Source organism: Nostoc sp. 'Peltigera membranacea cyanobiont' 210A (assembly GCF_002246015.1).
Classification (GTDB): domain Bacteria; phylum Cyanobacteriota; class Cyanobacteriia; order Cyanobacteriales; family Nostocaceae; genus Nostoc.
The window spans coordinates 471,156-528,826 of record NZ_NOLJ01000005.1 but is presented as its reverse complement, the minus strand read 5'-3'; the positions used below and the strand labels follow the sequence as shown (position 1 = coordinate 528,826).

38 protein-coding genes and 3 pseudogenes are annotated in these 57,671 nt (G+C 41.7%); 26 read left to right on the top strand and 15 right to left on the bottom strand.

Features of this window, described 5'->3' with window-relative positions:
• Positions 1-387 precede the first annotated feature (387 nt).
• From CDG76_RS18285 to CDG76_RS38390, 3 genes and pseudogenes are all read left to right on the top strand, one after another.
• A pseudogene (locus tag CDG76_RS18285) lies at positions 388-2,280 on the top strand (efflux RND transporter periplasmic adaptor subunit).
• Positions 2,281-2,346: 66 nt separating this feature from the next.
• Entirely contained in the window at positions 2,347-2,781 is a 435-nt protein-coding gene (locus CDG76_RS18280; protein ID WP_094350376.1) for a hypothetical protein, read from the top strand.
• Positions 2,762-2,872: pseudogene (locus CDG76_RS38390) on the top strand (helix-turn-helix domain-containing protein); the annotation flags it as partial. The gene CDG76_RS18280 and the pseudogene CDG76_RS38390, both read left to right, overlap by 20 nt.
• Before the next feature lie 24 nt (positions 2,873-2,896).
• Here CDG76_RS38390 and CDG76_RS18275 read toward each other — a convergent pair.
• Positions 2,897-3,436 carry a cold shock domain-containing protein gene (locus CDG76_RS18275; protein WP_094350375.1) on the bottom strand — a complete coding sequence of 180 codons (540 nt, stop codon included), beginning with the start codon at positions 3,434-3,436 and terminating at the stop codon, positions 2,897-2,899.
• 53 nt (positions 3,437-3,489) lie between these two features.
• Here CDG76_RS18275 and rppB point away from each other — a divergent pair, with 53 nt between their 5' ends.
• On the top strand, positions 3,490-4,890 hold the full coding sequence (rppB, locus tag CDG76_RS18270; RefSeq protein WP_094350374.1) for a two-component system sensor histidine kinase RppB: 1,401 nt from the start codon (positions 3,490-3,492) through the stop codon (positions 4,888-4,890).
• 233 nt (positions 4,891-5,123) lie between these two features.
• Here the strand turns inward: rppB and dnaA are convergent, their stop codons facing one another.
• Positions 5,124-6,506, bottom strand: coding sequence for a chromosomal replication initiator protein DnaA (dnaA, locus tag CDG76_RS18265; protein ID WP_094350373.1), 1,383 nt, complete (start codon positions 6,504-6,506; stop codon positions 5,124-5,126).
• 165 nt (positions 6,507-6,671) lie between these two features.
• Here dnaA and CDG76_RS18260 point away from each other — a divergent pair, with 165 nt between their 5' ends.
• Both CDG76_RS18260 and def read left to right on the top strand, forming a co-directional pair.
• Entirely contained in the window at positions 6,672-7,916 is a 1,245-nt protein-coding gene (locus tag CDG76_RS18260; RefSeq protein ID WP_094350372.1) for an HhoA/HhoB/HtrA family serine endopeptidase, read from the top strand.
• A 96-nt stretch (positions 7,917-8,012) separates the two neighbouring features.
• Positions 8,013-8,543 (top strand): peptide deformylase, encoded by a 531-nt coding sequence (gene def / locus CDG76_RS18255; RefSeq protein WP_094350371.1) that lies wholly within the window; start codon positions 8,013-8,015, stop codon positions 8,541-8,543.
• Between the two features lie 209 nt (positions 8,544-8,752).
• Here the strand turns inward: def and CDG76_RS18250 are convergent, their stop codons facing one another.
• Positions 8,753-10,444 carry an NAD-binding protein gene (locus CDG76_RS18250; RefSeq protein WP_094350370.1) on the bottom strand — a complete coding sequence of 564 codons (1,692 nt, stop codon included), beginning with the start codon at positions 10,442-10,444 and terminating at the stop codon, positions 8,753-8,755.
• A gap of 175 nt (positions 10,445-10,619) precedes the next feature.
• Positions 10,620-11,435, bottom strand: a complete 816-nt coding sequence (locus CDG76_RS18245; RefSeq protein WP_094350369.1) for an FkbM family methyltransferase — start codon at positions 11,433-11,435, stop codon at positions 10,620-10,622.
• Between the two features lie 756 nt (positions 11,436-12,191).
• Between CDG76_RS18245 and CDG76_RS18240 the strand changes: the two genes are divergently transcribed.
• On the top strand, positions 12,192-13,292 hold the full coding sequence (locus CDG76_RS18240; RefSeq protein WP_094350368.1) for a D-alanine--D-alanine ligase family protein: 1,101 nt from the start codon (positions 12,192-12,194) through the stop codon (positions 13,290-13,292).
• A gap of 200 nt (positions 13,293-13,492) precedes the next feature.
• Entirely contained in the window at positions 13,493-14,143 is a 651-nt protein-coding gene (locus tag CDG76_RS18235) for a hypothetical protein (protein ID WP_223265271.1), read from the top strand.
• A 996-nt stretch (positions 14,144-15,139) separates the two neighbouring features.
• Here CDG76_RS18235 and CDG76_RS18230 read toward each other — a convergent pair.
• The 3 genes from CDG76_RS18230 to CDG76_RS18220 form a co-directional block, all read right to left on the bottom strand.
• Positions 15,140-16,072, bottom strand: a complete 933-nt coding sequence (locus CDG76_RS18230) for an alpha/beta fold hydrolase (RefSeq protein WP_094350367.1) — start codon at positions 16,070-16,072, stop codon at positions 15,140-15,142.
• Between the two features lie 19 nt (positions 16,073-16,091).
• Positions 16,092-16,598 (bottom strand): DUF4112 domain-containing protein, encoded by a 507-nt coding sequence (locus CDG76_RS18225; RefSeq protein ID WP_094350366.1) that lies wholly within the window; start codon positions 16,596-16,598, stop codon positions 16,092-16,094.
• Positions 16,599-16,685: 87 nt separating this feature from the next.
• Positions 16,686-17,585, bottom strand: coding sequence for a YihY/virulence factor BrkB family protein (locus CDG76_RS18220; protein WP_094350365.1), 900 nt, complete (start codon positions 17,583-17,585; stop codon positions 16,686-16,688).
• A gap of 278 nt (positions 17,586-17,863) precedes the next feature.
• Between CDG76_RS18220 and CDG76_RS18215 the strand changes: the two genes are divergently transcribed.
• The 6 genes from CDG76_RS18215 (at position 17,864) to CDG76_RS18195 (ending at position 22,163) form a co-directional block, all read left to right on the top strand.
• On the top strand, positions 17,864-19,033 hold the full coding sequence (locus CDG76_RS18215; RefSeq protein ID WP_094350364.1) for a tyrosine-type recombinase/integrase: 1,170 nt from the start codon (positions 17,864-17,866) through the stop codon (positions 19,031-19,033).
• A 74-nt stretch (positions 19,034-19,107) separates the two neighbouring features.
• A complete protein-coding gene (locus tag CDG76_RS18210; protein ID WP_094350179.1) occupies positions 19,108-19,620 on the top strand; it encodes a helix-turn-helix domain-containing protein in 513 nt (170 codons plus the stop codon).
• Entirely contained in the window at positions 19,604-20,311 is a 708-nt protein-coding gene (locus tag CDG76_RS18205; RefSeq protein ID WP_223265263.1) for a transposase, read from the top strand. Before CDG76_RS18210 ends, CDG76_RS18205 begins: the two co-directional genes overlap by 17 nt.
• Complete coding sequence (locus CDG76_RS18200) at positions 20,311-20,607, top strand: DUF5320 domain-containing protein (RefSeq protein ID WP_094350363.1); 297 nt, start codon at positions 20,311-20,313, stop codon at positions 20,605-20,607. Before CDG76_RS18205 ends, CDG76_RS18200 begins: the two co-directional genes overlap by 1 nt.
• A gap of 81 nt (positions 20,608-20,688) precedes the next feature.
• Positions 20,689-20,841 carry a hypothetical protein gene (locus CDG76_RS37425; RefSeq protein ID WP_190240891.1) on the top strand — a complete coding sequence of 51 codons (153 nt, stop codon included), beginning with the start codon at positions 20,689-20,691 and terminating at the stop codon, positions 20,839-20,841.
• 803 nt (positions 20,842-21,644) lie between these two features.
• Positions 21,645-22,163 (top strand): hypothetical protein, encoded by a 519-nt coding sequence (locus CDG76_RS18195; RefSeq protein WP_094350362.1) that lies wholly within the window; start codon positions 21,645-21,647, stop codon positions 22,161-22,163.
• 51 nt (positions 22,164-22,214) lie between these two features.
• Here CDG76_RS18195 and thrC read toward each other — a convergent pair whose 3' ends face one another.
• The 3 genes from thrC to CDG76_RS18180 form a co-directional block, all read right to left on the bottom strand.
• Positions 22,215-23,306, bottom strand: coding sequence for a threonine synthase (gene thrC, locus CDG76_RS18190; RefSeq protein WP_094350361.1), 1,092 nt, complete (start codon positions 23,304-23,306; stop codon positions 22,215-22,217).
• 770 nt (positions 23,307-24,076) lie between these two features.
• Positions 24,077-24,829, bottom strand: coding sequence for a DsbA family protein (locus CDG76_RS18185; RefSeq protein ID WP_190240889.1), 753 nt, complete (start codon positions 24,827-24,829; stop codon positions 24,077-24,079).
• Between the two features lie 318 nt (positions 24,830-25,147).
• Entirely contained in the window at positions 25,148-25,330 is a 183-nt protein-coding gene (locus CDG76_RS18180) for a hypothetical protein (protein WP_094350359.1), read from the bottom strand.
• 594 nt (positions 25,331-25,924) lie between these two features.
• Here CDG76_RS18180 and CDG76_RS18175 point away from each other — a divergent pair.
• On the top strand, positions 25,925-26,119 hold the full coding sequence (locus CDG76_RS18175; protein WP_094350358.1) for a hypothetical protein: 195 nt from the start codon (positions 25,925-25,927) through the stop codon (positions 26,117-26,119).
• Between the two features lie 101 nt (positions 26,120-26,220).
• On the opposite strand, the gene CDG76_RS18170 is transcribed toward CDG76_RS18175, so the two are convergent.
• Complete coding sequence (locus CDG76_RS18170; RefSeq protein WP_094350529.1) at positions 26,221-28,599, bottom strand: hypothetical protein; 2,379 nt, start codon at positions 28,597-28,599, stop codon at positions 26,221-26,223.
• 255 nt (positions 28,600-28,854) lie between these two features.
• Between CDG76_RS18170 and CDG76_RS18165 the strand changes: the two genes are divergently transcribed.
• From CDG76_RS18165 to rtcA, 3 genes are all read left to right on the top strand, one after another.
• Positions 28,855-30,522 (top strand): iron uptake porin, encoded by a 1,668-nt coding sequence (locus CDG76_RS18165; RefSeq protein ID WP_094350357.1) that lies wholly within the window; start codon positions 28,855-28,857, stop codon positions 30,520-30,522.
• Between the two features lie 356 nt (positions 30,523-30,878).
• Complete coding sequence (locus CDG76_RS18160; protein WP_094350356.1) at positions 30,879-32,225, top strand: FAD-binding oxidoreductase; 1,347 nt, start codon at positions 30,879-30,881, stop codon at positions 32,223-32,225.
• Positions 32,226-32,370: 145 nt separating this feature from the next.
• On the top strand, positions 32,371-33,420 hold the full coding sequence (rtcA, locus tag CDG76_RS18155) for an RNA 3'-terminal phosphate cyclase (RefSeq protein ID WP_094350355.1): 1,050 nt from the start codon (positions 32,371-32,373) through the stop codon (positions 33,418-33,420).
• A 2-nt stretch (positions 33,421-33,422) separates the two neighbouring features.
• On the opposite strand, the gene CDG76_RS18150 is transcribed toward rtcA, so the two are convergent.
• Together CDG76_RS18150 and CDG76_RS18145 are read right to left on the bottom strand one after the other, a co-directional pair.
• Positions 33,423-34,220 (bottom strand): hypothetical protein, encoded by a 798-nt coding sequence (locus CDG76_RS18150; protein ID WP_094350354.1) that lies wholly within the window; start codon positions 34,218-34,220, stop codon positions 33,423-33,425.
• On the bottom strand, positions 34,217-35,581 hold the full coding sequence (locus CDG76_RS18145) for an AAA family ATPase (protein ID WP_094350353.1): 1,365 nt from the start codon (positions 35,579-35,581) through the stop codon (positions 34,217-34,219). The genes CDG76_RS18150 and CDG76_RS18145 overlap by 4 nt, the downstream gene beginning before the upstream one ends.
• A gap of 160 nt (positions 35,582-35,741) precedes the next feature.
• Here CDG76_RS18145 and CDG76_RS18140 point away from each other — a divergent pair, with 160 nt between their 5' ends.
• Complete coding sequence (locus CDG76_RS18140; protein WP_094350352.1) at positions 35,742-36,074, top strand: hypothetical protein; 333 nt, start codon at positions 35,742-35,744, stop codon at positions 36,072-36,074.
• Between the two features lie 427 nt (positions 36,075-36,501).
• Positions 36,502-38,838, top strand: coding sequence for an EF-hand domain-containing protein (locus CDG76_RS18135; RefSeq protein ID WP_094350351.1), 2,337 nt, complete (start codon positions 36,502-36,504; stop codon positions 38,836-38,838).
• 453 nt (positions 38,839-39,291) lie between these two features.
• On the opposite strand, the gene CDG76_RS36270 is transcribed toward CDG76_RS18135, so the two are convergent.
• Entirely contained in the window at positions 39,292-39,489 is a 198-nt protein-coding gene (locus CDG76_RS36270) for a hypothetical protein (RefSeq protein WP_143854113.1), read from the bottom strand.
• 148 nt (positions 39,490-39,637) lie between these two features.
• On the opposite strand from CDG76_RS36270, the pseudogene CDG76_RS39650 reads away from it, so the two are divergent.
• From CDG76_RS39650 to CDG76_RS18115, 4 genes and pseudogenes are all read left to right on the top strand, one after another.
• Positions 39,638-43,896, top strand: a pseudogene (locus CDG76_RS39650) (ATP-binding protein).
• 447 nt (positions 43,897-44,343) lie between these two features.
• Positions 44,344-46,563 (top strand): EAL domain-containing protein, encoded by a 2,220-nt coding sequence (locus CDG76_RS18125; protein ID WP_094350350.1) that lies wholly within the window; start codon positions 44,344-44,346, stop codon positions 46,561-46,563.
• Between the two features lie 555 nt (positions 46,564-47,118).
• Positions 47,119-48,702 (top strand): mechanosensitive ion channel family protein, encoded by a 1,584-nt coding sequence (locus CDG76_RS18120; RefSeq protein WP_094350349.1) that lies wholly within the window; start codon positions 47,119-47,121, stop codon positions 48,700-48,702.
• 135 nt (positions 48,703-48,837) lie between these two features.
• Complete coding sequence (locus CDG76_RS18115) at positions 48,838-50,496, top strand: mechanosensitive ion channel family protein (RefSeq protein ID WP_094350348.1); 1,659 nt, start codon at positions 48,838-48,840, stop codon at positions 50,494-50,496.
• A 658-nt stretch (positions 50,497-51,154) separates the two neighbouring features.
• Here CDG76_RS18115 and CDG76_RS18110 read toward each other — a convergent pair.
• The gene (locus CDG76_RS18110; protein WP_094350347.1) at positions 51,155-52,096 is read right to left on the bottom strand and encodes an N-acetylmuramoyl-L-alanine amidase; all 942 of its coding nucleotides are present in this window, start codon (positions 52,094-52,096) and stop codon (positions 51,155-51,157) included.
• Between the two features lie 558 nt (positions 52,097-52,654).
• Between CDG76_RS18110 and CDG76_RS18105 the strand changes: the two genes are divergently transcribed.
• Positions 52,655-52,921: a hypothetical protein gene (locus CDG76_RS18105; protein WP_094350346.1), complete on the top strand. Its 267-nt coding sequence runs from the start codon at positions 52,655-52,657 to the stop codon at positions 52,919-52,921.
• Between the two features lie 593 nt (positions 52,922-53,514).
• Positions 53,515-57,273 (top strand): magnesium chelatase subunit H, encoded by a 3,759-nt coding sequence (bchH, locus tag CDG76_RS18100; RefSeq protein WP_094350345.1) that lies wholly within the window; start codon positions 53,515-53,517, stop codon positions 57,271-57,273.
• Positions 57,274-57,671 lie beyond the last annotated feature (398 nt).

Below are 57,671 nucleotides of genomic sequence, written 5' to 3'. Positions count from 1 at the left end.
TCTGTGTAGCCGCGACTTCCAGTCGCCCGGTGTAATACGCAAACATACTATAATTTGTGAAAAGCCTAATTTATCCTAACTCCTAAAGACGCAAGAGGTATCGTTGGTGTCACTCAATTCTGTTCCTACTCTCACAACGACGAACCCCTGACTATGTTGGAACGCGAACTTGCTTACCCATCAATTTAAACTGGACAGACTAGCAAGTTGGGTTGAGGAACGAAACCCAATCTTTCCATGTGAGTTCTCAATTTCATGCCAATTTCATTTTGAGATGAAAGACTGAGAGTAAGGTGCAGAAAAATCCCCCTAAACAAAGCTAGCTTTGTTTATCAAATATTGCGATCGCAGTTTTTTTGCACCCATATTTCAAATTTTCTCATCACAATGCCCAACTCTCTGCGTTTCCAACCAATTGTAACCATGCGTTATGTTTCTGGTACACTTGCCGGTTTACTGTTATTGGCAAATCCGGTACTAGTTTTAGCCCACGCCGGACACGGAAATGAATTTCATCAAGAAAGTGAAGCCACCCCAGCAACTAGTTCCATTGAAGTTGATACTCAAACTGCCCAACGGTGAGGAATTAAAGTTGAGCCAGTTAAAAGCCAGCGTTTAGCTGTGGGTATAAAAACCACAGGCCAGATTGAAACTTTACTTAGCAAACAAGTAGAAGTAACCACACCAATTACAGGCGCAAAGGTGATTGAGTTATTGGTGGAACCTGGTGCATTAGTTAAACAAGGTCAACCCGTAGCTATACTATCTAGTCCTGATTTGGTAGAACTGCGGGTTAACTCCCAAGAAAAACTAGCTCAAGGTCAGGCTGATTTACAACAAGCCTTAGCTGATTTAAAATTAGCGCAACAAAATCGCGATCGCTATCAACAAATAACCACAGCAGAAATTGCCCAAGCCCAAAGTCAAGTGGCATTTTCTCAAGAAAAGTATGACAAAGATCAAGAATTAGTTGCTCAAGGTGCTTTACCAAGGCGTAATGGTCTGGAATCGCAAACCCAACTGGCACAAGCCAAAGCCGACCTTGCCAAAGCCAATAGCCGCCGAGAGGTGATTGAGGCTGAAAATCAACTTAAACGCGCTCAGGCATCTGTTGATGTCGCCAAATCTCGAATAAATCTCAGTAACAGCACTTATGAAACTCGGCTGCAACAACTAGGAATCCGGGGCAATGCCAAAGGACTGGTGACGGTAACATCTCCTATTTCTGGGAAGGTGGCAGATCGGGAAGTGACTCTTGGTCAAAGCTTTGAGGATGCAGGTGGTAAGCTGATGACGATTGTCAATGACAATCAGGTTTTTGCCACAGCAAATATATATGAAAAAGATTTAGACAAAGTTAAAACAGGGCAACGGGTTAATGTCAAAGTTGCTTCTCTCCCCAATCGTATTTTCGCAGGACGAATTGCAGTAATTAATTCTGTAGTAGCAGGTGATACGCGGGTTGTGCCTGTGAAAGCCGAAATAAATAACCCTGGTGGTGTCCTAAAACCAGGAATGTTTGCAGAGTTGGAAGTTTTGACAAATCAAACATCGTCAGATGTACTGATTATTCCCAGTGCGGCTGTAGTTGAAGCTAATAATAAAAAAGTTGTCTACATCCAAAATGGCAATACTTATCAACCAGTTGAAATTACATTAGGTCAAACCTCTGGAGACATGGTTGAGGTAAAAACTGGTTTATTCAATGGAGATATGATTGTCACCCAACGCGCACCGCAACTTTACGCCCAATCTCTGCGGGGTGACACCAAGAAAAAAGCAGACGAACACACGGAAACTGCTGTACAAACAACAGAGACTAAAATACCGTGGTGGATTGCAGCCGCGGGAGGAGTATTTTCAGTAGCTTTGAGTGGTGGTGTTATTTCTATTGCTTCCTTAGTTGGCTTTATCACTCTATTTGGAATTGCTACCCGCAATGGTTTGTTACTTGTGGATAATTACAACACCAAATTTGGGGAAGGTCTACTACTTAATGATGTTCTGATTAAAGGCTCAATGGAACGTTTAAATGCTATTTTGATGACAGCTTTTACCTCAGCTTTAGGATTAGCTCCATTAGTAATTGAAAGTGGAGCAGGAAAAGAAATATTACAACCACTTTCAATAGTGGTGTTAGGTGGGTTATTTACTTCTACGGCCCTAACCTTAGTGGTTCTACCTGCACTATATATCAAGTTTGGCAGGTTTTTGCTCCCTAAGCCTGCTATGGGTATTCTATTGTTCAGTGAAAATTCTCGAACTCCCAAAATATCATGATAGGAATAATTTCATGTGCTAAAACTTTGTTCAAATTATCAATCAATTTAAATCAGGAGCAAATTAATGAAAATTCTCAAATCTGGCTTGATTATTATCGGAAGTTTAGGACTAATTTTCTTGGGTGCTTGTAGTAATAGTAATCAAACAGCTAATACAGAAAATAGCCCAGTTTCTTCTGCCTCAAATACCAAAACTCCATCAGTTATAGCTTCACCTGTGGCCAAAAAAATAGATAGTCCGCATGGTGAATCTAAAGGTGGTCAAGTTGTGGAGACAGGAACTTATCACTTGGAGTTCTTAGCAGAGAAAGAAACTAAGGCAACTCACATGGATTTATATTTGCTAACAGGTGATAATCACGAAACAGGAACTAATGCAAAAGTAATCGCTCAAGTCCAGCTACCAGATGGAAAACAAAAGTCAATTCCTTTAACCTATGACGTTAGTGGTAAACACTACACGGCGGCGCTATCTGAAAATACGTCGCAAACTAGCTAATAATGGTTGCGAAAACATGATTGAAACTTTGCACGGTACGGGATATCGTCTGAATCTTACTGTTGATACTCCCCGGTTTCAGAAATATTAGGCTGCTTAGTTTTGGCTGCGGGTGCTACCTTGGTGCTTTACGCCAACCATTTGCCATCGCTTCTGATTCGGTGCAAAACCATCTTTCTCCACGCGCTGGATCAATTACTGTTGATTCATAATCCTCGGCTCCTGGAACATGGTAAACCTTAGCTCCCCTATCAATAGAGATGTTACCTTTAATTTGACATCCTGGTTTAGTTACTAATTTAATTAGAGAAGGAGAGCGACTACGACTAAATTCTTGTGAAAGAATTGCAATCATAACCATAACCCCAATGCCGATAAATTTTGGCAGTAACCTGCGTTTATTGACATTTTGTTTCTTCGGCAAAGTTTGAGCTAAAACCCCTTCAATTGAGGCATTATAAGCGCTAAGTTTTCCATTTACTTGAGTTTTTAGCTGGTAAAGAATCGTATCTCCCACTTTCGGACGGCGAGATGCTCCCTTCAATTCACTGATATGAAGAAAAATTTCTTTACTACCCTGAGCAGGTTTTATGAAGCCAAAACCCCTATCATCCTTCCATGTTGTTAATTGACCTTTTTGGAAAACAGGTTTCATGAACAACTCTCCTTCTATCTGCCTCTTTTGTAGTGTTCCCATACAAAGGCTAGATGAATCAAAATAAACTGTTTCAGCAAACCCGCCTACGTTTAGCGCTGTGGTATGCACTCGTCATGGCTCTCATTTTAAGCCTGTGCGGATTCGGCATCTACAGAGCAATTTCTCATGCTCATTGGATGACATTAGACCGTGAACTGGAATCTGTTGCAGGAACATTACACGATACTATTGAACTTAAATTACAACAACCCGGTAAATTTGAACCAGTAATACAGCAGCTTTTACCTAATATTTGTGTGGTTGGCACTAGCTGCATTCAAGAGCAATTAAGTTCTAAGCGCCATATTTTAAGCGCAATTAATCAAGGTAATTATTATGTCCGTTTTTTCGATAATTCAGGACGCTTGATTGCGATCGCAGGCAATTATCCACATGGATTCCCCCTAGTCTTGAACAAAAAACTTTGGCAAACCCTTAAAGATAGCAAGGGCAACTTTTATCATCAAATTTCTTTTGTACTCCACACCCAAAAAAATCGTGATTGGGGTTACATCCAAGTAGGGCGAAGTCTAGCAGAATTCAATAGTTATCTCACTGCCGTAAAACTCACTTTAGGATTGGGATTACCCATCATCATGCTTCTGGTTGGCGTTGCTAGTTGGTGGTTAGCAGGATTAGCAATGCAGCCAATTTATCGCTCATATAAACAAGTGCAACAATTTACAGCAGATGCTGCACACGAATTGCGAACACCTTTAGCCGCAACACAAGCGACAGTAGAATCCGCGCTGATGATGTCTCAATTAGATGAAACAGAAGCGCGGGACATTCTACAAACCCTACACCGTCAGAATCAACGACTCACAACTCTGGTTACAGATTTACTGCTGCTGACTCGCTTGGATCGTCAATCTGTGCCGATGCAACAAGACATTTGTTGCTTGGATGATATTGTTAATGACTTAATAGAGGAATTTGCAGCATTAGCGATCGCAGCAGGTGTAACTCTAACATCTTCTGTACGGCTATCAACGCCTTTGGATGTGATTGGTAATGCAGATCAGCTTTATCGCTTGTTTTCTAACTTAATTATTAATGCAATTCAATACACACCGCAAACAGGAAAGGTAACTGTTTACTTAGACCGTAGTGACAACTATGCTGTGATTCAGGTTCAAGATACGGGCATTGGTATTCCACAGCAGGATCTGACTCAGATTTTTGACCGTTTCTATCGAGTGAATAGCGATCGCTCTCGTAGCACTGGCGGTTCTGGATTAGGATTAGCGATCGCCCAAGCAATTGTTTTGACACACCACGGCAGTATCGATGTGCAAAGTGAATTCGGCAAAGGTAGCACCTTTACTATCAAATTGCCAAGAAAGGCAGAAAGCAGAAAGCAGGCGATCGCCGAGCCATACCGAAGTGAAACAGGAGGAAAAAATTATTAACAGAAACTACTTTACATCTGTGGAAAACTTGTGGAAAAACTATGCTAATTTTCCACAAGGTAATTATACTTAATTAAATTTTCACTGTAGAATATCAAGTTTTCCCCAGTTTTTTGCACAATCTAAGTTAAATTTAATCAATTTTTATACGTTACTTAATATTCTTGACTAATTCTTCAACCGTCAAAACTCATAATTCAGACAGCTGCTTGTGGAAAACTTAAAATAAATCTTCACGATGGTTTTTGAGAACGGCTAGTCATATTGATGCGATCGCTCAGTTGGCGGATTGTTTGTGCTAAAGTGCGATCGCTCTCCTGGAGTTGATTAATTTTATCGCAACTATAGATTACCGTTGTATGGTCTTTACCACCAAACTCTTCGCCAATTCTCGGCAAACTCAAAGCTGTGTGTTGGCGCATCAGATACATCCCTAGTTGACGCGCCCAGCTTATCTCTCTTCGTCTTGAGTTACTTTTAAGGTCATCTATTGAAACATCAAAATTATCCGACACAACCTTTAAAATTGCTTCTGGGGTAGCTGCCATTTTTTCATTAGGCGGTTCTAAAACTGGTGTAATATTTTCCACCGTCATCGGTAAACCCCAAATAGAAATATAAGCCACCGCCCGAATTAAAGCTCCTTCTAATTCTCGAATATTAGAAGTGTAGTTAGAAGCAATATACTCAATCACGTCGCGGGGAAGACTAATATTTTCATCCTCAGCCTTTTTCTGTAAAATTGCCATTCTCGTTTCTAAATCCGGCTTTTGGATATCGGCAATTAAGCCCATAGAAAACCGAGAACAAAGACGTTCTTGCAAGCTAGGAATTTGGTTAGGCGGACGGTCGGAAGCAATCACAACTTGTTTACCAGCTTCATGTAGAGTATTAAAAGTATAAAAGAATTCCTCTTGGGTATATTCCTTCCCTTCAAGAAACTGAATATCATCAACTAATAAAAGATCGGCAGCTCGGTAATGTTCTCGGAAACTTTGCATACTATCCTTACGGATGGCTGTAATTAAATCATTAGTAAACTGCTCAGTAGAAACATAAAATATTTTACAATTAGGAGAAATTGCATAGCGATAATGACCAATAGCTTGCATGAGATGAGTTTTACCCAAGCCGACACCACCGCATAAAAACAAAGGATTAAACTCTTTACCCGGAGATTCTGCAACTGCCAAAGAAGCAGCATGAGCCATGCGATTGTTAGCACCAACTACAAATCGCGAAAAGACATATTTAGAGTTTAAGTCAGTAGTTTTATGATTGTGATTAGGAACAGCTTCAGAAATACTGCTGGAATTTGGTGATTCCCAAGCAACCTCTCGTTCACTAAAATGAGAAACTTCATCACCTTGAGCAACAGTAATGTAAATTCCCACGGGATGACCGAGAATATCTTGGACTACATGAGCAATGGTATTGATGTAATACTTCTGTAACCAATTACGAGCAAATGGGTTAGGAGTACGGATAACCAAGCAATTATTTTCTAATCGCTCTGCACTAGCAGTTTTGATCCAAGTTTCAAAGGTAGGTCGGGATAGTTCAAGCTTTAGGCGCTCTAGTACCTGACTCCACAGACTTTCTATGGGAATTTCCATTATCCACCACCTTTGCTGCTAATCGTCACAATAGAAGAGAAAGCACTAATTTAGCATTGAGACACGCTAGACCTAAAATAAGCTTTTAAGTTGTAACCATTTTGGGACATACCCAGTAGGCAAGATCCTAACACCCACTGACTGACAAGGGAGAAGCAACGACACATGAAGACAACAAACCATCACTCAGCACCCAAAAAGATTGAAACCAGGGGTTTACCCCAGAGGTTGTGGATGCTCTCATACGGGGTAGCAGTGGTGTTCCTGGGAAGCTGCTCTCTTTTACCTGCTAAGACCATTGATAATCAGCAAAGCGATACTCAAGCCCAAAACACAACAGTACCTAATCCGGTAATTGTTCCCCCGCCGATTTTCTCTTCGTCTGGAGATCCTAATTTTGTCGTGAAAGTAGTGCAACAGGTGGGGCCTGCGGTAGTTCGTATTGATTCTTCCCGAACAATCACTTCTCGCGTACCAGACGAATTTAACAACGATCCATTTTTCCGGCGGTTTTTTGGAGAGGGAGCGCCACAGCCGAGACAACGGGTAGAGCGCGGTAGTGGCTCTGGATTTATTATTAATTCTTCTGGTCAAATTGTTACCAACGCTCATGTGGTAGATGGTGCTGATAGAGTCACTGTTATACTCAAAGATGGCCGGACTTTTGATGGGAAAGTTTTGGGTGAAGACCCGGTAACAGATGTGGCAACGATTAAAATTAATGCGAATAATCTGCCAACTCTAGCTGTGGGTAACTCTGATGCCTTGCAACCAGGAGAGGCTGTAATTGCCATTGGTAATCCCTTAGGCTTGAATAACACTGTCACATCTGGGATTATTAGTGCTACAGGGCGTTCTAGTAGCGATATTGGTGCTAGTGACAAGCGGGTTGATTACATCCAAACGGATGCTGCAATTAACCCTGGTAATTCCGGTGGCCCATTGCTTAATGCTCGTGGTCAAGTAATTGCAATGAATACAGCGATTATTCGAGGCGCTCAAGGCTTGGGATTTGCTATACCCATTAACACCGTGCAAAGGATTGCCCAAGAATTAATCGCTAAAGGCAAGGTGGATCATCCTTATTTGGGTGTGCAGATGGTGACATTGACACCAGATATTAAAGAAAGAATAAAAAATAGAGCAGGCGATCGCTTAAATCTTACAGCAGATGAGGGCGTTTTGCTGGTTGAGATTGTGCCGCGATCGCCTGCATCTGAAGCTGGACTACGAGTCGGTGATGTGATTAAAAGCATTAACAGCCAGCCTGTTACTAAAATTGAAGAAGTACAAAAGCTAGTAGAAAAGAGCAAAATCGGTACTAAATTACCCATAGAAGTGGAACGCAATGGGCAAATTGTCCAAGTAGGAGTTCAACCTGCTCCTTTGCCTGTTAGACGTGAAGGATAATGTTTGTCATTTGTCATTTTTCATTTTTCATTTGTAAATAGTTCTTCTTCCCCTACTCCCTACTCCCTACTCCCCATTACTTAAAGGAGCTTTATCATGACTGAATTAGCGCCAATAATTCAATTAGGCAATCCAACATTGCGCCAAAAAGCTGCTTGGGTTGAGAATATTCAAGATGAGCAGATCCAAAAATTAATTGAGGACTTAATCGCCACTGTTGCCAAGGCTAACGGCGTGGGAATTGCTGCGCCTCAAGTAGCACAATCCTATCGTTTATTTATTGTGGCTTCCCGTCCTAATGCCAGGTATCCCAACGCCCTGGAAATGGAACCTACCGCCATGATTAATCCCCAAATCATTGCTCATTCAACTGAAGTTGTCAAAGATTGGGAAGGTTGTTTAAGTGTTCCAGGAATTAGGGGATTAGTTCCTCGGTATAAATCTATTGAGGTGGAATACACTGACTCTCAAGGCAACTTACAAAAACAAAAATTAACCGATTTTATCGCTCGGATTTTTCAACACGAATACGATCATCTCGACGGGATCGTATTTGTCGATCGCCTAGAGAACACTCTCGATATGATTACTGAGCAGGAATACCAACAACGAGTAGTTAACAAATAAATGGGAGTGGGAACAATACGGTTCAGTTAAGGTTTTTTGATGAAAATTTTAGATCGCTAAAGATACGATAAATCATCACAAAGACGCGATAAATCGCCGTCTCTACAAAAGACTGGTTATTGTAGAGACGGCGATTCATCGCGTCTCTTGCATGAACCGAACAGTATTGGGAATGGGGAGTGGGAAGTAGTATATTAATTACGAATTATTTAAGCGTGTGATTCGCAAACTTGCTCGCCCCGCCACAATTGATATAGCCGCGTCGCTGGCATTGTCATATATAAAACATCACCATCACTGAGATTAGTTTCTAGTAAATCCCAACCATGAAGAGTTTGGTGATTTGTTTCTACGTATAAAGGTACACAATCAGCAGACATCGCTACATCTTTCACCCATTGACCGCAAAAGACGTGTGAAGTTGTAATCACAGTCGCAAAAGCTACCCAAAGACTATCGGCTGTGATGCCATTGCCCAGAATACGTCCCCCTAGTGCAGCGGCGGCAAAAGCTGGGGCTGCTAGTTCCGCCGGACTCAGTACGGCCTCGAAGCCAAATAGCTGTTGCGCTATCCCAGCAAAATCAGGATCGGCATAATGAACAATCACCGGAATGCTGGGTGTTAAACCTTTGGCTTTGAGGGCAATTTCGAGATTCGTAGCATCATTGCTAGTAACAGTAATCACTGCGGCAGCAGAGTCTATATTGCTGGCTTTGAGTATTGTACGGAAGCTGGCATCGCCCTGAATGACGGGGATACCAAGTTCGCGGGCGGTGTTGATATATTTATTGTTAGAGTCGGGTTCAACTACTACAACTTCATGTCCGCTGGCGTGGAGTTGCTGGACAATTCTTACCCCAATACCACTCAAGCCACAGACAATGTAGTGCGATCGCTGGGGAATTCGGGCTGCATCCCAAAATTGCTTAAAGCGGCTTCCTAAGACAAAATCGGTGAGCATGGCATACCAAATACCAATCACCACTGCTCCAATCAGCATCATCACAACAGTAAATAACTTAATACTGTTAGGAGCATTTTCTACTACTTTGTCATTACCACCCGCTCCTGTAATCATGCCTACAGAAAAATATAGAGCATCGACAGGAGACAAACTCAACTCAGCCGACATATAGGTGAATGTAGCGATCGCAATAACTGTCAATAGTGCAATAGCACCCAGTACTACAGATCGCCCGTGTTCCTGAAACTGCCTAAAATTAGTCAAAACTTTCAGCAGTTTTCTAATTAATGATCTGCGGGGGGAACGGATGCGGGGTTGTGTACCAATAATTAAGCGATCGCCCACCTTGATCTCTTGTCCAGATATTACACCTGACACCAAATCCATCTCACCTTCTACTGGCAAGTAATAAATCAGCATCCGCGATCGATCTTCCCACAATTCACTCAGCTTTAGACCATTCCAGAAGTGGTTTTCATGAATGTATTCTTCATGAATTGGCCAAGTTTGCTGAAATAATTTGATTTGTCCGATCGCTCGATTTCCCATTGCTGCAAAGGTGAATACGGGTGCTGCTAATCCGACAACACTCATACTCAAATGATCTGGCAAACTTTGATCTAGGCGCTCTCCTAAATTTGTATTATAAAAACGGTTGATAATCCGAATTTGGGGATTCAGCACTCGCGCTTGCATCATAATAGATAAATTCAGAGCATCTTTAGATCCAGCGATGACTAAAGTGTGCGCCTGTTGAATGCCTGCTGCTGTCAGGGTAGAAGCTGCTTGTAAATCTCCAACAATCACATCTCCTGCTGTTTCGCCAGGGATAGATTGGTGATGAATGCCAACAACGAAGGCTCCCTGATGTCTCAGCAGACGAAAGGTTTTATATCCGGTACGTCCTAAGCCACAAACAATAATTCTGGGTTTCATGAAACGGCAGCATCTTTTACAGGTTGGGCTGCATTTCTAGTTAGTTATCAATATTGTTGCCCATTCTCCTGGAATATTACTGTAGCTGACAACACGATTGTTTTAATTACAGGCAAAAGGCAGGAAATATGATGATTGAATCGCAACGATTTCAAGAAACCTCCAGAGAAAAAGACTAAGTAACAATTGCTACGTAGTTGGTCGCTCCTCTAAAATATTCACAATCTTCGTAATACTCTTTGATATGCATTAATTGTGATGAAGGTAGGATGCGATATATCTGATAATCCAAAGAACTTAATAATTCATAGAAATCCCGAAAGTATGTTCGAGAATTAATATTTCCTATACCAAACTCAAATGTGAGCGCCCTGATTACTTTGTTCTTTAAACTCTTTTTGGCGCCTTGGAGTGCCTCCAATTCGTGTCCTTCAATATCCATTTTCATGAAATCAACACGTTCTACTTTGTACTCTTCAATAATGTCATCGATAGTAATAGTATTAACTTCAATAGTGGTAAACTCCCTATCTTGTGAATAAGAGTCATACCTTTGATGTAGTGACGCAATTGGAGACGTTTCACTAGGTGTATGTAGTCTTACTAATCCTTTGCTAGAACTTACAGCGCAAGGAATAAGTAAGGAATTAGTGATATTTTTGGTTTTAATTATCTGCTGACAATTAGGCAGAGGCTCAAACATGAAAATCTGTGCTTGGGGGAAAAGCTTGTTAAGCTGGAACGACCATTCACCAATGTTTGCACCTACATCGAATAAGATTGGTGAAGAAGTTTTGATTGCATTCTTCGCTGCATTTATCTCAGTGTCAAAAGCCCAACCAGATCCACTCCCTTTGCCTAGTAGAACACACCAGTAAGCCTCCGCTAATCTAGCAACACTTTCAGTTCTAGAATTAGCAACTAGCATACTTAGTGGACGTGCTAAAACTTTCGCTGTTTTATTGATTATGCTTGGCTTATATGGTTTCATAAACTTTCTTATTTTTTGCTGACTGTATTTATTTTGAGTTCCACTTCGCGTTACTAACCCTTTCGATGTGGCTTAGTCAAACACTAGTATTCATGTTTACCACTATTCCCAATCCAGATAAACTTACTTTACAAATTTTAAAGATGTAATTTATAGAAAAATATAATAAGAAGCAAAATTAATATAAACTAAAGTTTTTTCTTTGATAAAGAAAATTTTGTTTGCTGATTACAGATGTAATATTTAATGAAATTTTATTGATTTATTAATACAAATGCATTGTGTTGTATTCAAAAACGCACTTATTTATTGTGTTAAAAAGCATTATGTGATACCAGTTTGTGCTGATAATACATAAGTAATTTTTATTAGTACTGAGGGAATTTTCCGTAAGCTCGAACTGCCCTGTCTACGACACGCTGCGCGAACAGCAAGAACTGACTTCCTGAAGGAGGCAGGAGGCAGAAGGCAGAAGGAGTAAATCAGTAGAGGATTCGACCCCGACTGATTTAGATTTAGCAGCCCTGAACTCTCGTACCCTGCGGGAAGCTAACGCAACAGTAGGGGAGGGGTCTTAAACCCCAGAGGATCGCGGTACTTGAGAGAGGGCAGTTTCCCTCTAGCAAGAACTGCCCGGTTGTTGAGCGTAGTCGAAACACTGCCTCCTGCCTTCCTTGATAAAAGAAGATAGAAAAATATGGCAATTTTTGTAGGTTGTGATACGCTATCTGCTTGAGAAGTGTGGAGGAACCGAAAATGACTAAGCTGCGGGTGGGTTTACTGTTTGGCGGTCGTTCGGGAGAACATGAAGTTTCGATCAAATCAGCAGGGGCGATCGCTAACGCCTTGAGTGCAGGAGAAAATGCTAGTAAGTACGAAATATTGCCTTTTTACATCCAAAAAGATGGCCGCTGGCTGGCAGGAGAAGCACCCCAAAAGGTTTTAGCGACTGGCAGTCCGCTACTGGAATCGGCAGAATCAACATCTGTTGGGAATCTGACATCCAACCCTCAAGCCCAAACTCTGAGCAAGTGGCAATCTCCCTCTCAAGTTGCCCAAGTAGATGTTTGGTTTCCCATCCTCCACGGCCCCAACGGTGAAGACGGGACAATTCAAGGGTTACTGACTTTGATGCAAGTCCCCTTTGTCGGTTCTGGGGTGTTAGGTTCGGCAATGGGGATGGATAAAATTGCCATGAAAATTGCCTTTGAGCAAGCGGGATTACCACAGGTAAAATATAAAGCGGTAACTAGAGCGCAAGTTTGGTCTAATCCGTGCGTATTTCCGAAACTGTGTGATGAAATTGAGGCAACATTAGGTTATCCAGCTTTTGTCAAGCCAGCTAATTTGGGTTCATCAGTGGGTATTGCCAAAGTGCGATCGCGCCCAGAATTAGAAGCCGCCTTAGATAGTGCTGCCAGTTACGATCGCCGATTAGTTGTAGAAGCTGGAGTAGTCGCCAGAGAAGTTGAGTGTGCCGTTTTAGGTAATGATCAACCCCAAGCCTCTGTCATTGGAGAGATTACTTATGACAGCGATTTTTATGATTATGAAACTAAATATACTGAGGGTCGGACAGATTTACTGATCCCCGCCCAGCTTCCAGATGCGATCGCTCGTCAAATTCAGGACATGGCTTTACAAGCTTTTGCCGCTGTTGACGCTGCTGGGTTAGCAAGGGTAGATTTTTTCTATGTGGAAGCAACACAAGAAGTATTTATTAACGAAATCAATACGTTACCAGGCTTTACTGCGACAAGTATGTATCCCCAACTGTGGGCCCATAGTGGAGTCTCCTTTCCAGAATTAGTCGATCGGTTAATTCAACTTGCTCTTGAAAGGCATTCTCCTAGCTGACAGAATAAATAAGCAAACTGATTTCCGATTATTACGGCAAAAAGTCACAATAAATACAGAACTTTGGCAAAATTTAGCCAGATTTTGTAGCTTATGTTTTACAAAAAAGCTACTAAAATCTGAACTTTGTTACGGATACCTGATGCTTGACTCCTCAAGTACAATTTATTGACTAGAGGGGTACAAATCTGAAAGTAATCATGGAAAAAAGTCAGAGTGTACAGCGCGAGCGAACCCAATTAAAAAGGGCTACTCCAGAGCTGACAAACAGGAAATCGAGACTAAGAAACAGCTCGAATGTTCTGATATATCTGGTTGCACATCATCCTTGGCTATTGTTAACCGGGTGTTTAGCCATGTTTCTGGGAGGTGGCACCTTTGCCTTATATAGCTTAGGTAATGCTGGCTCCGTGCCACAAGAAGAACCAGAAAAAATCCCAGTTATAGTTGAAGAACCAATCAGTCCGCCCTCTGAGAATAGCAATCCTACACCTTTATGGATGATTGCTGCGATCGTTCTCAGCTGTGGTGGTGGTTCCTTGCTGATTTTCCGAGTGCTTAACCGCACCAAGCAACCGCAAAAAGTTCAAAAACAGGTTAATCGCCATCAGGTACGCTTGGCACAGAAGCATCACCAAAAATTGGAACCAAATCTTCCCAAGAGTCAGCCAATTTTTGTGCCACAGCCACAACTAATGCCCCTTATGCAGATGCAACCTAAAACAAAGCATCTGGTAACTGTTCTCCCAGCAGAACACAAGCACCACCTGGATACGCGCACAGAACCCTTAGCAGACTTGATGGATCTTCGTAAAAATAGTTCATTGTCTGCTATTTTACGCCAGTATTAATACTACTGTAAAGTAAAACCCCGTTAAATTAACACTTTTTGCCAATTAACTTGGCTTAGATTCCCGACTTTCTCTAAGAAGTCGGGAATCTTGTTATGGGGTTTTCCATTCAGATGTGGTACGACGTTATATCGCAAGGTGTAGGGGCACAGTATGCCAAAAATCTCGTTTCCAGTCTCCGACAACGTGCCCCTACTTAAACGAGAACCGCTATATGTACGAATAATTTATTTGCTATAGGACTCATATTTGATTTTTGAACAAAACTCAGTACACCTTTATTCCTTCTTCCCAGTCCCCAGTCCCCAGTCCCTTACCTCTACGAGTGATTCAGAAATCAAATCGGATTGCTATATATAGCGGTTAAACCGCTTTTAAAAAGTTAGATATGAGCAATTAGGAAATTTAAAAACTTGCCAAAATGGCAACCAGCTTTTGATTATTCAAGTTAAATTGTATGAAGATAAACGACTTCAAGGGTTTGATTATCAGGGGCTACTACCTAAGCAAATTCCTTTTGTAAAACACTATTTACTAAGTGGGTTCCAAAAACAAAAAGCTATCTCTAACAATTATTTGCCGAGTATTTATCTCAGTAAATAAATTCAATAATCAGGTTTGGCATTTGCTGCAACAGGAATATTAAATACGTGCAGGCGTTGTTGTTAAACTACGCATTAGCCCCCAAGTAACGGGTAACGTCTGTATACATTCCTGTTCGCTTCAGCAGCAAATGGTAGAGTGGGAGTTTGAAAGCTGACTGATATGCTTCCTCCCACTCTCTTTTTATCTAATTCGTAATTCGTAATGACGCTCTCTACGTTCGCGCAGCGTGTCGCAGACAGACGCTAAAAGCGTAGCTTGCTTCTCTGAAAGAGTACGCGGACTCGCTACCGCTACGCTAACGTAATTCGTAATTATTGTTGAAACACTCGCACGTCATTGTGAAGTGTTTTGGTATATTTGGGATATTTCCATTAAAATACGAATTCTTCTTTAAAAGTTAGTATCTTGTAAAAACTCAAGAATCGTTTTATTCAACACCTCAGAAGCACCAGTTGAGGCATCATGACAACAGTTAGATAAAATCTGTAATTTGGAATTGGGGATATGTTGATGTAATTTTCTACCATGACTAGCAGGAAACCAACTATCTTGCTCACCCCACAAAACTAGTGTAGGACATTTAATTGCACTCAGGTTATTTTGAATTTTGGTGAGCATATTTGGCTTATTTGCTTGCCAATTCTCAATTTCTCGCGCGGCGATTTGTAACTCTTCGGCAACTTTTGCGATCGTACCAGGCAATTCAGTAAACGGGTAAGTTATCCAATAGATATCTTCCTGCGTCAAAATGGAGGGATCGAATAATACCCCACGTCTTTCTATTGCCATAACTTCTCTAAATAAAGGTGCAAACAAATATGCCAGACGTAAGGAGTCAATTGTTTGCATTATTTCTAAGGGCGTTTTGGCAAGCAACCACATAGACCAATGGGGTAGCTGTTCGGCAAAAACAGGTACGTTTACTACTATAAGCCGTCCGATTAACTGTGGGTTTTCTTGAGCAAGAGCAAGGGCAACTAATCCCCCCAGAGATTCTGCCACAATCACTGCGGGTTCATCACATAATGCCTGAATAATTCTTTGAAACTCAATAACTTGATGACCGTTGTGTTCTTTACGAGACAATGGTTTTTCGGAAAAACCAAAACCTTTAGCATCAAAACAAATTACTCGGTAATATTTAGATAATGCTGCTACGCTGTGGCGCCAATTGTAGCTCCAACTCCCCATACCATGTAATAAAATTAGCGGTTTACCTCTACCTCTTTCGCCATAAGCAATTTGTACAGGATACCCTTTAGCATCAGTAATAACTAGACTTTGCCGACCTTTGGGAAAAGTAGCTTGCCACCAATCTTTCATTCTTTTATTAATAAACAATTTAACCGCCTGTAAAGACGCTCCACAAAATTCTAATTAGGATCACGGGCAATGCTACTAAGACAATGGAGATTAACAACAGTCCAACCAAAACGGCAAAGATAAACCACCTGTCTGCACTCTTTTGCTCGCTGGGAAACTTTAAGTATTCTTCCAAGAGCTTGATATTATTAGTATTAGCTCTCCAGGCAAAATCAAAAAAGTCTCCCAAAACTGGGACAGCGCCTACCAAGCCATCAATGATTACGTTCAAAACCATTTTACCTAGAGTGGCTCTAGATACGCCTAGCCGTGCTGCTTCTAGAATGATGTAGCTAGAAAACATTATTCCCAAAAAATCACCACCAATCGGTATGAGTCCTAAAATTGGATCTAAACCAAAACCAATCTTTGTGCCAGGAATAGTAATAACATTATCCAGCAGCCGACTTAACTGACGCAGGCGCTTCAAGGTGGGTGCTTTGGCATCAGGTTCAATCATCGAAAATCGAGGAGGAGAATCAGGCATAGAGGCGATCGCTAACTTTGTGTTGAATCGTTAGATATTTTACTCCCCTACTGAGCTTTTGCAATCATTTTCTCAGGGATTTACGAATTAATATTTGACTTGCGATTGCGTCTGGGCTTTTAAGCGCATATCTTCGCCGACAGTCACGTTCAACTGATCGCCGATTAACAGAACAGCAGCACTCATTGACAGCCAGAGCATTAAAACTATCACAGCTCCTACAGCACCATATACTTTATTATAATTGCCAAAATTCGCCACATACAGCCGAAATAGGGCAGACAACATTGCCCAAAAAACAGCTGCTAAAATTGCTCCAGGCATCATTGGCGTGCCTGAGTTCCACTTGCTTGGGCCATAGCGATAGACAAAGCCAAAGGCGACAGCAACAATGCTTAAAGATAAAGGCCAGCGTAACAGTAGCCAAAGATGCAACAAAAAGATCAAAGAACTATTTTCGCGCACTACTATTCCCAAAAGCCAGTCGCTAGTAAACACTGAGAAAGAAGCCAATACTAAAAGCAACATAGTACCGACTGTTAATCCCAGAGAGACAAGTTTGGCTTTCCAAAAAGGGCGGATGTTTTCTGAAGGAATTTGATGGATTTGATCGAGGGCTGTCATTGCCGTACTCACCGCCCCCGAAGCAGTCCAAATTGCTAATACAAAGCTTAGAGAAAACAAACCCCTGTTTTTGGAGTTGGTAATTTCTGTGGTAGCAAAATCACGAATCAGATCCAGGGCTTGTTCGGGTAGCACTTGACTTAGTTGTATCGCCAGTTGTTTAAAGGTATTTTGTAAAGATTCTGCCAATAAGCCAATGGCTGTGATGATAGCGAGAATTGCTGGAAACAGCGATAGCATTGCATTATAGGCGATTTCCGAGGCGAGTCCCAAAAGTCGCCTTTCAATTGTTCTGGAAAAAGTTTTTTTAATCGTGCGCCAATTGAGGTGGCGAAAGAAGCGAAAAAAACGAGGCTTTGGCATAATTTAGAGTTAAAACTGGTTGGGTTTATTAACTACTGTGCTAAATTTTGCGTAGCGATCGCATCTATCTTTCTACCGCAAGAATACCGAGTGGAAAGTTCCTAACTAATGACCATTGACTAATGACTAATGACTATTAATCTATGAATCAAGATTTAACACAAAAGTAGTTGTGCTAAGATTTTTTAGTGCATACTTGAGCGCTACTGATAAATAAAGATTATCTCAAAATTTTACTTTTTTTACTTATCAATCATTTTTAGTACGATATTAGTACGATGATTAACACTCCAAAACACCCTCAGTGCAAGGCTTATGAAGATACGGTAATCATTGAGCGCCTTAATGATGGCAAGCTAAGACTCCAGTTCTCCGTGGACATCAGTAAAACCTCTGGATGGTACAAACCTACCACTCCTCAGAAAAAAATACGTCCTGGATTGTCTGATACCCCAGAGAATTATACCTTGTTAGAAAGTAAGTGCCTTCAAATACATCTAGATTTTCTTAATGGATGCTTCGATCCGACATTAGTTAAGTACGGCATCGGGAAAGAAAGACCACAATTAGCGATAGTGCCTCCAGCCAAAAAAGAGATGGGGCTGTTGGAGCTATATGACAAATATGTAGAGTATCGAGAAAAAGATACTGCGTTGAATACGCTACGGTTTTTACGGATAACTTTTCGCAATGCAATTGAACAAGCAATTAATACTGTGGGGGAAGACGCATTAGCGATTAGAAACTGGCTAGTCAGTAACAAAAGCAACTGGACTGCCAAGGAGACTATAAGGAATCTTGGCAAAGCTTATAAGTTAGGGATAAAACATGGTTTTTCTTCGTTGAATCCCTTTGAAGATATGGCAGAAGAATTAAGCAAGTCATCTGCAAAAAATAGGCTAGACGATGACCACGAAGCAGATGACGAAGAGATATTTTTCCAAGAATTATCTTATTCTATTGAAGAAATGGAGGCGATAATTAATTATGTTTACGACAAGAAACCAAAATATGCTCAATTAATTGAGTTTCTTTTTCTCAGTGGATGTCGAATTAGCGAAGCGATAGCGATTAAATGGAGTGATATTAAATGGGAGAGAGAATGTATTGTTATATCAAGACAATGGTCTTCTGTGGGCAAATGCTTTGTTCCTCTCAAAGGAGCCAGCCATTTGCCGGAACATAAGCAATATCGAATTTTTCCGATGCCTAAAGAAGATAGGTTATGGAAATTAATGAAAGCAATTACAAAAAAAGAAAATAAATATGATGTTGTTTTCCCGTCAGAAAGGGGAATGCCTTTATTTAGAGAAACAATTCACCAGCACTGGAGAGGAGGGACGGGAACTAGTAGAATCAAGTGTGCTGTAATTTCAGAGTTAATCAAGCAGGGTAAGGTTTCTAAATATTTATCAATTCACCATACTAGTACAGCGCGGCGGAAATAAACAGACCATATTGGTGGGAGAATAAATAATCAGGATAAAAGCCGTTTGGTAGGGACAGATGGAGGAATCAAGGTGTGGCTAGATTAGCTCCTAAAATATTAAATTTAAGTGATGAAGAGCGTGAGCAACTGCAAAAGTTGATAAACAGGCACAACACGCCGCAACAGATAGCAATACGAGCCAAAATAATTCTCATGGCATCTGAGGGTCAAAACCATCGACAAATAGCCCGAAATTTAGATATTAATAGGCAGATGGCTCGTTTATGGCGAAACCGATGGTTAGAAACCGAGGGTCAAGAATTATCGGTTTTTCAAAAATTACAAGATCAAGAGCGTGTTGGCACACCAGTAAAATTTAGTATGGAACAAGTAATCGAATTATTTGCATTGGCCTGTTCTCCACCTGAAGATTACGGACGGTCAATAAGTCATTGGACAGCGAGAGAACTAGCGAACGAAATTATGAAACAAGGTATTATTGAAAGCATATCTGTTCGCCATATTGGAAGATTGCTTGAAGAAGCAGAACTTAAACCCCACCAGAGTCGCTACTGGTTAACCCCCCCCTGTGGACGAAGAATTTGATGCCAAAGTGGAAGATATAACTGGTTTATATATCAGCGCCATTGAGCGTCATATAAAGGGGGAGCGCACAATATCCATTGATGAAATGACAGGTATTCAAGCCACTGAACGGTTAGAAAAGGATTTGCCAATGCGACCAGGCAAAGTCGAAAGAAGAGAATTTGAGTACATCCGTCACGGTACACAAAGCTTAATTGCCAGTTTCGATGTTGCTACTGGTCAAATTGTCCAGCCGACTTGTTCAGATACAAGAACAGAAGTTGATTTTACCCTTCATGTTCGCCGAACAATTGAAACTGACCCAGATGCCAAAAAATGGCATCTGATTATGGATTGTCTGAACACTCATCAGTCTGAATCCCTGGTTCGTTTAGTTGCACAAATGGAAGGTTTGGATATTGATCTGGGTATTAAGGGAGAAAGTGGCATCCTCAAATCAATGAAATCCCGCATGACTTTTTTGCGTGACCCAGCACACCGAATTGTGTTGCATTACACTCCTAAACATTCTTCATGGCTCAATCAAATTGAGATTTGGTTCAGTATTTTGGTTCGCAAGTTACTCAGAAGAGCCAGTTTCGTCAGTCAGGATGATTTGAAAAATCGAATCCTCAAGTTTATCGACTACTTTAACCAAACAATGGCTAAACCTTTTAAGTGGACATATAAGGGCAAAGTTTTGGCTATTTAATGGTCTGCTTATTTCCGCCGCGCTGTACTAGGCATACGTTTAGTTGTATTCAACAAAACGTTTACGGCATCGACCAAAGAGTAGTAGCTAGCTGGTGTGGGCATCATCCAGAAGTAAATGATAAGCATTATTGGGAAGCTAACAGACGGATTAAGCCGGGTTATGGTGAAGTACCAGCTAATCAACAAGCACAGCAACAATCAGAAATCGATTTACTTAAGCAGCAAAACAAGTTGCAACAAGAACAGATGGAAGAGATGAAAAAAATGATTGAAGAACTCACTAGAAGTAAATAGAGAAATATTTTCCAAACTTCTCCAAGTACAGACTCCAAGTAAATATAAAACCTCTAGGAATAAGCCTTCTAGAGGTTTTTTGTGTATGCCACTGTTGTTGTGGGGGGAGCTTCTCTAAATTTGGAACTAGGAGAGGGGAATTTTGCGGATGTAGCAACAGATGAAGATTTGGAAAGAATAAATAGGCTGGGTATTTTTATATATGCTGGTGCGCGCCTCCCCGATGACGCTTGAGCGTCACTTATGATGTGAGGCGTTTATGTACATAATACCTCACACCCGTATATCAAGCCTACAACCTCGATTTGCAATTTCTCTAGTCTTTCTTGAAGAACTCTAAACAATAAAAAGGGATAGACTCTCTCTATCCCTTTATTTATTCTCATTTCACAATACCTCTAATCAATCGTAGCTTCAGTGAAATTTAAATAGTATTCTTTCCCTACCTCAAAAAAATTTACACCGTCACAATCATTAACCATCATCTCAAGCCTTCCACTTGAAACCTGCTTCCACAGTTGTTTATCTTCTTCACTACTTCCCATAGATGGACACAACACAACCTTAACCCCAGGTATACCCGCATAAGCAGAGAAGTGCCTTTCAAATGCTAGAACGCTAATTGATTCTGAAAAGCTACAGTTGTAGTATTATCGAAACAAAATTTAATAATGTAACTGTAACCTCCTGCCAAAAGGGGGTTATTTATTTTCCGCGAAAAATATTCAAAAGGTTCATCCTTACCGTAAATTAATTTTGTCTATTTATACCTTTTATAAAAACATTTTTCTAATACCTTAAGGCGTTAGAAAAACGTTATCTATCTAAAACTAGAGCCAGGACTAAAATAAGACGAATTTTAAAAATGCATAGTCATTGCAAAAGCCCAGTTTGCTTGTTACGTATACGTATTAAAATTGCTCGCGAGTTCTTGGAGTAATATAAAAAACATTTAATAGCAAGCTTTTGAGCTTCGTGCTTTTTTGATTGGCGAAAAACAGTATTATAGTACTTTTATAGTACGTACAAGGATAAAAATGGCTGAAAATACTAATAATACGGCTGCTTTAACACAACAGTGGTTGACAGAAATCCAGGTAATTAAAGAGCAGATGGCACAGCTGCAACACGAGCGCGATACGGCTTGGGAAAGTGCCCAAAAATGGCGTCAGCTTTACAACACAGAAGCAGAACAACGCCGCACAGATACCCAACTTTCCCAACAGACGATCGCCTCTCTCAAGGCAGAACTGCATAAACTCCAAGGTCTTGAAGTAGACACACTGGCTGCTGGGACACCAGTAGCGATTCAACAAGAAATAGAACAGCTAAAATCTGTGGAAGACTTGCAAGCTAAACTTATCGCCGCGATTAAAGAACGCGATCGCCTTCTGCAAGCTTTGAAAACTGAGCAGGATAATCATGCCCAAAGCCGCAATAGCCTGACTACTGCCTTGGGTGATGCTATTGATAGCTTGACACACGAACGAGCAGTGGCAGGGAGCAGAGGAGCAGGGGAGCAGGGGAGCAGGGGAGCAGGGGAGAAGTTGCAGTAAGTTTTTCTCCTCTGCCCCTCTGCCCCTCTGCCTCTTCCCATGCCCAATGCCCTAAAATCCCATTGCCTTGGCTACTGCGCCTAGTTCTGCCGCGATACCTTGTTGAAATTGACTGTGATTGTGTTTAATGGCTGTATCTGGGTCTTTTAGACCATTGCCTGTGAGAACACAAACGACTGTCGCCCCTGTGGGAACTTGGTCTTTCACCTGCAACAACCCGGCTACAGAAGCGGCGCTAGCAGGTTCGCAGAAGATACCTTCTGATGCTGCCAAAAGTCGATAAGCGTCGAGAATTTCGGCATCGGTAACGGCGTGGAAATTTCCCTGACTGGCGGTTTGGGCTGCGATCGCTAAATCCCAACTTGCAGGGTTGCCAATGCGAATTGCTGTTGCTAGGGTTTCGGGATGCGCCACTGGCTGACCGTGTACTAAGGGGGCTGCTCCTGCGGCTTGGAATCCCATCATCTTGGGTAGGCGATCGCACTTTCTGGCTTGATGATATTGACAAAATCCCATCCAATATGCTGTGATATTTCCGGCATTGCCCACGGGAATACACAACCAGTCTGGTGCATCACCCAATGCATCGACAATTTCAAAGGCTGCTGTTTTCTGTCCTTCTAGGCGGTATGGATTGACTGAATTCACCAAAGTGATCGGATAGCTTTCGGCCATCTCGCGGACAATTTCTAGAGCTTGGTCAAAATTACCTTTAATTGCCAATACTTCTGCGCCGTATAGTAATGCTTGAGCTAACTTGCCCAGCGCCACATAGCCATCGGGAATCAATACAAAGGCATTCATGCCTCCCCGTCTGGCATAAGCGGCAGCGGCGGCTGAGGTGTTGCCCGTGCTGGCACAAATGACTGCTTTTGCCCCTGCTTCCTTGGCCTTGGAAATTGCCATAGTCATCCCCCGGTCTTTGAAGCTGCCGGTAGGATTTAGACCGTCGTATTTTACAAAAACCCGTACTTGTCTGCCAATGCGTTCTGCGATCGCTGGCGCTGGTATTAGAGGTGTGTTGCCCTCCAACAGAGTCACAATCGGTGTTTCTTCGCTGACAGGCAAGTATTCGCGATAGGCTTCTATCAGTCCGGGCCAGGGTTGGCGATGAGATGTAGCAACAGACAGGCTCAAAGTCACGGGATTTAAAATTTCTTAATGTAAGGATTGGATATTTAGAAAGGCTGGCATAGGGAAGCGCAGGATGGGGAAGCTGAAGAAACTGAGTTTTTCTTTGCCCTGTCCCAGATCCTTAATTCCAAAAGAATATTACTACTTAAAGAATCTTATTTTTTCTGGTGGAGGTGTTTCACTTGCCATTTTTATTTAGAATATCTGTCTATTTTAACCGCCATAGTGACCTTATATTTAACAAATTGCCCAACATTTTTTCATAATTTAGCGGAATTCTTGATATGGTCTACATATAAATCTTGCGTAAATTCAGTAAACCGAAAAGTTTTGCGTTAGCGTTCGCGTTGGCGAAGCCTCTCGAAGAGAAGCGTCTCGTAGAGAAGCTCACCGTTCGCGTAGCGTTCCGAGATGAATAGCTGTGACACTATCTTTTAGTCTAAAATCAGTGCTGTTGAATACTTGTACTGAATAGCTCATTTGGACTCACAACATAAGTAAAGCTAATAAATCAGCCAAAAAGGTAAGGGTAGCTCCCCACCAGAATATAGTTTTGGTGGGGAGCTACCCTTACCTTTGTCTTCAAATTATTAGTTTTACTTATGTAACATCTATCAACGAAATTTTCAAAAACTGGATCAAAAAGTACAGTTTTTCAGAGAACAATCAGGTTTGCAATTATCCATCATTGAGCGATGGCTACGCCCGCCGTTGGCGTTCGCGTTAGCGTCTCTGAAAGAGAAGCCTCTCGTAGAGAAGGCATCGCAAAAGTTTTCGGTCTACTGATTTTCAATATTAGCAAGTTGACTCTCAATGTCTGATAATTGCACCACACCAGAGAAATTTTTACTACTCATCACAAAGGTGGGTGTGCCAGCAATACCCAATTTTTGAGCGAGTTGGATATTTTCCTCAATAGCAGTATTCGCAAGCAAGCGATCGCGCTCAAACTTTTGCAAATCCAATTTAAGTTTTTTGGCAATATCTAAATACAAATCTTTGCCAAGTCCCTTTTGATTAGTAAACAATGCATCGTGATATTCCCAGAACTTGCCCTGCTGATTTCCTGCCCAAGCAGCTTGTGCAGCTGGTAGTGCCTCAGCATGAATTTCAGTCAAGGGGAAATGTTTATAAGCCAATATGAAATCATTTTTATGCTTTGCTAGCAATAGCTTAAGTTTTTTATGTGCCTCAGCACAGTAGGGACATTGAAAGTCAGAGAATTCTACTAATACAATTTTTGATTGAGCCGAGCCGATAGTAGGAGAATCGCCAATAACTAGTTGCGGATTAATTTTTAAATCCTGTAAAAAAACCTGTTGTGCTTGCTTGAATTGCTGTTGCTGTTGCTCCTGATAGTCCTGCACGGATTCAATAATTACCTCTGGGTGTTCGCGGATAATTTGTAATACTTGCTGTTCTAGAGGGGGATTAATTTCGCTGACTGCTTGTGCAGGAAGTGACCAGCCTAATACTAGACAAAGTAAGCCTAACGTTATCCAGGTACGGAGATAATGAAATAATTGAGGCATATCAAAATAGTTAATAATTGCTTTGTTTGTTTTAACTAAAATATTTTAATACTTTGCCCAGAATTTAACATATTTTGGGCGATTTTTATTAGCTTTTTCTTAATATTTAACACTTTTGTTTTCAGAAGTACCCCGCTTTGCGGGGTAACTTCCGTTTAATGGTAGCGAAATTGATTAGAAATCGCTCTTTGACATGGTTAAGTGTCAATTTTGAGAAGCAAGGATTTTAGCCAAGGCGAAGTAGCTACACAGGAACGAATAGCTTGATTAATGACAATAGTGACCCAGTGGCTGATTTAGCTTCTTCTTTCACAACTGCTAATGGATCGGCACCGCCGATTTTTCTGTTACCTTTTGCATCGCACTGCGAACCTTAGAGGTGCGTTGATAGCGCCTTTGAGAATCCGTTTCTGGATTGCTTAAGAATCCCCATCCGCCTATGCTGTGGGGAGCATCAACCTGTTTTGTAATTGATTTGACTAAGGGATATGGTTTTTTCATTCCCTGCTTTTAGGACGTTTCCCCACCCCAATTTGTGAATTTTTCGAGTTACAGATAATTTTTCTACCCAAAAATCCACTTCAACCCCCAGATAGATATCTTGCACCTTCTTTAACTAGGTCAGAAAGCCGAATGGCACTAAGAAAAGCCAGCAATTCTGATTATGAGAATGGTTATAATACGGGAGTTTTGTATAGGTATAAATGACAACAACAACTATTCTCATGATGAGAATTGCCGAGTCATGGGTGAAAATGGCCACAGAGTTGCAATTAGAAGAGTGAGTAAACTTTCCCAATATTGGGAATTTTTGACTACCGTCTATTGTTCTAAAAGGGCGATAATAATTCATACAACCATAATTGACAGGCTATCAATTTAAGTATTGCTAAGTACCGTCGAGTGGACGGAAGCTTTGCACACTTGGGGCGATGTTTTCTTTGGAACACAGCCATTATGATCGCCGTCTCTTATGATTGAACCCAAAATCCATTAGAGTAATTGATTGAAAAGATACAATACTTTAATAAAGCTTAAAAGAGCATTATTATAATATTTCTAATGGTGTGAGTTAAATAGTGGATTTAATTAGCGATGCCTACTTATTTATCTAGTGTTTCCGATTGCGAGTCCCAGACTGCCTGGGTCAGTAAGTTAACCAAGTCTTATTATCAAGATGACCAGCAAGCTAAATTGATGCATTTACAAGCAGAGGTAGACTCTCTGTTGCAGCAATTGGAAAATCTGAAGCACCAACGTTTAGCCGAAACCAACCAAAAAGAAGAATAAGTCAGTCTTGTAGATAGCGATGTCTACGACGGGCTACGCCTACGCTTTTCCCCTTTTTAATTTAAATATTGAGTAAAGGGGAAATTTGAGTCAGGGGTGCGTTATTCAAAGCGCTGATTTTTCTCTGACCAGCGCCTCAAACTGTAGTTATGAGCATTTTCTACCAGTAAAGCTAAGGATTGCACCCCTGAAAGCTTGGCGATCGCAGAGAGTCTTTGTAAGTAATTTCCTGTAAAATCAGTGTAAATGACTTTATTTACATCAGACAAAATTATAGTCCGGTCACGGTGTTGCTCTGGTTTTTCTCCCTGAATTTCAGGTGTCGGCTGATTCAAGGATGCTATGGCTTCTGGTGAGATAGTCAGGATTATTTCTGATTGAGCGTTATTTGTTAAATCAATCACTTGAACGGGCCAATCACCCAATTTTTCCTGCATCTGTTCAAAGCTAGGAATATTACCAGTCGGAAGTTCACCAGATTTTTGTAAAGATTGCCACAGACTCGATAGCATTACCTTCACCCCTTGGGGATTTTGTTGATGCAGTTCTCGTAGAGTAATAGGAGATGGTTGCACCCATTCCAGTGCTGCATTGGTCAAAGCTAAAGGCTTGGGTTGGAGAACATCGTTTTGATTATCTGGAATTTTTGGGCCAGCAGCTAATAGGCGCAAAACTTTACCCCGTAGTTGCACCGCTTTGATAGCGGCGATAGTAATTTTTTGTTCTCCATTTGGCAACCACACTATAATCTGGATTTCCGGGTCAGAAGTGATTCCCAAAGTTTTCCAGAAAAATTTGGCGGCATCAGTTTTCGGTGGGTTGAAATTCTCAAAGGGGAAATTTAGCCAGCGTTTCCCGTCATTAAATGCACTCACCTCCACCTGATACCAAACTTGGTTATCCGTAAGTTTCAAATTTGCTGGGGAATTTGGTTGCAGCCATTCGGTATTGGTAACTTGAGTAATTGGTTGCACCGTACCAACAATCTGACTAAGGTGAGTAGAGGATATTTGCGATGTACCCTCACCATTGAGTCTTGCCAACAAACTTTGAATATAGTCAAGGTTCTCTTTGGTAATTTTTGGTTGCGCCTTTAACCAAGAATTAGCATGTCCTTCTCCCCGCTGCGCTGCTAAAATCAACGCAAACCAAGCTTGCACCTCTCGTCTATTTGGGTTCACCTGCAACGCCGCCACTGTGCGATTCCACAACCGTTTTTCATCAGCTTTGAGTAGAGTAGCAATTTCTTGGGCATTATGTGGCGACGCTTCAAATACCTGTAAAGCTTTCTCCCAGCGGCCATCAATCAAATCTGCTAGCACTTCTTGACTAGGACTTGCCCAAATTTTCTGGGCTTGAGTTTTAGTAAGTTGAGAATGCAAGCGAATCAAATCCATTTGCGCTTGTGCTACTTCTGGTAAAACTCCTTTGCGCTGTTTCTTGATGAATTTCAACCATTCAAAGGCTGGTGTCCACAATCCACTACGAGCAATTGACAGGGCACTTTGGTATCCAGAATCCTTGAAGGTCGATGATTTGAGGTTAATCGCCTCCAATTGAATTGGTTTGAGGAATAACTTTAGAGGTTTGACTTGGTAAACCTGTAAGTGCGGTTCTAAACCTACTGTTTGATCGACAACTAACTCTTTTGTACCATCACCAGTTACCTGCTGCCATTTGGGCAATTGTCCATTAGGACTAATCCAAGACAACATTTGTAGTAAATTCGTGCGTTCTGGATTGTAGTATACGACGTAACCGTAGTGGATGGAACCAGCTGCTTGTTGGCGTTTACCCCGCAAATCAAACCAAACCCCTGATGATGGTGTCTTACCTTCAAAGCGTTGCACTTCAGTTAAAGGTAGGGGAATACTGATATCCTGGGGTTCTGAAGTTTCATCAAGCAGAGAAGAAATCAAAAAGGATTCATCTGGGCCAGTTATAGGTAATTGAGTTGCTAGATAGTAATAATTTTCTGACTGAGATTTAAACTCTAACTCAACTGATAGCTCGTAAACCCTGAGTTCCACCAGTTCTTCACAATCAAATTGACAATTAGCACGTTGTTGAAAAACTGGTAGTAAAAATGAGGTTTTCACATCCTGATGTAAAGGTAGAGTTTCCCCAAATATTTGGTTTTTTTTACTCAAATCGAGTTGAATTTGTTTGAGAGTTTGGGGACGTTCGTGCTTACCAAGGGGGATTTGTGCCCATGCAGGTAAAATTTTATTTAGCCAGCTTACCTCGTCTGGATTGTAGATGAAGAGAACACTAATCCAGGCAAAAGCCATAACTAGACTAGCACTACTTAAGATAATTGCGTAGGCGCAGCCCGTCGTAGACATCGCTAGTATTGACGACAACCAACTTCCTCGTTTTAGCTTTTTCTGGGGTTTTTTAACGACGCGTTTCATCGCACCAGCACGAGGTTGATTTAGTTTAGAGGCTTTTGGCTTCAGCTTGCGTGAACGATTTGCCATAGATTCGGGATTAGAGAATTGAGGATTAGGGATTGAGAAACTCTTTCCTAGTGCCCAGTCCCCATTCCCCAATACCCTGTTATACTCGCCCTTGCAAAAGTTGCCCAGAAGCATTAAGTCTAATTTGGGACAAAATCCGTAAATGTCCCCATGTGAACGCTAGGCAATCGGGAATACACTCTTCACTTAAGTATGTGAGCAGAGTGTAAAAAATTGAAAGGTAGACTTATTAGCCGCAGTCATCGCAAAACCTGGATGCTCGCATGGTTACTAATTGCGGGAATAAATGGAGTTGCACAAAAAGCATTAGCACAAGAGTACATCAATACAGAAACTACTCAGGAGATAGGAGTTAAGGGCGATAATATTATGCCCTTATCTTCCTCCTTCTCTCCAGAAGAACCGATGAACCAAGTTACATCGGTATCTCAACTCAAGGATGTACAACCCAACGATTGGGCATTCCAAGCCTTGCAGTCTTTGGTAGAACGTTATGGTTGTATAGCCGGCTATCCAGACAGCAACTATCGCGGTAATCGCGCCTTAACTCGGTATGAATTTGCTGCGGGTGTAAATGCTTGTTTAGATAGAGTCAACGAATTAATCGCTACAGCCACCAGCGATTTAGTCACTCGCGAAGATTTAGCAATATTACAAAAATTACAGTCAGAATTTGCTCCTGAATTAGCAACTTTGCGGGGTCGTGTCGATAATTTAGAAGCCAAAACTGCTGAAATTGAAGCCAACCAATTCTCAACAACAACTAAACTCAGTGGACTACTGATAGTTGGCATTCAAGGACGAACTAACAATCGTGGTGATGTTAATCCTAGAGATGGACAAAAAGATACAGATGATGCAGGGACAAATATTAATGTTATTTCCCTGGCACAGTTGTATTTAACTAGTCAAATCACTCCCAGTAGTTACTTGTTTACAGGTCTTTTAGATGGTAAAGGAAAAACTACACCTAGATTTACCAATAGTGTTTCCCGGAATGATGTTTTACTTGGCTACGAATTTCCTACAGATAGCTTGATTGTAAGTGACCTAAATTTTCATTGGCTGGTGACAGATAAATTAGCAGTAATGGTAGGAACAGAAGGCGTAAGTATGCCAGCTGCTTTCCGAGGCCCCAATCGGGTAGAAAGTGCTGCAACCGGGCCATTATCTTATTTTGCCCAAAGAAACCCAATTTTAAATATGGGATATGGTCACGGCGGTATAGCTATTGATTGGCAATTTGCTAAACGTGCTAGTTTACAAGCAATTTATACTAGTTATCTACCAGGAAATCCCGGTAAAGGTAGCGGTTTATTTGATGGAACCACCACTACAGGTGTGCAATTACTGCTGACACCAACCGATACTCTAGATTTAAGTTTGTATTACGTTAATAATTACGCTTCAGATGGTTGTTTGCTAACCTTTGTTGGTGATGAATGCTTAACTACAGTTAATACGACTACCGGAAAATCAGCACCGCTACAAACTAACGGTGTGGGTGCAACTCTCACTTGGCAAATTTCTCCCCGTATTAGTGCAGGTGCGTGGGGTGGTTATACTAAATCTTATATTCCTGGGCAATCAGGAAGTGTAGAAACGACAAATTATATGGTGTTTCTAAATTTCCCTGATTTATTTGCTAAAGGAAATTTAGGAGGAATTTATGTCGGTCAACCTCCTAAAATCACTAGTAGTGACTTATCTATAGGGAATAATGTCCCTGATTTTATCAATACAGGTTTAGGACGTGCAGGTGGACAACCAGGTACGACCACTCAAATTGAGGCATTTTATCGTTTTCAGCTAACAGATAATATCAGTATTACACCAGGGATAATTCATCTTATCCAGCCTGGTAACACACCAGATAGTGACTCAGTTACTATCGGCATTCTGCGGAGTACTTTTAGTTTTTAGTTTTAGTTTCACATAATCAGAAGATTCTGCGGCTTCCCACAGGATGCCTTGTAAGATAGCGCTCAGAACTTTGGGAGATGTGGAGATTGCTCTAGCTGTATAACTGAGAATTCAACCCGATTTAACTTTTTTGCGTTGCTCCCATCTCATAACCATAACTCTTCTATCCAATGCACCATCTTCTATTTTGGCGCATCTTCATACAGAATTGGTATAAGTGGCATGAACGTTCTGTGAAACATGAGAGTTAAAATTTTAAAACGCAGAGGGGCGCAGAGGGAAGCGCAAAGGTTCGCAGAGAATTAACTCCTCTGCGTTCCTTTGCGTTCTTTTGCGTTAAAAAAAAAGGATATATTATGACTACAAAATTAGATGCTCTGATTAATTCTCTAGAAGGCATAGAAACTATTACCGACTCTACCCAAGTAGCAAAATTATCCCAGGATTATCACACTTTTAGCCCCGTGTTAGTGTCGAAACTAGAGGGAAAAGTTGGGGATATCGTAGTGCGTCCCGCGAATGAAGCAGAGGTTTTAAAAGTTGCAGCTGCCTGTGCAAAACATCGTATACCTGTAACTGTGCGAGGTGCGGGAACTGGGAATTATGGGCAATGTGTACCGTTGCACGGTGGCGTAATTTTAGATATGACGCGCTTGCAAGAGATTCTTTGGGTAAAACCAGGGGTGGCGAGGGTAGAAGCTGGGGTGAAGTTGGCAGCTTTGGATAAAAAAACACGAGAAATCGGCTGGGAAATCCGTATGGCACCCTCCACGTACCGCACTGCGACAATTGGCGGATTTATTGCTGGGGGAAGTGGCGGTATTGGCTCGATCCAATATGGGTTACTAGGCGATCGCGGTAATATCTTAGCATTGCGAGTGATAACTGTAGAAGATGAACCCCGTGCGATCGCATTACGCGGCGATGATGTCCAAAAGGTAAATCATGCTTGGGGAATTAATGGGATTATCACTGAAGTCGAAATTCCTTTAGGGCCGGCTTATCCTTGGGCAGAAGTCATTGTCACCTTTGATGACTTTATGACAGCAGCAAAGTTTGGTCAGGCAATTGGCAATGCTGATGGCATGATTAAGAAGTTGATTTCTGTCTTTGCATCCCCAATTTCCCAATATTTTCACGCAGTACAAGAGTATATTCCTGAAGGGACTCACTCAGTATTCTTGATCATTTCTGAACCGAGTTTGGAATTCTTATCGGCTTTGGTGCAGCAATACGGCGGTCTGATTACATATAAAAAATCAGCCGAGGAAGCAGCCAAAGGTACACATTTAGCGGAATTTAGCTGGAACCACACTACCTTGCTTGCCCGGAGTGTAGATGCTGGTATTACATACTTACAAAGTCTCTTTCCTAATGATGGCAGTTTGCAACTAGTAGAGCAGATGTATAATTATTTCGGCGATGAGGTAATGATGCATTTAGAATTTTTTCGGGTGAATGGTGTCGTAGTTCCTGGTGCATTGCAACTTGTGCGCTACACCACAGAAGAACGCCTCAATGAAATTATCCGCTATCACGAAGAACAGGGTGTGAGTATTGCTAATCCTCATACGTATATTATTGAAGACGGCGGCAGAAAAGTTATCGATCCTGAACAGTTAAAATTTAAAGAAATAGTCGATCCTTATGGGTTGATGAACCCCGGTAAAAGCAAGGTTCTTCAATTCCAAATTCAAAATTAGCAAACTACAGAAACATATATCAGAAATTTCTCTGTATATTTGTGTAACCTACATCCAAAAAGCTAGTTGCTGGGCGTTTATAATTTGTGGTTTGATTTTAACAGCCGTGGGGATAACCCAAAATCCAACATTCCAATAATCGCCCATGATTGAAATTGACGGTTCCTACGGAGAGGGAGGCGGACAAGTTCTTCGCACTTCCTTAAGCCTAGCCGCCATCACCGGTGAACCCATACGAATTACAGGCATTCGCGCTGGACGCAAAAAGCCAGGATTAGCAGCACAACACTTAACAGCAGTTAGGGCGGCGGCGAGAATTTGTAATGCCCAACTACGGGGTGATGCTTTGGGTTCAATGCTGCTGGAATTCATCCCAGGTAGTGCGGTGCAAGCGGGAATTTATACCTTTGATGTTAGTAAAGCACAACAAGGTGGTTCTGCGGGTGCGATCGCTCTAGTTTTACAGACAATTCTTTTACCTTTGGCATTAGCATCTGGAAATTCTCTGGTGACACTAAAGGGTGGAACTCATGTAAACTTTAGCCCGACAGCGACGTACATTGAGCAAGTTTATCTGCCCATACTGCAACGCATGGGTGTAGAAGCCCAAGTCAAGTTAGGCGCTTGGGGGTGGTATCCCCAAGGTGGGGGAGAGGTAGAGTTACAGGTAGATGGCGGTGGTAAACTCGGTGGGATCGACTTGTTGGAACGAGGCGATTTACAACAGGTGCGGGGATTAGCAGTGGTGACGGAATTGCCTTCCCATATTCCGCAACGGATGGCGAATCGTGCGGAGAATTTGTTACGGGAGGCCCATTTAAAGGTTACTGTACAGACCTTAAGAGAAAGAGGTGTAGCACCTGGGGCGGGTATTTTTTTAACTGCTGAGTATCAGAATAGTTTAACTGGATTTGGTGGATTTGGGCGTTTGCGGTTGTCGGCGGAAACAGTTGCAGAGATTGCTTGTCAGCAACTGCTTGAGTTTCATTACACCGGCGCACCAGTGGATGAACATTTAGCAGATCAGCTATTATTGCCAGCTGCTTTAGCTTCACAGGAAAGTCATTACCGGGTGGCTGAGGTAAGTAGACATTTAACGACGAATGCAGCCGTAATTGAACAATTTGGGTTGGCGCAGATTAGGGTAAATGAAGCCGAGAAAATCGTGTCGGTAATACCTGTAATTGGTGGATAAAATTAAAGACTAAACACTTTCTTAAGAGCCTTGATTTTTGTAGTATCAATGCCACATTCAAGTTTAGAGATAGGATTTAAGCTTTTCCACTTGCCTTTACTAGCGCTGAATATAATATCAGATGATTTTTCTATATCAATAGCTTCAAAGCCATCTATTTGAGATTTTGATAAATAACTCAAACGAATAAATACTTCATCTCTTGATGCAGATTTAATACTCACAACTTCTGGTGGGGGTAACTGTGGTAAAGCTTGTAATGGTGAGAGAAAAAATACTTTTGCAAGAGCATCCAACTTTTTGCCTTTAGTAATTCCACACCTCAAGGTAAGAATTGGGTTAAAATTAGACCAAGTTTTGCGATTAGACTCTGCAATTCGTTTTGTGGTAACAATAGGATTTACACTCTTTAAAGCGCTACTTGGTTCTGATATTAAGTATTTGAGTGCAGCTAGAATAGTATCCTGTGATGCTGTATTCAAATTTACTTTAGGTAAAACTTCTCTAGCTAAAATTTTTGCTTGCTCAATACTTTGAGATTCTGGTGAGATGACTATGCACCAGACTCGCTCTAACTTAGCTTGTTGAGCAACTGCATATACAAAATGATTACTAACAACTTGATATTGATAGTCACCGATTTCTTTAACAATAACAGGAATCCAGTTTCGCCCATCAGCTTGTAGGATAGACTCTGCTGCTGCTTGGATGATAAATTCAGATTCGGAAAACTTCTCTCCAGGCTCAATATAAGTTAGCTTCAAATGCATTAGTTTGCCGATATTATCAAAATCACTCATATAATAAAGTACTCCTTAGCTAGATCGAGATAATATTTTGCAGCAGTAGAATCCTTAAAAGCTGCTGGAATTCGAGCAAAGGCTGCACCTGCTACAATTGCATAACTTGGCAAACTAAATATTTTTGTATTGGTGTTGGTGTCAGCTTTTATATACTTAGGATAAAAATAAGGAAGTAAATTAAACTTTGATGCTTTGATCTCTCTGTTAATAATAGCTACAATTTCCTGATTTGCTATTTTAAGCTGAGGAGGAGTGATATTTTCACCATTAAAAAATATAGGTAAGGCGATTGGCCCACCATCTTGTCTAACTGCCTTAATTTTTGGTACTAACTCTTTAATTACTTTAGCGGCATTATCTAGGGATGCTAAATTATTGTGTTTTGTAGGTATCAAAACAGCATCACAGGCGTAGAGACTACTTTGACTAAAAAACATCCAGTTTGTCGGACAGTCAATGAATATATAATCATATTCATACACAAAAGCTTTTAGAACATCTTTTAACCTAGCAGATCCCTTTTCAATTCTTGTAGCTAAGTCTTGTTCTGTAAAATTTCCCAGTTTTGGATCTGCGGGAATAACGTCAAATTGTAATGATTTACCAGATTTAAATTTGACTGTAAATGGTTGAACTGTATCGTGAATGTCTAAATCTCTATCCGATAGACAATCATATAAGCTGATTTTTCCTACCTGTAAACCAAGAGATTTAGTTAAATCTCCTTGTTGTGGATCAAAGTCGATTACTAAAACTTGTTTACCTTGTTGTGCAAGAGTGGCTGCTAAATTAGCAGTTGTTGTAGTTTTGCCCACACCTCCTTTATTGTTGTAAAGACAAACAGTTAAAGCTTTGGGAGGATTGTAAATTAAATGTTTGATATGGGAAATAATAGCATTAATATTATCTTTTTTAATTAAAATACTTGGACTTGCAGGAAATACAACTTTTCCATGTCGCCGGAATAACTGAATATGAACTGAATTAGTAATAATTCCCCATTGAGATGTATTGCACTTAGAAGCAAGTAAATATCTTTTTATTTGCTCTCTAGTATTTATATATTGAGGAGTGCCTTCTGATAAATTAATCTTGGCTCCTGAACCTGTTGCTCGTGCCTTAACTTCAACAAGTAAATAGGGATTAGTCTTAGAGAACACAAAATTATCACCATCAGTATTTTTGCGAACAGCAAAATCTACTGTTCCATTTCCTGTGGAAAATTCTGGAACCTGCTCTTGTTGATTAAATCCCAGTGCCTCTATAAAGTCTTCTACAAATCTCTTGCTGATAAGCGCCTCATTACTCTCATCAGGTAAAATGTTGTCTAAAATGTGGTTCCAGTCTGTAAGTAGCATTGCTTAATAAGCAAACGGGAACAATGACAAAACCGTTTGTTTGATTCATTGAATCAAATTTGCTACTTAATCGACCTCAGTATTTTTATCTAATTGGATTGATTACTAGATTAAAGCTTTTTCTTAAAAGCAGGACTCTTGCATCTAGTAAATTATACTCTTGGATAAACCTCTGAGCTTTGTCGATGAACGTTTGAGCTTTGTGGATGAATGTTTGAGCTTTGTAGATGAATGTTTGAACTTTCTGGATGAACGTTTGAACTTTCTGGACGAACGTTTGAGCTTTCTGGACGAACGTTTGAGCTTTCTGGACGAACGTTTGAGCTTTCTGGACGAACGTTTGAGCTTTGTAGATGAACGTTTGAACTTTCTGGATGAACGTTTAAGCTTTCTGGATGAACCCTTGAGATTTATCGATAGACCTAATTTTTGTCAATGGGATCGTGCATGGAGTGTTCAGCAAAATAGAAATTTGCCCTATTCCCAACACTAGAAATAAGACAAAGGAGTTTTTATAAGGGGAGATAGAAAACTTTTGAGAAGTACAGCAGCGTAAATAATTAAAGGTTTGTAGTGATGATTTTAGTCCTCTCTGCGAGACGCTACGCGAACAAATCAGGGCTGAAACACTTACTATAGAATAATATTCAGATTTTTTATATTACTTAATATAGTTTGATTTATTCTCGCTGACTTACTTGGTTTATCTAGGAGCATTTGCAATTAAAACCATAAAGCTGCATTGATTGCAACAATAAGCAACTGACAAATTTACAAGGCGACTGCAAGTAAGGTTGGGACTAAGTTCAGACGTTCCTAATATTTACTACTTACCTAACATAACTAGACAGCATTGAAGTAGCTGTTAGAAAACATGGTAATAAATTTATTAGTGACAGATATAGAATTGGAACAAAACCATGATTGATGAACAAGAAATAGAAAAATTGTGGCAAGCTTTCAAAGTATTAGACGTAGACGGCAACGGAGCGATCTCAACCGAGGAACTGGGGGAGGTAATGCGATCGCTAGGGCAAAATCCCACGGAAGCGGGTTTGCGTGACTTGATTAAGGAGATTGATGTTGACTTGTCAGGCACTATTGACTTTGAAGAATTTAAAACGCTGATGATCGCGAAAGTAGGCGATCGCGAAAGCCGCCTCAAGTTAGCCTTCAGTGCCTTTGATGAAGACGGTAGCGGTGAAATTACTGCCGTTGAACTGCGGACAGTGATGACTCAGTTTGGGCTGACAGACGCTGAATTGAAAGAGATGTTGCAGGAAGTAGATCATGATGGCGATGGCTCAATTGACTTTGAGGAATTCTGTCAGCTAGTACCGGAGGAGTCAGAAAGCAAAACTGGTTATCAAGACTCACCGATTTCCCTGAACAGTTCGCTCAAGACAGTTGCTACTTCCAATGAGGCCGCAGCAGCCAGCACCCAGCCGACGCCAGAAGCAACGACTCCAGAGTTGGCACAGTTAAGAGAACAGTTAGCGCAACAACCAAACTCACCGAATCAGAAAAAAAGCGGTACGTCTCCCTTACAAATGCAGATTGGTTTGTTTCGTTTGATTCAAGGAGCAGCCTATCGCAGTTTCCGTGAGAGTTTCTCTGCAAATCACGAAACTCACTTGCGCGTGAAAAACTTGCCATACAAAATTACTGATTTTGTGGAGTTTGTTAAACAGGCGATCGCACTGTACAAAGCATTAGGTATAGTATCCGAAGATTGCTACCCCGTCCTGGATGCAGTAGTTGAATCAATTGCCGATGAATATGCCCGATTACAGGAGCGGATCAAAAACTGGCAAACAGTGGCAAAAACACCAGAAATGTTGGCAGAACAGCAAGCGATTTTAGAAGCGCGGAGTAAATTTGCCAATGTCAAAGAAAAGTTTGCTGCCGGAGTCGAGTTTGCAATTACGATTAAAAAGAAAAGTCTTAGCCTGGGTGACATCGTAGAAGGTGTGCTGGCTATTAACGAACTCAATCGTCTGCGGGGAATAGAACTGAACGAAGAAATGGCTCCACCACCAACTAAATCTCAGGCAAATCCAAAAGACTATTTGCACAAGTGGAACCGCGTCATTCTCTCCCAAGCAACTGAAGAAATAGATGGTGCAATCATGCCAGTAGCATACTGGTATGAAGACTTTATGCCGAAGTTGTTGGCAGCGTTTAGTGTTTCTAGCACAGCAGATATCCAAAGTAACACCGTACCCAACCAGGCGGCTTTGGATGAATGGTATCAGTGTACAAAAAACTCAGGAGAATTTAACCGCTACGGGGCGGATGTCGCCGAAAATTTTCCCCGTTGCACTCCCAAACAAAAACTCATACTCAAACAAGCATGGCGGTTAACGCATCACTACCTGAATGGAGTGCAGAAACGCCGCGAACGCCTAGAGTTTGGGCGAGAATCAGGGGCGCTATCGCAGTATGTAGCATTCATTGATGTCTATCTAGATCGGACTGAGGTGAAGGATTCCCAAATGCGAGTCAGCTTCCCCTACTACATTGGCCCGGCTGTGTGGCGCTTCTTCCATACCACAGCTGAGATTGTGTCTACCAAGGCACCAGAACAGCAAAAAGCCGCAGTCGCAATCTTCAAAGATTTCTTCCAACTGTTTGCCACAATGTACCCCTGTCCTTACTGCCGACACCACCTGAATATGTATGTTGTCCAAAATAAGGAAGTGGATATGTATCCTGTAGAATACCTGGTGCTTGGGCGCGATCCTAACCTGACTGACTTTGAGGTGTCACTAGAGGCGAAATTATTCACTGTCGTAGATGGTTCCTCCCTGCGGTTATTCTTCTGGAAACTGCATAACACCGTTTCTTCTTCCATTGCGCGATCGGAAGAATGGTATCACAAGGATGAGAAAGCGTTCTACACCACCCGTTTTTGGCCCAGCCTTGACTCTGAGTTAGCAAGAGCCAATGCACTCAAATACACCAGCATAGAAACTGCTCGCATCTACAACATCTACGGAATTCTCAAGCCATTGGCACGGCTGACAGGGGTAAAAACGGAATTGCCAAAGCTGCTGGAGAAGGGCGATGCAAATAATCTCAAGGAAGCGTGTGTAGTTGCACAGAACCACATCAAAGATTTAGAGGAAGCTGTCATTATCGGGCTGTTTCTCCAAGAAACATACTACTTTGAGCCTAGCCTTGTGGATAAACCTCCACTCTTCACCCCTGAAGAAGAAGAGTTTGCCCGAACTGGTATGTTTACAGAAACGATTTAAATACTTATAGGACTAGCCCTTCAAGGTGGGTAAAAATTTTGGTCAAAAAATTCCTCTTTAATCTTTTTACTCTGTGTTTTCTGCGTCTGGAGTAGTTAAATAAATTACTTTTTAACCGCACAGACGCAGAGCGCACAGAGAGAAAAAGAGAGATTTTACCAGTCATCTTGAAAGGGGTAGTCCTAACCTAGAATGCTTTAATTCCGCTTCTTCATTACTTGTTATGCTAAAAACGTCTATAAATTAGCTCACATCCCTTGCTGGGTAATAAAGACAGCTTTTAATTTTGACGTTTTAGCTTTTGGGAAAAAATCTAGGTTGTAACTGCCTGAAACCCTTTCTTTTAAAGGCGAATTCCTAATTTTAGTTTAAAATTTAGCATAACACCTACGGAAGAGCCTTAATTCCTCTCCTTGAAAGTTTCGTTGGCAGGGGAATATTTAGCGCTACCCATTAAAACCCGTTTATTTGACCTACAGCGTGCCAAATGCTTGTGGCTAGCGATCGCCGTTGCAACATTATGGATTGATTGTCTAATGAGAATCGCCCTTGGTAGCTAGCTTGAAATATCGATGATATAAAGGAGACAATAAAAATAGCCAAAGTAAAAGCTTGCCCCGAAAAGGCAATTTCAAAGCTTTGAAAAGTCACAGCATTGGCATCTCACGCTGTATATGCCTTTGAATATCCTCTAAAATAAGTGTTTATAAGCGTAAATGTCTAACTTATAGAGGATTTTTTCTAAAAGACAACCACCGATGTAGCCTGTAACCGACACATGACCAATCGAGAGGAATTAATGAAGAACGAGTCAACGTTAGCAAGCAACGCCGACGTAAATTTCCTTATCGGTGGAGGTGAAATGGGTGCTAGGATGCGAGAACAGGATTGGTCAAAAACGTCCCTTGGCCCAACACAGCACTGGCCACAGAGTTTGAAGACTGCCGTGCGAATTATGCTAACTTCCCGTCAACCCATGTTTGTTTGGTGGGGCGAGGAACTGATTAACCTTTACAATGACGCTTACAAGGCGATTATTGGCGGCAAACATCCAGAAGCACTTGGGCAGCCAGCTTCATACGTGTGGCGGGAAATTTGGGATCAGGTTGGGCCTCGCGCCGAATCAGCGATGCTGAAGAATGAGGGTACTTACGACGAAGCGCTGCTGCTAATTATGGAGCGCAACGGCTATCCAGAAGAAACCTATTATACTTTTTCATATAGCCCGGTTCCTAATGACCAAGGCGACACAGGCGGGATCATCTGCGCTAATACAGAGGACACGCAGCGGATTATTAGTGAGCGTCAGTTGGCACTTTTGCGCGAACTAGCGGCGAGGACGGCAGACGCGCGAACATTCGATGAAGCCTGTACGTTGAGTGTGAGTTGTCTGGAGAGCAACCCTTACGATCTCCCTTTTGCAATGATTTATTTGGTCGATCCCGATAAGCAGCAAGTTTTTCTGGCTGGAACTTGCCGCATTGGGCAAAACCACGTAGCAGTTCCCGAAACAGTGGCTCTCGATGCTGATGGGGTTTGGCCCTTTGCAGAAGTGATCGGAACACATCAAGCCAAACTGATTTCCGGTTTGGAAATGTCTTTTAGTAGTCTACCTTGTGGCGTTTGGCAGCGATCGCCCCACCAAGCGATCGCAGTACCTATTGCCGCATCCGGTCAAACCGGAAAAGCTGGTATCTTAATCACTGGTTTGAACCCCTTCAGGCTATTCGATGACAATTATAAAGGATTCATTGATTTAGTTGCGGCTCAAATTGCAGCCAGCATCGCTAACGCCCAAGCTTACGAGGAAGAACGCAAACGTGCTGAAGCCTTGGCAGAAATCGATCGCGCCAAAACCGTCTTTTTCAGCAACGTCAGCCACGAGTTCCGTACCCCACTTACTCTAATGTTGGGGCCATTAGAAGACACCTTAACCACTTGTGGTACTCTGCTTCCAGCCAAAGAGCGAGAGCAGCTAGAAATGGTGCAACGCAACGGACTTCGGCTGCTGAAACTGGTCAACAGCTTGCTAGACTTTTCACGCATTGAAGCCGGAAGGGTTCAAGCTTCTTATGAAGCCACTAACCTTGCCACCTTCACCGCAGAACTAGCTAGTGTATTTCGTTCCGCTGTAGAACGGGCAGGGATGCAATTATCAGTTAATTGTCCTTCCTTGCCAGCACCAGTGTATGTAGATCGGGAGATGTGGGAAAAAATTGTTCTTAACCTGCTCTCGAATGCCTTCAAGTTCACGATGGCTGGAGAAATTGCAGTCAGTTTGCAGTGGTCAAATAACCGTATTGAGTTTGCAGTCAAAGACACAGGAATCGGTATCCCAGCAGAAGAAATCCCCCACCTTTTTGAACGATTCCACCGCGTCAAAGGGGCGCAAGGACGAACTTTTGAAGGGTCAGGAATTGGATTATCACTGGTGCAAGAATTGGTGCAAATGCATGGTGGAACAGTTGATGTTACCAGTCTTCTCGGAGTAGGCAGTTGCTTTACCGTGTCAATTCCAACAGGATATGCTCATTTGCCTCCAGACCGGATTAGTGCCCCGCGAACTTTAGCTTCAACTGCATTAGGTGCAACACCTTATTTAGAAGAAGCCCTGCGGTGGCTACCGGAAGAAGAGAGCAGGGGAAGCAGGGGGAGAATCTATATATGATGTGTAGTCTTCTTGAACTATTTCTTCTCCCCCTGCCCCTCCGCTCCTCTGCTCCCTCTGCTCGGATTCTCTTGGCTGATGACAACGCAGATATGCGTGATTATGTCAATCGGCTATTAAGTCAGCAATATGAAGTGGAAGCAGTGCCAGACGGTTTAACTGCTTTGGAGTCTGCTCGTGGACGTGTCCCCGATTTAGTACTGACAGATGTGATGATGCCTGGATTAGATGGCTTTGGACTGCTGCAAGCATTACGAGCCGATCCGCTGACGCAAAAAGTTCCCATCATTCTATTGTCGGCACGGGCGGGAGAAGAGGCACGGGTGGAAGGGTTAGAAGCGGGAGCCGATGATTATCTGATTAAACCTTTCTCTGCCCGTGAATTGTTGGCGCGGGTAGAAGCAGCCCTAAAAATGGCTCGTCTCCGCCAAGAAGCTATGGAACGCGAGCAAGGGTTGCGAATTGAAGCTGAGGTTGCTAAAGCACACCTAGAGACTGTCATCGCTGGCATCCAAGACCAGTTCTTTGTGTTGGATCGAGAGTGGCGTTATACTTTTGTCAACGATCGCGTAGCAGATGTTGTTGGCATCCCAAAAGAAGAGTTGCTAGGCAAGATCATTTGGGAAGTGTTTCCCGATGTGGTTCAAAGCGAGTTTGATACCCAAGTTCATCGAGCGATCGCCCAAAACACCGTTGTTCAGTTTGAATACTTTTATGCGCCTTGGCAGCGCTGGTTTGAGAACCGCGTCTACCCTTTTGCAGAAGGAGTCAGCGTTTTTGTTACAGAAATTAGCGATCGCAAACAAGCAGAAAAAGCACTTCGGGAAAGCGAAGAAAAGTTCCGCAACATGGCTGATAATGCCCCCTTCATGGTTTGGGTGACAGATACCAATAACTACTGCACCTATCTCAGTCAAAGCTGGTACGATTTTACAGGTCAGAACGAGGAAATGGGTCTGGGATTTGGCTGGTTAAATGCTGTGCATCCAGAAGACTATAATGACACCAGGAATGTTTTTCTGGAAGCTAATAGGAGTTACTCGGCCTTCCGTTTGGAGTACCGCTTGCGGCGCAAAGATGGCGAATATCGCTCTTGTATCGATGCCGCGAATCCGTGGTTTGGGGTGGACGGTGAGTTTAAAGGTTACATCGGCTCAGTCATTGACATTACCGAACGCAAAGTCGCAGAAGCCGAACGCGATCGCCTCCTAGAACTTGAGCAAGCTGCCAGAACTGAAGCCGAAAGAGCCAACCGGGTTAAAGATGAGTTTCTGGCGGTACTTTCCCATGAATTGCGATCGCCTCTGAATCCGATTCTTGGTTGGGCGAGACTCTTGCAGACTCGTGAGTTTGAACCAGCAGCCCTAAAGAAAGCGATCGCAACTATCGAGCGGAATGCTCAATTACAAGCTCAACTAATTGAAGATTTGCTTGATGTCTCTCGGATCTTACAAGGCAAGCTCAACCTGAAGATGTTACCTGTCAACCTAGTACTTGTGATTGAGGCGGGATTGGAAACAGTCCGTTTGGCAGCAGAAGCTAAAAATATTCAAATTCAGATGATGCTGGATGCTTCTTTCGGGCAAGTTTTGGGTGATTCTAGTCGTTTACAACAAGTTATTTGGAATCTCTTATCGAATGCCGTTAAATTCACTCCTGAAGGAGGAAAAATTGATATTCAACTAGAGTGCGTTGACGCTCAAGCTGAGATTACCGTCAGCGACACAGGTAAGGGAATCAACCCTGAGTTTCTGCCTTATGTGTTTGAATATTTTCGTCAGGCTGATGGCACGACAACCCGAAAATTTGGTGGATTGGGGTTAGGGTTAGCAATTGTGCGTCATTTGACCGAATTACATGGCGGCACGATTCAGGCAGAAAGTTTAGGTGAGGGGCAAGGAGCTATTTTCCGAGTTAGGCTACCACTAATTAAAAAAGATTTAACCCCAAAACAAGATATAAATGTTGCTGCATTAAATCCTTCTCCTTTTCCTGAAATCCTTGCAGGCATCCAAATCTTAGTTGTAGATGATGACAATGATACCCGTGACTTCCACACATTTGTACTAGAACAGGCTGGAGCAATGGTGACAGCAGTGACATCAGCAAAAGAAGCATTACAAATTTTGGCAAAGTCAGAACCAGATATGCTGCTCAGTGATATTGGGATGCCAGAGATGGATGGCTATATGCTGATGCGCCAAGTTAAAGCATTGCAGGCAAACCAAGCCAAACAAATTCTGGCGATCGCTTTAACCGCTTATGCTGGAGAAATCAATCAGCAACAAGCACTTGAATCAGGGTTTCAAAAGCATCTGTCCAAACCCGTCGAACCAGAGGAGTTAGTCAAGGCAATTGTAACTCTAATTGGTAGAAGTGGGCATATCTAAGTATAGGGGAGCCAATTTCAAAGTCCCTCTCCCAAAATTGGGAGAGGGATTTAGGGTGAGGGCTTTTGATTCATGTCTTAATTTATTAACTTGTTTCAAAGATTTTGTTGTTTATTGAGGTCGATTGATTCTTCAAAAAAATATATTTACTCTGAATTAATCTAGCTAAACGCTGTTACTAATCTGGCTAATTTTACCTTTATTTTGTAACTTCAATTGTTAATCTAACTCCTCATTTTGTTGCTTAATTGCACAAAATACATCGGCAATTACTTGAGGCTTCAGTATAAATTTTAGTATGTGCTACTAAGTTGCTTACTCAGCTAAATTATTCAGTTTACTTAACTCATCAAATCTTCACGTATTTGAAGTATAGTTTATCTTTTACACTAAAAATAGTGGGAATAATAGAATAAATCGGATTGAGCAAATTCAAATTATTTAGCTATGAGCCAAATATGTCCTATCTCCAAAACCTGTGCTTGTCGCAATGTTGCACGCTGCCGGAATCAGGAGGCAGGTAGGCTCTTTCTCTGGTTCCCCGTTCCACATACCCTGATAAAAGTCACCTCTTACCTACAGCAGTTTTCCCTTAAGTATGAACTGATGCACGAGCGACCAGGTTTGAGTTTGGACTGTAAACCCGGACAGTCTCTAGAAATTGCTCGTAATCTGGCCAAACTACTTGCACCAAGAGAATTAAAAGAGACGCAAGTCCTTTTCATGCAAGGCACTTTCCAACCTCAACTCCATGATTTTAGTGACATAGCCTCATTACAACGCTTCATTAAGTTGAACCAATCCGACTGGCTGGTTGATATGCTGGCAACGGAACGATTCACCAGTTACTTTCAACCAATTGTCTCAATTTACGATACATCGCAAATTTTTGGATATGAATCGCTCTTGCGGGGACTGGATGAAGAAGGCAATTTAGTGCTACCAACACCAATTATAGAGTTAGCAACCGAAGCCGGACTTCTACCACAACTAGACCAAGTTGCTCGACTCAGCGCAATCACTCAATTCAGCCGCTATCAAGTAAGTGGGCACATCTTCATCAATTTTGCACCAACGTCACTTTATGACCCAGCTTTTTGCCTACGTAGTACGGTAGAGGCAATTGATAGTGCCGGAATTTCTCACGATCGCGTTGTTTTTGAAGTCGTGGAGTCAGACAATCCTCAAGATTTAGCCCACCTCAAGGCAGTGCTTCAATACTACCGGAATGCTGGATTTTTAGTCGCTCTTGATGACCTTGGTTCTGGCTATTCCAGCCTAAACTTGCTGCATCAGTTACGTCCAGACTTTATCAAGCTGGATATGGAGTTAATTCGAGATGTACATCAAGACCTTTACAAAGCTTCGATTACCGAGAAACTGCTAGAGATTACTCAAAAGTTAAACATTCAAACCGTTGCTGAAGGAATTGAGTGTATTGAGGAACTGAACTGGCTGCGAGAACGAGGTGCAAATTTTGCTCAAGGCTATTTGATTGGTAAACCCAGTGCAGCGCCTGTCACTACAACCCCTTACTTTGAGCAAATCGTATTAACTGTAGCATCGGCACACTCTCAGCAAGATGAGGAGCGTGTCCAACACCAAACCGAGTCTGAGCGAATTGTTGCGGCTGTAACGCAGCGCATTCGCCAATCGTTGGAGTTAGACGAGATTTTGCAAACCACAGCAGCGGAAGTGCGACAACTGTTTGAGGTAGACCGAGTGCTGATTTACCAGTTTGAGCCAGACTGGAGTGGATTAGTCGCTGTAGAATCCTTAGCAGAAGGGTGTATGTCGATTTTGGGATTTCACGTCATGGATACCGGCTTTAAATCCACGCGTGCAGCTTACTATCAACAAGGTAACACCAGAGCGATCGCAGACATTGAAACTGCGGGTCTATCACCTTGTCATGTTGACCTCCTTAGAAGTCTGCAAATCCGGGCAAACCTTGTCGTACCAATATTGCAGCAAGGGTGTTTGTGGGGACTATTGATTGCTCACCAATGCCGTCAGCCCAGACAATGGCAGCAATCGGAGATTAACTTGTTTAACCAGTTAGCAGGTCAAGCTGCGATCGCTATTCAGCAATCAGAACTTTACCACCAATTACAACAAGCAAACCAGGAATTACAGCGCCTTGCCTGTTCCGATGGTCTAACCCAAGTGGCAAATCGACGCTGCTTTGATGACACGTTAAACACGCAGTGGCAATGGTTGGCACGAGAGAAAAGTTCGCTATCTTTGATTTTGTGTGATGTCGATTACTTTAAGCTTTACAATGATACGCATGGACATCTAGCAGGAGATGATGCACTTAGACAAGTTGCTAAGGCAATCTCTCAGACAGTTAAACATCCCGCTGATTTAGTGGCTCGTTATGGCGGAGAAGAGTTTGCAGTCATTTTGCCGAATACTGATATCGAAGGGGCTATTGCAGTTGCAAAAGATATTCAGATCAATGTTAGTGCATTACAAATACCTCATTCCCATTCTCAGGTCAGTGAATTCATTACCCTAAGTCTTGGTGTGGCAACCATCACTCCTCATAGCCAATTATCTCCTGCAATCTTAATTGCTGCTGCTGACCAAGGACTCTACCAGGCAAAAGCACAAGGGAGAAATTGTGTCGTGCAGATGGATTGCGAGAATGCTGATGCTAAATAAGCTGATGCGCTTGTAAGTTGCATAGTTCAAATCGCTAGAAAGATGTAAAGACGCGGATATACGGGGAGTAAAAGACACATTAACCCACTATCTACGCGCAATTATTGCAGTGAACACCAGAGAAATGCTGTAATGTCATTCAGGCAAAAATGATGATTTTAGCCATAATGTTAGCAAACAAAGCTCCAAACCTAATTTCTGTCTATTGTTTAAAAGTTGGCTGAGATTTTTCTTTGACCAGAGTGATGGAAGAGCGTTAAGTAGAGCAGCATAAATAATTAAAGGTTTGTAGTGAAAACTTTAGCCATCAAGTGAGGGCTAAAGTTTTCACTACAAAATAATCTCAAGATTTTTTACATTACTTAATTTACTTCGATTTATTCTCACTTACTTAAAGTCGGTAAAGATCAAACGAAAAGTGAACGTGTGAATAAAATGTTAATGGCTTGACAAGTTGTGATTATATGAAATAATCATCTATGTATAGAAAAAGCTTGATGTTCTCAATAGATTTTGACATACAACTGTTAAATTAATTCAGTTTTATATTCATATATGAATGTATTAATTATTTTGGCTGAAGTCAGCTTGATAATCTTTGTTTTTGTATTACTGAACTGGGTTTTCAGCAAATTATTCAAGCTATTTACTAAAACCTTTATACCTAAAAGCGACAATAGAAGTATCAAAACCCTCCGCCGAAATATCACAGGGTTATTGTTACTTGCTTGTGTGGTATCGTGCATTCTGATTGTGGGTGCTAATGGTTATCTAGTTTATCGGGGCGAAAACCTTCAGCAATACACACTCTTGTTGATTGAGCGTATCCCATCAGGATTTTGGGTGACACTAGGAATTGGCATAGCTCAGAGTTTTGGCACTTTGATTTTAGCGGCGATCGCCCTGAAATTTCTCAAATATTGGCTGAAAATAGCCAGCACTCGCACTAAGAACTTAGAAAAAAATACTGCTGACGATGAAAGTATTGATGCTTTCTTTAACGCCTTCTATGACAGAATCAGTGGTGGAATCTGGCTATGGGCTACCATCTTGTGTGCCCATTTTCTCAAATTGCCAGCAACGGTTTCGGAATATTTGTACATCGCGCTGCGAATCTATCTAATCATTGCCATCGGATTGCTTATACTTAAAGCAGTTGCTGCGATCGTTGATAGCTTAGATGCTCTCAGCATCAGATACTCCAATCCCGATAACCTGCTAAGATTTTACGATCGCCTCCGACACCTGATACCCTTTTTAAAGCGCTGCTTGGAATTTGTGATTTATGTCTGCATGGCAACATTGGTGATTCAGCAGGTGCAGTTAATTGCCAATGTCGCAACTTTTGGCCCGCGAATTATTAAGATTATCGGTATCATCTTTATTAGTCGCGTGTTGTTTGAGGTCGTTTACTTACTTGTTGAAGAGGTGCTGTTCAAAGACCAGAATCTAACTGAGATTCAAAGAAGTAGACGCCTGACGCTCGTTCCTCTGTTTCGTAGTTTCTTGCAATACTTAATTTACTTTGGGGCTACAGTTTTTATTCTCTATGCCCTGAGTATCGATCCCACTCCCATACTTGCGGGTGCTGGTATTGTCGGCATCGCTGTGGGATTAGGGGCACAAACACTAATTAACGATATTGTCTGCGGCTTCTTTATTCTGTTTGAAAACTACTATTTAGTAGGTGACTATATTGAAGCCGGAAAAGCCGAAGATAAAGTTGTCGAAGGTATTGTCGAGGCGATTGAACTCAGAACCACTCGTGTCAGACATCCTAATGGTCAATTGCAGATTATTCAGAATGGAAATATTGGCTCAATTACTAATTACTCCAAACAGTATATCTTTGCAGTAGTAGAAGTTGGTGTGCCTTATGATTCCAACTTAGCGCACGTGTACAAAGTCATTGAGGAGGTGGGACAGCAGTTAAAAGCAGACGATCCAGATGTACTCGAAGGCACACAGGTGGATGGAGTCGAAAGTCTAGGAGAGTCTAACTTATTGCTACGAACATTAACGAAAGTAAAGCCAGGAAAACATCTTCAAATTCAGCGCGTTCTTCGGAAGATTTTTACGAATGCACTGCTGGGGGAAGGAATTGTAATTCCCGTGCGCGCTGAAAGTGCCGAAGGTTAATTTGGTGCTTTCTTTTAACAAAAAATCACTCAGGAGTCATTTAATTGTGGATTTTTCCTTCAATCAAAAATCCAAAATTAAAAATCCAAAATTGGTAGAGTAACTTATTTGAAATTGCAAGAATAACAGGTACTAATGAACTATACCCTCATCGCCCAAGCCGCAGAATCTGCATCAAAACCTTCTGTTGTAGTACCAGCACCTCCGACTTTTCCAACGGGGGCACAAATTAGCTCTTTCTTTTATACATTCGGCGCATCTATAGTTGTTGTATTTGTACTCTATATATTACTTTTCTATCTACTGCGATCGTTTCTGCGCCGCACAGAAAAAGATACAGCCCTATTTATCCTTGGAATCTTACAAATCCCTGCGATCGCTATTTTTATCCTTGCTAGTCTAAAACTCTCTCTGACTCAACTCGGATCGGGGGGAATTATTAATTTAATCGATCGGGGACTCACGGCTTTCCTAATTCTTGGTTTCACTTACGGCATAACTTTATTGTTTACAGAAGCAGCAGTCTACTACTTAAAAGACTACGCCCGAAAAACTGAGGCTGTCTGGGATGACGTATTAATTCCACTCCTACAAAATTTTATCCCACTCATCACTTACCTCATTGGCATATCTCTGTTTTTCAGCACCATTGGGGTTGATTTAACAGGAATTGGGTTAGCAATAGGTAGCATCACTGTAGTGTTGGGATTAGCAGTAAAAGATATTTTAAGCGATTTTTTCAGTGGGTTAGTTTTACTAGTTGATACACCCTTTAGATTTGGAGATGTCATCTCCATGCCAGATGGTTCAATTGCAATTATCAAACACATTGGTATCCGGGTAACAAAACTATATCTGATTAACGAGCATTGCGAGGTTTATACACCAAACACGACTTTGGGAGGTCAAAACATAGTCAATCTCAGTCGTCCTACAACTCACTACGCTTATACGATTAAAGTGTCAGTTAGAGTTGATGCTGATGCAGTGGTAGCAACAAACATTTTGCAACAAATTATCCTTGGTCATCCAGACACATTAGGCGATATTGATGAAAAACTTCAATATTTAGACAATTTTGCTGCATTGACAGAAGCCAAGGATGATAAGCTGTCAAAAAAAGAAGCAGGACGGCTGCGTTTATTAATTGAAAAAGATGTGAACACGCAACTGCAAAAAATTGAGCAAGCATTTGAAGATTTTGTTAGAGAAGTTAAGAAGGTAGAAAAGGGTGGATTGAATTCAGAAGAATTAAAAATTCTCCAGAAAAACTATTTAGAAATACTGAACATTGTGGGGCTGGTAGTCATCACAGAACGCAAGGGTAAACGTCTGCGATCGCGCCTAGAAGAACAAGAGCCGACTGAAAAACAAACTCTAATTGGCTTGATTCGCCAATGGTATCAAACTTGGTTAAAAGATCCTGATTTAGTAATTGAAGACCAACATCTTTTACCAGACGAATGGGAGCAAAAAATTGAACTTTTAAAAATTAAGCTAAATAAATTATTTCAAAAAATTGCAAGTCCCGGAGTAGATGAAACAAGATTAGATGACTATTCCTTAAAATTTCTCGAATGGCTACATGATAGTTTTAAAGAGTCTAATACTGCCTGGAAGGAACCACAAGTTCAGCTAACTGATATCCAAGGCTCTGCTATGCAATTTTCTGTCCGTTTCTATGTTGATAATATTCAGTTAGAACACTGGCGACGTGGAAACCGTGTCCAAAATGAGGTACGTCGGGAGATGGTAAGGCGGTTAAGACAAGCCTATATCTACACACTAGGATGATTCAGTCAGTGAAACCAGAGAATAGCGATCGCTCGTGGATTACGCGATCGCTGCCTTACTAAAATCTCATATTCAAACTCAGTTATAAAAAAACAACGGTTTTGAATCATATTTTAGAATAAGTGTTGTATCAAGCTTGATATAACATAATAAATAAATTTTAAAATTAGTAAAAACGTGCTTATTTATACAAAAAATCAGTAGTGATTGTTATAGCCTTGAAAAGCCCTTTACTTTTATACTTTTGGCGAAACTTCACCGCCAAAAAAGCACCAGAGCGATAGGAAATTACCTGTTACCAAATGCGATTGATACTTAATCAAACGCAAACTTGGTTAAGTTAACAGATTCTTGTCAACAGAATAGGTGATTTCCTACGCCCTGGTTATTTCTTTTAATTATTTTATCTCAATGGCTGTAAGCGATATCAATGCTATCTCAAATACTTTGGCAGTTTGTGCGCTTGCCAAAGATATTATGAACAAAATATGGTTGTAAGTTGATAAAATCAATCCCTTCACTGATTTATTAGGCAAAACAGTTCTGTTAGCAGTAACGCGGCGTTTAGCCCGTTCCCAGTTCTGAGTAAAGATGTCAGATTCCCAACTTCTTTACTCAGCACTACTACCCCAGTCTCTAGTCTCTAGTCCCCATCAGCCTAACCAATTAATTTCTGCCAACTAGCAGGGCCGATAATGCCATCGGCATCTAAACCATTTTGCTTTTGAAAGTTTTTAACTACAACCTCTGTTTGCGACCCATAGACGCCATCATTCTCAACACCTAAACGGTATTGTAAGTATCTGACAACTGCACCACCAGCATGGTTTGGTCTGATAATTCGTTTTGCCAAAATTAGATTTATGGCATTCCATGTAGTTGCGTCAGCAATTCCAGTCGGCTGAACTGCGACAATAGTCTGAAATTTTTCTACGGCAGATTTTGTGTTGGCCCCCGTGAAGCCATCTTCCACTAACGCCTTACCATTTTTATCGGTTATTTTTAGTCTATTTAAGGATTTTTGCAGTCTGAGAATAGTTTCATCTATGTTCTCCTCTTCATCTGGTACAGGGTTAACAGGGGCACTTGGCAATTTACCAGTTAAGCCTTTGACAATTGCATTAGCCATTGCTTCAGGATTAAAAAGATTCATATCTTTTTGCGAATCGAGGAAGCAACATTCTATCAAGATAGCAGGCATATCTGTATTTTTCAGAACATACAAGTGGGAACCACTCTTAACGCCACGATTAAAAAATCCTAACTTGATGATTTCATCTAATACAGGTTTAGCAATTTTTCTACCTGTATCGCTAGTCGCATATACTTCTGTGCCGTTAGCTTGGTTGTTAAAAGCATTAAAATGAATCGAGACGTAAGTATCTACTCTGCTTGCATTAGCCGTAGAACATCTTTTTGAGAGTGAGTCACGGACTGTATTAGCATTACTTGGTCTACATACTACGACTTCATTTCCTAAAGCTCTTAACTTGGCTATAACTCTATTACCTACATCTAGAGTTAAATTATCCTCGAATTTAATACCTCTAGCTCCTGTATCTGGTGGACAATTGTGCCCGCTATCAATTCCAAATTTCATTAGTTCATCCTCAATTTACTTGTTTTTACACTAGTTCAAAACTTTTATAATTATATAAACAAAGTTTGGTTAATAACTTTGTGAAAATACTTGTTAGCAATGGCTGCATTATTTTCAGCATTACTACGCTATGAAACCAAATAAGTTTTTGTGCGAACCTGAGCAGCAACTTTGATTTGGTAAAATCCACTAATTCAAAGCCATATTGCAACCAAAAACACAACTATTATAAGTTATCAATATCGAGAATAACCAGTAAATTTTCCCAATAAATTGAAATCTAGCAATTGCCTCCATTATTTAGATAATAACGCTTTATAAAAGTGGAAAGCCATGACAAATGTACTTAGTTAGATGCCCAAATCCCTAAACCGAACACACCCCCTGATGTGAACCTGGGTTTATAAGGTCGTAACTCTTGACAGACTCTACCCTTGGCTTGATGTTAACCCTGAGCAGCTTAACACATAATACTTTACAGTATTAATGAATACGCGTTCGCTTCTAAACACCTGTGCGAGATTTATCAGATAAACTGCTCAATAAACGAGGCTCAACATGGGATCTTTAAATTTTGTGAAGCTACTGGAGAATTCCATCAATGAACCCGGCTTAGAGTGGACTCTTTGTTTTATAGGGGAAGATAAATCTAGCAAACTTGCAGAACTCACGCAAGAATTGAGAGGAAAATTTTCTACAACAGGCGATGGAAAAGAGATTGTATCTGGTTTTTCCTATTGGGGAATCGGCCCAACCATCGCCTGGGATCGTGCCTGTAACGATCGCTTCTATCTCGTGATGAAAGAGAGTATAGAGTCTTTTTGATATCGATGGCATCAAATTCATTCTAATAATATCAAAGATCAGAAATATCATTATGTAAGTTTAGGTGTCGCCACAAGTGAAAAAGACCAAGATATTTTAAGTTTATGTTAATGAGTTTAACCGGAGATTAGATATTACCGAGTTGCGTACTTTTACAAACTTGTCACCGCAATAAATCCGTTTACTATATGAAGCGCTATAGAAATCAAAAGAGTTCAATGATGCATTTAATTTGACTCAACACATCACAACTTTTTTGAAATCAAAATATCCCAAAAGCGTTGGTGATAGTGAACCCGGATTTCTCACGCATAGTGTAGGCTTCAGGGGAAGAGGAGTGTGGGGAGTGTGGGGAGTGTGGGGGGTAAGACTTCTTCCCCATCCNCCCACACCTCCCACACCTCCCACACCTCCCACACCTCCCACACCTCCCACACCTCCCACACTTCTTGGATTTCTCACAAGTGAGAAATCCAGGTGAAGCCCTACCTCCTTCAAGGAACTACTGACCGGAATCTGTGGGTAGATATTTAACAATCAGCCTGAAAGCACGTTTAAAATTTAAGTAAAGAAATATTTCGTAGCTTACAGGCATGAAACGCATCGTCTTGATTGCTGGGTTTGAATCATTCAACGCTGACTTGTACAGAAAAGCAGCCTTTTTGGCTAACTCTCGCTGTCCTGAGTTGGATATTCGGGTATTTAGCGATCGCGATCTTACCAGTCAACGTGCCGAAGTAGAAGCAGCACTGCATGACGTTGATGTGTTTTTCGGTAGCCTACTATTTGATTATGACCAGGTTGTGTGGTTGCGCGATCGCATTGCCCAAATTCCCATCCGTCTAGTCTTTGAGTCAGCCTTAGAATTGCTGAGTTTAACCAAATTGGGTGATTTTGCTATTGGCGACAAACCCAAAGGAATGCCCAAACCCGTTAAATTCATCCTCGACAAATTTAGCAACGGGCGAGAAGAAGACAAACTCGCTGGTTACATCAGCTTCTTAAAAATTGGCCCCAAACTACTGAAATACGTGCCAGTGCAAAAAGTCCAAGACTTACGCAACTGGTTAATTATCTATGGTTACTGGAATGCTGGCGGCCCAGAAAACGTCGCTTCATTATTCTGGACACTGGCAGAAAAATACTTAGATTTAAAAGTCGGCGACATTCCCCCGCTAGTCGAAACCCCCAACATCGGATTACTCCATCCCGACTATCAAGGTTTTTTTGAATCGCCCCGCGAGTATTTAGAATGGCATAAAACCCATTGTAGAGACGCGATTCATCGCGTCTTCCCTAATCGCGTCTCCCCAGTTGTAGGAATTCTCCTGTACCGAAAACACGTCATCACCAAACAAGCTTATATTCCGCAACTGATTCGCAGTTTTGAAAAAGCTGGGTTAACTCCCTTGCCTATTTTCATCAACGGTGTAGAAGGACACGTGGCGGTACGAGATTTAATGACAACCGACTATGAAATTCAGCAACGACAACTAGGTAATATAGAAACTCCCTCACTATCTAGTGAAGCAGTAAAAGTAGATGCGATCGTCTCTACAATTGGCTTTCCTCTGGTAGGTGGCCCCGCTGGTTCAATGGAAGCTGGCCGTCAAATAGAAGTCGCAAAACGCATCCTTACTGCCAAAAATGTACCTTATATTGTTGCTGCACCACTATTAATTCAAGATATTTCCTCGTGGACACGCCAAGGTATCGGCGGATTGCAAAGTGTAGTATTGTATGCCTTACCAGAATTGGATGGGGCTATTGATACCGTTCCCCTTGGTGGTTTGGTGGGCGAAAATATTTATCTGGTTCCCGAACGGGTGCAGCGATTAATTGGTAGGGTAAAAACTTGGGTGGCTTTGCGGCAAAAACCTGCATCGGAACGCAAGATAGCAATTATTTTATATGGGTTCCCACCGGGTTATGGTGCTGTGGGCACAGCTGCATTATTAAATGTGCCGCGTAGTTTGCTGAAGTTTCTCCACGCACTCAAAGAACAAGGTTATACCGTGGGGGATTTACCGGAAGATGGGGAAGAATTGATTCGCTGGGTGAAAGAAGCAGATGAAGCTAATTCTCTTGTGGGGCAGTCGTCTCGCCTGCCCCTAGATAATGGCGCTCATGTTGCCCACCCCACAAGTAGTGTCAATGTTCGCACTCTAGAAAAATGGCTGGGATATCTACAAACTTCCCGGATTGAAAAACAATGGAAATCTCTCACGGGAACTGGAATTAAAACCTATGGCGACGAATTCCAGATTGGCGGTGTGCAGTTAGGGAATGTCTGGATAGGTGTACAACCACCTTTGGGTATACAAGGCGACCCGATGCGCTTAATGTTTGAACGAGATTTAACGCCTCATCCCCAATATGCTGCTTATTATAAATGGTTGCAAAATGAGTTTGAAGCTGATGCTTTAGTTCATTTTGGAATGCATGGGACGGTGGAATGGTTGCCTGGTTCTCCGTTGGGTAATACGGGTTATTCTTGGTCGGATATTTTGTTAGGAAATTTGCCTAATCTATATATATATGCGGCGAATAATCCGTCTGAATCGATGTTGGCAAAACGTCGCGGTTATGGTGTATTAATTTCTCATAATGTACCGCCTTATGGGCGTGCAGGTCTGTATAAGGAATTGGTGGCATTACGAGATTTGATTTCGGAGTATCGTGAAGATCCACAAAAGAATTATGTTTTGAAGGAAGGGATTTGTAAAAAAATTGTGGATTCTGGTTTAGATGCCGATTGTCCGTTTGCGGATGCGAAACGGTTGGGAATTGCGTTTACTCCCGAAAATGTGCGGATGTTTAGTAGTCATACTTTTGATGATTATTTGGTGGAGTTGTATGGATATTTGCAAGTTTTAGAAAATCGGTTGTTTTCTTCTGGGCTGCATACTTTGGGGGAAAAGCCGAGTGAGGAGGAATTGGCTTCTTATTTGGAGGCATATTTTGGGGGGGAGGAGGAAGAAAACGTAGACGCTTCGGCTTGCCGCAGGCTACCGCAAAGGCGCAAAGAAGAAAGAGAGGAGGAGGAAAGGTTAATAAGGGATTTGTTGATGCAATCTACGGATGAGTTAACGAATTTGTTGAGGGGGTTGAATGGGGAGTATATTCCGCCTGCGCCTGGGGGGGATTTGTTAAGGGATGGGGCTGGGGTTTTGCCGACTGGGAGGAATATTCATGCTTTAGATCCTTATCGGATGCCTTCACCTGCTGCATACCAACGGGGACGAGAAATTGCTCAAAAAATTATCGCCCAGCATTTGGAGGAATATGGGAAATATCCTGAAACGGTGGCGGTGATGTTATGGGGATTAGATGCGATTAAAACTAAGGGTGAATCTTTGGGGATTCTTTTGGAGTTGGTGGGGGCTGAACCTGTTAAGGAAGGAACTGGTAGGGTTGTTCGTTATGAATTGAAGCCGTTGGCGGAGGTTGGACATCCCCGCATTGATGTGTTGGGTAATTTATCTGGGATTTTTCGGGATAGTTTTGTAAATATCATCGAATTGTTGGATGATTTATTTCAACGGGCGGCTGATGCTGATGAACCCGATGATCGGAATTTTATTAGAAGACATGCTTTAGCTTTAAAAGCCCAAGGGGTGGAAAATGCATCGGCGAGATTGTTTTCTAATCCGGCGGGTGATTTTGGTTCTTTGGTGAATGATAGGGTGGTTGATGGTAATTGGGAATCTGGTGAGGAGTTGGGGAATACTTGGCAAAGTCGCAATGTGTTTAGCTACGGGAGAGAAGATAAGGGTCAAGCTAGACCGGAAGTGTTGAATACGTTGTTAAAAACTAGCGATCGCATTGTCCAAGAAATCGATTCGGTAGAATATGGTTTAACTGATATTCAAGAATATTACGCCAATACGGGCGGTTTGAAAAAGGCGGCAGAAAAACAAGGCGGTAAGAAGGTTTCAACTAGCTTTGTAGAAAGTTTCTCGAAGGATACTACACCGCGCAATTTAGATGATTTGCTACGAATGGAGTATCGCACTAAGTTGGTAAATCCCAAATGGGCGCAAGCAATGGCAAATCAAGGTTCTGGTGGTGCTTTTGAAATTTCCCAACGGATGACGGCGTTGATTGGTTGGGGTGGTACTGCCGATTTTACCGATGATTGGGTTTATGACCAAGCGGCAGATACTTATGCGTTAGATGCAGAGATGGCGGATAAGTTACGGAAGGCAAATCCTGAAGCTTTCCGCAATATTTTAGGCAGAATGTTGGAGGCGCATGGGCGGGGTTTCTGGGAAGCTGATGGTGATAAGTTAGATAAGTTGCGCCAGTTGTATGAGTTAACGGATGAAGAGTTGGAGGGTGTGACGGTTTAGAAATAAAGCGATGTCTACGACGGGCTACGCCTACGCCACTTTCAAGCGGAGGCAGATGTCTCTGGGGTGAGTACTCTCTAACCATTTGCCAATCCTTGGAGTTGCCGGATATTTCTGACTTTAGCAAACCTCAATTATCAGTTAGGATTTATTGATTTGCTGCTTGCCTCAAATTCCAAAAATCATAAAACGTGATGTTAATTGTCATCGTGTGTTCTACTGTGCGATCGCTTACTCGCCCAAGTTAGGCATCGCCGACAATTAATGCTGCATAACAGATTCCAACTAGCTATCATTAGCTAAGTGGTATGCCAGATATATCGACGGCAATACCATTTAGTTAGCACTATTTGTTAACTGCTTACACTCGCACCCATAAAAAGTAGTTTGATCCACTT

Bases quoted from the DNA above. Each gene is read 5' to 3' on its own strand.
- CDG76_RS18280 (WP_094350376.1), top strand. From the start codon at position 2,347: ATGAAAATTCTCAAATCTGGCTTGATTATTATCGGAAGTTTAGGACTA.
- CDG76_RS18275 (WP_094350375.1), bottom strand. From the start codon at position 3,436: ATGAAACCTGTTTTCCAAAAAGGTCAATTAACAACATGGAAGGATGAT.
- rppB (WP_094350374.1), top strand. From the start codon at position 3,490: ATGAATCAAAATAAACTGTTTCAGCAAACCCGCCTACGTTTAGCGCTG.
- dnaA (WP_094350373.1), bottom strand. From the start codon at position 6,506: ATGGAAATTCCCATAGAAAGTCTGTGGAGTCAGGTACTAGAGCGCCTA.
- CDG76_RS18260 (WP_094350372.1), top strand. From the start codon at position 6,672: ATGAAGACAACAAACCATCACTCAGCACCCAAAAAGATTGAAACCAGG.
- def (WP_094350371.1), top strand. From the start codon at position 8,013: ATGACTGAATTAGCGCCAATAATTCAATTAGGCAATCCAACATTGCGC.
- CDG76_RS18250 (WP_094350370.1), bottom strand. From the start codon at position 10,444: ATGAAACCCAGAATTATTGTTTGTGGCTTAGGACGTACCGGATATAAA.
- CDG76_RS18245 (WP_094350369.1), bottom strand. From the start codon at position 11,435: ATGAAACCATATAAGCCAAGCATAATCAATAAAACAGCGAAAGTTTTA.
- CDG76_RS18240 (WP_094350368.1), top strand. From the start codon at position 12,192: ATGACTAAGCTGCGGGTGGGTTTACTGTTTGGCGGTCGTTCGGGAGAA.
- CDG76_RS18235 (WP_223265271.1), top strand. From the start codon at position 13,493: ATGGAAAAAAGTCAGAGTGTACAGCGCGAGCGAACCCAATTAAAAAGG.
- CDG76_RS18230 (WP_094350367.1), bottom strand. From the start codon at position 16,072: ATGAAAGATTGGTGGCAAGCTACTTTTCCCAAAGGTCGGCAAAGTCTA.
- CDG76_RS18225 (WP_094350366.1), bottom strand. From the start codon at position 16,598: ATGCCTGATTCTCCTCCTCGATTTTCGATGATTGAACCTGATGCCAAA.
- CDG76_RS18220 (WP_094350365.1), bottom strand. From the start codon at position 17,585: ATGCCAAAGCCTCGTTTTTTTCGCTTCTTTCGCCACCTCAATTGGCGC.
- CDG76_RS18215 (WP_094350364.1), top strand. From the start codon at position 17,864: ATGATTAACACTCCAAAACACCCTCAGTGCAAGGCTTATGAAGATACG.
- CDG76_RS18200 (WP_094350363.1), top strand. From the start codon at position 20,311: ATGGTCTGCTTATTTCCGCCGCGCTGTACTAGGCATACGTTTAGTTGT.
- CDG76_RS18195 (WP_094350362.1), top strand. From the start codon at position 21,645: ATGGCTGAAAATACTAATAATACGGCTGCTTTAACACAACAGTGGTTG.
- CDG76_RS18185 (WP_190240889.1), bottom strand. From the start codon at position 24,829: ATGCCTCAATTATTTCATTATCTCCGTACCTGGATAACGTTAGGCTTA.
- CDG76_RS18180 (WP_094350359.1), bottom strand. From the start codon at position 25,330: ATGAAAAAACCATATCCCTTAGTCAAATCAATTACAAAACAGGTTGAT.
- CDG76_RS18175 (WP_094350358.1), top strand. From the start codon at position 25,925: ATGCCTACTTATTTATCTAGTGTTTCCGATTGCGAGTCCCAGACTGCC.
- CDG76_RS18170 (WP_094350529.1), bottom strand. From the start codon at position 28,599: ATGGCAAATCGTTCACGCAAGCTGAAGCCAAAAGCCTCTAAACTAAAT.
- CDG76_RS18165 (WP_094350357.1), top strand. From the start codon at position 28,855: ATGCTCGCATGGTTACTAATTGCGGGAATAAATGGAGTTGCACAAAAA.
- CDG76_RS18160 (WP_094350356.1), top strand. From the start codon at position 30,879: ATGACTACAAAATTAGATGCTCTGATTAATTCTCTAGAAGGCATAGAA.
- rtcA (WP_094350355.1), top strand. From the start codon at position 32,371: ATGATTGAAATTGACGGTTCCTACGGAGAGGGAGGCGGACAAGTTCTT.
- CDG76_RS18150 (WP_094350354.1), bottom strand. From the start codon at position 34,220: ATGAGTGATTTTGATAATATCGGCAAACTAATGCATTTGAAGCTAACT.
- CDG76_RS18145 (WP_094350353.1), bottom strand. From the start codon at position 35,581: ATGCTACTTACAGACTGGAACCACATTTTAGACAACATTTTACCTGAT.
- CDG76_RS18135 (WP_094350351.1), top strand. From the start codon at position 36,502: ATGATTGATGAACAAGAAATAGAAAAATTGTGGCAAGCTTTCAAAGTA.
- CDG76_RS18125 (WP_094350350.1), top strand. From the start codon at position 44,344: ATGAGCCAAATATGTCCTATCTCCAAAACCTGTGCTTGTCGCAATGTT.
- CDG76_RS18120 (WP_094350349.1), top strand. From the start codon at position 47,119: ATGAATGTATTAATTATTTTGGCTGAAGTCAGCTTGATAATCTTTGTT.
- CDG76_RS18115 (WP_094350348.1), top strand. From the start codon at position 48,838: ATGAACTATACCCTCATCGCCCAAGCCGCAGAATCTGCATCAAAACCT.
- CDG76_RS18110 (WP_094350347.1), bottom strand. From the start codon at position 52,096: ATGAAATTTGGAATTGATAGCGGGCACAATTGTCCACCAGATACAGGA.
- CDG76_RS18105 (WP_094350346.1), top strand. From the start codon at position 52,655: ATGGGATCTTTAAATTTTGTGAAGCTACTGGAGAATTCCATCAATGAA.
- bchH (WP_094350345.1), top strand. From the start codon at position 53,515: ATGAAACGCATCGTCTTGATTGCTGGGTTTGAATCATTCAACGCTGAC.